Origin of the sequence: Bordetella trematum, assembly GCF_900078335.1 — a bacterium.
GTDB classification, from domain to species: domain Bacteria; phylum Pseudomonadota; class Gammaproteobacteria; order Burkholderiales; family Burkholderiaceae_B; genus Bordetella; species Bordetella trematum.
Map to the genome: position 1 here is coordinate 205,618 of NZ_FKBR01000012.1, position 57,671 is coordinate 263,288.

44 protein-coding genes (1 of these 44 running past the window's edge) are annotated in these 57,671 nt (G+C 67.8%); 14 read left to right on the top strand and 30 right to left on the bottom strand.

Going from position 1 to position 57,671, the window contains the following annotated elements; translation table 11 throughout:
* Both bcsP and bcsD read right to left on the bottom strand, forming a co-directional pair.
* On the bottom strand, positions 1 to 550 hold a 550-nt coding region (gene bcsP / locus A7V84_RS21430), incomplete at its 3' end, for a cellulose biosynthesis protein BcsP (protein WP_268874017.1).
* A 50-nt stretch (positions 551 to 600) separates the two neighbouring features.
* Positions 601 to 1,056 (bottom strand): cellulose biosynthesis protein BcsD, encoded by a 456-nt coding sequence (bcsD, locus tag A7V84_RS06980; protein WP_033534183.1) that lies wholly within the window; start codon positions 1,054 to 1,056, stop codon positions 601 to 603.
* Positions 1,057 to 1,579: 523 nt separating this feature from the next.
* Here bcsD and A7V84_RS06985 point away from each other — a divergent pair.
* Together A7V84_RS06985 and A7V84_RS06990 are read left to right on the top strand one after the other, a co-directional pair.
* Complete coding sequence (locus A7V84_RS06985) at positions 1,580 to 2,998, top strand: mannose-1-phosphate guanylyltransferase/mannose-6-phosphate isomerase (protein WP_033534182.1); 1,419 nt, start codon at positions 1,580 to 1,582, stop codon at positions 2,996 to 2,998.
* A gap of 10 nt (positions 2,999 to 3,008) precedes the next feature.
* A complete protein-coding gene (locus A7V84_RS06990; protein WP_231886759.1) occupies positions 3,009 to 4,430 on the top strand; it encodes an undecaprenyl-phosphate glucose phosphotransferase in 1,422 nt (473 codons plus the stop codon).
* 6 nt (positions 4,431 to 4,436) lie between these two features.
* On the opposite strand, the gene A7V84_RS06995 is transcribed toward A7V84_RS06990, so the two are convergent.
* Both A7V84_RS06995 and A7V84_RS07000 read right to left on the bottom strand, forming a co-directional pair.
* Positions 4,437 to 5,723 carry a hypothetical protein gene (locus A7V84_RS06995; protein ID WP_127070795.1) on the bottom strand — a complete coding sequence of 429 codons (1,287 nt, stop codon included), beginning with the start codon at positions 5,721 to 5,723 and terminating at the stop codon, positions 4,437 to 4,439.
* On the bottom strand, positions 5,720 to 6,481 hold the full coding sequence (locus A7V84_RS07000) for a WecB/TagA/CpsF family glycosyltransferase (RefSeq protein WP_025518094.1): 762 nt from the start codon (positions 6,479 to 6,481) through the stop codon (positions 5,720 to 5,722). The genes A7V84_RS06995 and A7V84_RS07000 overlap by 4 nt, the downstream gene beginning before the upstream one ends.
* Before the next feature lie 268 nt (positions 6,482 to 6,749).
* Here A7V84_RS07000 and A7V84_RS07005 point away from each other — a divergent pair, with 268 nt between their 5' ends.
* The 5 genes from A7V84_RS07005 to A7V84_RS07025 are packed head-to-tail and all read left to right on the top strand — an operon-like array spanning position 6,750 to position 12,267.
* Positions 6,750 to 7,778 (top strand): SLBB domain-containing protein, encoded by a 1,029-nt coding sequence (locus A7V84_RS07005; RefSeq protein ID WP_025518095.1) that lies wholly within the window; start codon positions 6,750 to 6,752, stop codon positions 7,776 to 7,778.
* A 5-nt stretch (positions 7,779 to 7,783) separates the two neighbouring features.
* A complete protein-coding gene (locus A7V84_RS07010; protein WP_081695150.1) occupies positions 7,784 to 8,560 on the top strand; it encodes an SGNH/GDSL hydrolase family protein in 777 nt (258 codons plus the stop codon).
* A 29-nt stretch (positions 8,561 to 8,589) separates the two neighbouring features.
* Positions 8,590 to 10,242: an FAD-dependent oxidoreductase gene (locus tag A7V84_RS07015; RefSeq protein ID WP_025518097.1), complete on the top strand. Its 1,653-nt coding sequence runs from the start codon at positions 8,590 to 8,592 to the stop codon at positions 10,240 to 10,242.
* A gap of 25 nt (positions 10,243 to 10,267) precedes the next feature.
* Positions 10,268 to 11,206, top strand: coding sequence for an NAD-dependent epimerase/dehydratase family protein (locus tag A7V84_RS07020; protein ID WP_025518098.1), 939 nt, complete (start codon positions 10,268 to 10,270; stop codon positions 11,204 to 11,206).
* Positions 11,203 to 12,267 carry a capsular biosynthesis protein gene (locus tag A7V84_RS07025; RefSeq protein WP_231886760.1) on the top strand — a complete coding sequence of 355 codons (1,065 nt, stop codon included), beginning with the start codon at positions 11,203 to 11,205 and terminating at the stop codon, positions 12,265 to 12,267. Before A7V84_RS07020 ends, A7V84_RS07025 begins: the two co-directional genes overlap by 4 nt.
* On the opposite strand, the gene A7V84_RS07030 is transcribed toward A7V84_RS07025, so the two are convergent.
* The 9 genes from A7V84_RS07030 to A7V84_RS07070 form a co-directional block, all read right to left on the bottom strand.
* On the bottom strand, positions 12,264 to 13,295 hold the full coding sequence (locus A7V84_RS07030) for an acyltransferase family protein (protein ID WP_025518100.1): 1,032 nt from the start codon (positions 13,293 to 13,295) through the stop codon (positions 12,264 to 12,266). The two genes, A7V84_RS07025 and A7V84_RS07030, sit on opposite strands and share 4 nt — an antisense overlap.
* 49 nt (positions 13,296 to 13,344) lie before the next feature.
* Positions 13,345 to 14,640 (bottom strand): lipopolysaccharide biosynthesis protein, encoded by a 1,296-nt coding sequence (locus tag A7V84_RS07035; protein ID WP_063492018.1) that lies wholly within the window; start codon positions 14,638 to 14,640, stop codon positions 13,345 to 13,347.
* Positions 14,637 to 15,827 carry a glycosyltransferase family 2 protein gene (locus A7V84_RS07040; protein WP_025518102.1) on the bottom strand — a complete coding sequence of 397 codons (1,191 nt, stop codon included), beginning with the start codon at positions 15,825 to 15,827 and terminating at the stop codon, positions 14,637 to 14,639. The genes A7V84_RS07035 and A7V84_RS07040 overlap by 4 nt, the downstream gene beginning before the upstream one ends.
* Before the next feature lie 7 nt (positions 15,828 to 15,834).
* Positions 15,835 to 16,773 carry a glycosyltransferase family 2 protein gene (locus A7V84_RS07045; protein WP_025518104.1) on the bottom strand — a complete coding sequence of 313 codons (939 nt, stop codon included), beginning with the start codon at positions 16,771 to 16,773 and terminating at the stop codon, positions 15,835 to 15,837.
* Positions 16,770 to 19,061 carry a hypothetical protein gene (locus tag A7V84_RS07050; protein ID WP_063492017.1) on the bottom strand — a complete coding sequence of 764 codons (2,292 nt, stop codon included), beginning with the start codon at positions 19,059 to 19,061 and terminating at the stop codon, positions 16,770 to 16,772. The genes A7V84_RS07045 and A7V84_RS07050 overlap by 4 nt, the downstream gene beginning before the upstream one ends.
* On the bottom strand, positions 19,058 to 20,446 hold the full coding sequence (locus A7V84_RS07055; protein WP_025518107.1) for an O-antigen ligase family protein: 1,389 nt from the start codon (positions 20,444 to 20,446) through the stop codon (positions 19,058 to 19,060). Before A7V84_RS07055 ends, A7V84_RS07050 begins: the two co-directional genes overlap by 4 nt.
* 10 nt (positions 20,447 to 20,456) lie before the next feature.
* Positions 20,457 to 21,824, bottom strand: a complete 1,368-nt coding sequence (locus A7V84_RS21750; protein ID WP_261341899.1) for a CpsD/CapB family tyrosine-protein kinase — start codon at positions 21,822 to 21,824, stop codon at positions 20,457 to 20,459.
* Complete coding sequence (locus tag A7V84_RS07065) at positions 21,821 to 23,209, bottom strand: GumC family protein (protein WP_025518110.1); 1,389 nt, start codon at positions 23,207 to 23,209, stop codon at positions 21,821 to 21,823. Before A7V84_RS07065 ends, A7V84_RS21750 begins: the two co-directional genes overlap by 4 nt.
* Positions 23,210 to 23,662: 453 nt before the next feature.
* Positions 23,663 to 24,502 (bottom strand): AraC family transcriptional regulator, encoded by an 840-nt coding sequence (locus A7V84_RS07070; protein ID WP_063492016.1) that lies wholly within the window; start codon positions 24,500 to 24,502, stop codon positions 23,663 to 23,665.
* A 151-nt stretch (positions 24,503 to 24,653) separates the two neighbouring features.
* On the opposite strand from A7V84_RS07070, the gene A7V84_RS07075 reads away from it, so the two are divergent.
* From A7V84_RS07075 to A7V84_RS07090, 4 genes are all read left to right on the top strand, one after another.
* Complete coding sequence (locus tag A7V84_RS07075; RefSeq protein ID WP_063492015.1) at positions 24,654 to 25,835, top strand: MFS transporter; 1,182 nt, start codon at positions 24,654 to 24,656, stop codon at positions 25,833 to 25,835.
* Positions 25,836 to 25,922: 87 nt separating this feature from the next.
* A complete protein-coding gene (locus tag A7V84_RS07080; protein ID WP_063492014.1) occupies positions 25,923 to 27,326 on the top strand; it encodes an MFS transporter in 1,404 nt (467 codons plus the stop codon).
* Positions 27,316 to 27,744 (top strand): MarR family winged helix-turn-helix transcriptional regulator, encoded by a 429-nt coding sequence (locus A7V84_RS07085; RefSeq protein WP_063492013.1) that lies wholly within the window; start codon positions 27,316 to 27,318, stop codon positions 27,742 to 27,744. Before A7V84_RS07080 ends, A7V84_RS07085 begins: the two co-directional genes overlap by 11 nt.
* Before the next feature lie 52 nt (positions 27,745 to 27,796).
* Complete coding sequence (locus tag A7V84_RS07090) at positions 27,797 to 28,738, top strand: LysR family transcriptional regulator (protein ID WP_025518119.1); 942 nt, start codon at positions 27,797 to 27,799, stop codon at positions 28,736 to 28,738.
* A 38-nt stretch (positions 28,739 to 28,776) separates the two neighbouring features.
* Here A7V84_RS07090 and A7V84_RS07095 read toward each other — a convergent pair whose 3' ends face one another.
* The 7 genes from A7V84_RS07095 to prpR all read right to left on the bottom strand — a co-directional run bounded on the left by A7V84_RS07095 (position 28,777) and on the right by prpR (position 39,119).
* Complete coding sequence (locus tag A7V84_RS07095) at positions 28,777 to 30,315, bottom strand: M81 family metallopeptidase (RefSeq protein ID WP_025518121.1); 1,539 nt, start codon at positions 30,313 to 30,315, stop codon at positions 28,777 to 28,779.
* A 16-nt stretch (positions 30,316 to 30,331) separates the two neighbouring features.
* Positions 30,332 to 31,924 (bottom strand): ABC transporter substrate-binding protein, encoded by a 1,593-nt coding sequence (locus A7V84_RS07100; protein WP_025518123.1) that lies wholly within the window; start codon positions 31,922 to 31,924, stop codon positions 30,332 to 30,334.
* A gap of 42 nt (positions 31,925 to 31,966) precedes the next feature.
* The gene (locus A7V84_RS07105; RefSeq protein ID WP_025518125.1) at positions 31,967 to 33,814 is read right to left on the bottom strand and encodes a dipeptide ABC transporter ATP-binding protein; all 1,848 of its coding nucleotides are present in this window, start codon (positions 33,812 to 33,814) and stop codon (positions 31,967 to 31,969) included.
* 5 nt (positions 33,815 to 33,819) lie between these two features.
* Entirely contained in the window at positions 33,820 to 34,653 is an 834-nt protein-coding gene (locus A7V84_RS07110) for an ABC transporter permease (RefSeq protein WP_025518126.1), read from the bottom strand.
* On the bottom strand, positions 34,653 to 35,594 hold the full coding sequence (locus A7V84_RS07115) for an ABC transporter permease (RefSeq protein ID WP_025518127.1): 942 nt from the start codon (positions 35,592 to 35,594) through the stop codon (positions 34,653 to 34,655). Before A7V84_RS07115 ends, A7V84_RS07110 begins: the two co-directional genes overlap by 1 nt.
* Positions 35,595 to 35,948: 354 nt before the next feature.
* Positions 35,949 to 37,109 carry a sterol desaturase family protein gene (locus A7V84_RS07120; protein WP_033534174.1) on the bottom strand — a complete coding sequence of 387 codons (1,161 nt, stop codon included), beginning with the start codon at positions 37,107 to 37,109 and terminating at the stop codon, positions 35,949 to 35,951.
* A 69-nt stretch (positions 37,110 to 37,178) separates the two neighbouring features.
* Positions 37,179 to 39,119 (bottom strand): propionate catabolism operon regulatory protein PrpR, encoded by a 1,941-nt coding sequence (prpR, locus tag A7V84_RS07125; RefSeq protein ID WP_025518131.1) that lies wholly within the window; start codon positions 39,117 to 39,119, stop codon positions 37,179 to 37,181.
* A gap of 191 nt (positions 39,120 to 39,310) precedes the next feature.
* On the opposite strand from prpR, the gene prpB reads away from it, so the two are divergent.
* From prpB to A7V84_RS07140, 3 genes are read left to right on the top strand one after another with little or no spacing between them, the layout of a single operon-like run.
* The gene (prpB, locus tag A7V84_RS07130; protein WP_025518132.1) at positions 39,311 to 40,219 is read left to right on the top strand and encodes a methylisocitrate lyase; all 909 of its coding nucleotides are present in this window, start codon (positions 39,311 to 39,313) and stop codon (positions 40,217 to 40,219) included.
* A 51-nt stretch (positions 40,220 to 40,270) separates the two neighbouring features.
* Positions 40,271 to 42,940, top strand: coding sequence for an aconitate hydratase AcnA (gene acnA / locus A7V84_RS07135; RefSeq protein ID WP_025518133.1), 2,670 nt, complete (start codon positions 40,271 to 40,273; stop codon positions 42,938 to 42,940).
* Positions 42,941 to 42,978: 38 nt separating this feature from the next.
* Entirely contained in the window at positions 42,979 to 43,956 is a 978-nt protein-coding gene (locus A7V84_RS07140) for a tripartite tricarboxylate transporter substrate binding protein (RefSeq protein WP_025518135.1), read from the top strand.
* A 120-nt stretch (positions 43,957 to 44,076) separates the two neighbouring features.
* On the opposite strand, the gene A7V84_RS07145 is transcribed toward A7V84_RS07140, so the two are convergent.
* The 10 genes in view from A7V84_RS07145 to A7V84_RS07190 are tightly spaced (at most 46 nt apart) and all read right to left on the bottom strand, a layout consistent with a single transcriptional unit that may run on beyond the window.
* Positions 44,077 to 45,315 (bottom strand): VWA domain-containing protein, encoded by a 1,239-nt coding sequence (locus A7V84_RS07145; RefSeq protein WP_033534173.1) that lies wholly within the window; start codon positions 45,313 to 45,315, stop codon positions 44,077 to 44,079.
* 46 nt (positions 45,316 to 45,361) lie between these two features.
* Complete coding sequence (locus A7V84_RS07150) at positions 45,362 to 45,871, bottom strand: hypothetical protein (RefSeq protein ID WP_033534172.1); 510 nt, start codon at positions 45,869 to 45,871, stop codon at positions 45,362 to 45,364.
* Complete coding sequence (locus A7V84_RS07155; protein ID WP_051348336.1) at positions 45,868 to 46,605, bottom strand: hypothetical protein; 738 nt, start codon at positions 46,603 to 46,605, stop codon at positions 45,868 to 45,870. The genes A7V84_RS07150 and A7V84_RS07155 overlap by 4 nt, the downstream gene beginning before the upstream one ends.
* A gap of 16 nt (positions 46,606 to 46,621) precedes the next feature.
* Positions 46,622 to 48,223 carry a formylglycine-generating enzyme family protein gene (locus A7V84_RS07160; protein WP_231886761.1) on the bottom strand — a complete coding sequence of 534 codons (1,602 nt, stop codon included), beginning with the start codon at positions 48,221 to 48,223 and terminating at the stop codon, positions 46,622 to 46,624.
* Complete coding sequence (locus tag A7V84_RS07165; RefSeq protein WP_063492012.1) at positions 48,213 to 49,421, bottom strand: ABC transporter permease; 1,209 nt, start codon at positions 49,419 to 49,421, stop codon at positions 48,213 to 48,215. Before A7V84_RS07165 ends, A7V84_RS07160 begins: the two co-directional genes overlap by 11 nt.
* Positions 49,418 to 50,122, bottom strand: coding sequence for an ABC transporter ATP-binding protein (locus A7V84_RS07170; RefSeq protein WP_025518146.1), 705 nt, complete (start codon positions 50,120 to 50,122; stop codon positions 49,418 to 49,420). Before A7V84_RS07170 ends, A7V84_RS07165 begins: the two co-directional genes overlap by 4 nt.
* A 10-nt stretch (positions 50,123 to 50,132) precedes the next feature.
* Entirely contained in the window at positions 50,133 to 52,127 is a 1,995-nt protein-coding gene (locus A7V84_RS07175; protein ID WP_025518147.1) for a vWA domain-containing protein, read from the bottom strand.
* A gap of 12 nt (positions 52,128 to 52,139) precedes the next feature.
* On the bottom strand, positions 52,140 to 53,066 hold the full coding sequence (locus tag A7V84_RS07180; RefSeq protein ID WP_127070793.1) for a hypothetical protein: 927 nt from the start codon (positions 53,064 to 53,066) through the stop codon (positions 52,140 to 52,142).
* 9 nt (positions 53,067 to 53,075) lie between these two features.
* A complete protein-coding gene (locus tag A7V84_RS07185) occupies positions 53,076 to 55,826 on the bottom strand; it encodes a virulence factor SrfC family protein (RefSeq protein WP_025518149.1) in 2,751 nt (916 codons plus the stop codon).
* A 4-nt stretch (positions 55,827 to 55,830) separates the two neighbouring features.
* Positions 55,831 to 57,671, bottom strand: partial view of a virulence factor SrfB gene (locus A7V84_RS07190; RefSeq protein ID WP_025518150.1) — the 3' portion only. Its footprint extends 1,261 nt past the window's final position; only the last 1,841 of its 3,102 coding nucleotides appear in the window; the start codon falls outside the window, past its right edge — the gene reads right to left on this strand; its stop codon occupies positions 55,831 to 55,833.

The window sequence follows — 57,671 nt, forward strand, 5'->3', positions numbered from 1 at the left end:
GCGCGGCAATCTCGACCACCGGCGCGGCTGCGGGCGTCGCGACGACGGCCGGCTCGAGCGCCACAGGCGCTTCGGGCACGGCAATCTCGACCACCGGCGCGGCTGCGGGCGTCGCGACGACGGCCGGCTCGACCGACGGGACGGCTGCGGGCGCGCTTTCGCGCGCGACGGAAACGGTTCCCGGCGCGATCTGCGGGGCCTCGCCCGGCTGCGCCTCCTGCGCGTCGGTCCACCAGCGATGCGTCGAGCCGGCGCCCAAGGCCGCTCCGCGCCGCAGGGGCGCGCCGTGGCCGCCGCTGACTGGCGGCAATGCAGCGGGCGCGGCGGACGTGCCGCCCGGTGGCCACGGCGCAGCCGGCACAGGCATCTCGGTGCGCCCTTCGTCGACCGACGGCGGCATCAACCCGGCATCGCCCGGCAACGCGCGATCGAACATGGGCCAGCGGTGGCGCGCGGCCTCGGCCTTCTCCTGCTCCGTTATTTCCCGGTACTCGCCCGGATCGCCCCCGAATTCTCGGTAGAGGCGGCTGATGTCGCTATCACCCTGCATGCCAAGCTCCTAGACCCCATGTCATCCGGCCGCGCGAGCGGCCAGGCTGCTCAACGACCAAACCGGAAAACGATCGTGCCGTCCTCGGACGGCGTCTGTTGCTGCGTCATACGCAACTGGTCATCGGCGCCCAGTTGGCGCATCCACAGCTCATAGGCTCCTTCCAGGAAACCCGTGCTCCAGGTCAGATGATCGGCTCCAAATGCTGCACGCAATGGTGCGCAGTAATGCGTCAGCGCCAGATGGTCGTCTGCCTCGCTGATTTCGACCCAGCCCCAATCCAGGGTGCGCCACAGCTGGTTGGCCGCCGTGCCCAGCTCTTCGATCGTGCCGGCCTGCGGCAACATATTCCCACTGGCAAAACGCTCGCCGGCGCGGCGCATCATCTGGCGCAAGCGTTGGGTGGTCAGATCCTGCGCCAACTCATGCGCAAACGCAGCCAGGGTGTCACGCCATTGATGGGCGCACAGACGGTCGTTCAGGTGGGAGAGAATGGCGCTATTCACGTTGTTCCTTCATTTCACTGGAAAGCAGTCGGCTGTTTTCTCGGGACGCAAAAAACCGCCCCGCATACCTGAAAATAGGCAGAGCGAGCAGCGTCACGCGCTGTCTGCCTTATTGAAAAAGGCAGAGCACGAACTGCTTTGAAAAATGCTAATGGGAGACGGCCGTTCTTGTGCGATACGCGAAACACAAGAAACGCCGCGAACAGTGTATTTCCGTGGCCCTGCATAGGGCAATCCGCAATTTGGCAAGGCGGAGCTGCGGGACGTTAGGCCGCATTCTTGGAGCATAACCTTGCTTCTCAGAGTGCGGCGAATAAATGTTGTCACATTATCCCGATCCACCGCTGGGCCCAAGTTTAGTATATTGACGCCTTAAATTAAAATATTCAGTCACCCGCATTAGTAACAAAGGTTACACCGTTCGGGCCGGCCTGGCCGCCATGCGCAAACCACCGGCGCCGCGTACCAACGGTTATGCGGGGGTCGCACCCGCGCTGTCGGCCGCAGATTGCAAGGACCTCAGATGTCGAGTTTGTCGCCAAAGCTGCGCCCAATAATGTTGGTCGGCGGCTCCGGCACCCGCTTGTGGCCACTTTCACGCAGCGCATACCCCAAACAGTTTCTGCCCTTGCTGGGCGAGGCCTCGCCGTTGCAGGCGACCTGCGAACGCGTCGCCGCCGTGCAATCCGAGGCGCCCATCTTCATCGCCAACGAAGCGCACCGCTTCCTGGTGGCCGAACAACTGCGCCAGATCGGCCTGAAAGCGCCGACGCTGCTGCTGGAGCCGGCCGGGCGCAATACCGCGCCGGCCATTGCGCTGGCCGCCCTGCTGGCCACGGCCCAAGGCGAAGACCCCCTGTTGCTGGTGCTGCCTTCGGATCACGCCATCGCCGACACGGCAGCCTTCCATGCCGCCGTGCGCCTGGCGCAGCCGGCTGCGGCAGCAGGCCGCCTGGTGACCTTCGGCGTCGTGCCGCAGTATGCCGAAACCGGCTACGGCTACATCCGCGCCGCGGCCCTCGAAGCGGGCGTGGCGCGCGTCCAAGCCTTTGTCGAGAAACCCGATCTGGCCACCGCCGAACAGTACCTGGCTAGCGGCCAGTACTACTGGAACAGCGGCATGTTCCTGTTTCGCGCCTCGCGCTATCTGCAGGCGCTGCAGGCGCAGCGCCCGGACATCCTGGCGGCCTGCCGCGCCGCCATGCAGCAACCGCGTCATGACGGCGATTTCGTGCGCGTGGACGAGGCCGCATTTCTCGCCTGCCCCTCCGAGTCGATTGACTACGCCGTGATGGAACACGACCCCGACGTCGCGATGGTGCCGCTGCAGGCCGGCTGGAGCGACATCGGTTCGTTCTCGTCGCTATGGCAGCTGGCGCCCAAGGATGCCTCGGGCAACGCCTTGCGCGGGGATGTCATCGCCGAAAGTTGCCGCAATGTCTATGCCTACGCCAACCACCGCCTGGTGGCGCTGCTCGGGCTGGAGGATGCGGTGGTGGTGGAAACGCCGGACGCCGTACTGGTGGCCGCGCGCGACAGAGTCCAGGACGTGCGCGACATCGTCGCCCGCCTGAACGACACCCGGCGCAGCGAAGCCCATGCCCATCGCCAGGTCTTCCGCCCCTGGGGCAGCTATGACGCCATCGACAACGGCCCGCGCTTTCAGGTCAAGCGCATTCGCGTGGCGCCCGGCGCCTGCCTGTCGCTGCAGATGCACCATCATCGCGCCGAGCACTGGATCGTGGTCAGCGGTACCGCGCGTGTCACACGCGGCGAGGAAACTTTCCTCCTGACCGAAAACCAGTCCACCTACATTCCGCTGGGTGTGAAGCATCGCCTGGAGAACCCCGGCGCCATCGATCTGGAATTGATTGAAGTACAGTCCGGCCCCTACCTGGGCGAAGACGACATCGTTCGTTTCGACGACGCCTACGGACGCTGACCTGCCCGACATGCTGACGCACGCCCCTCCCGCTCATCCCCAGCGTTCTTTCATGGCCCTGGCCGGCCTGGTCTGCGCGTTGACCAATGCCGGCAGTTTCCTGATCCTGGCGCATCTGCAGGGCGGCGACTCCGCTGCCCTGCAGACCTGGGTGCCTGCCCTGCTGGCCATCGCCGCCTTCATCACCTATGCCCGCTTCACGCTGCTGCTGAGCGCACGCAACATGTGGTGGATGCTGGGCCGGGGCATGGCGCGCTGGCTGCGCCTGCTGATCCTGGCGGTGGCCGCCCTGTTCTTTCTGCCCAGCAGCCTGATCGACACCGGCTGGCTGCGCCAGCTGCTGTTTCATTGGGCCCTGGCCGCGCTGCCGCTGCAGGTGGCCGCGCTCTATCTGCTGCGTCGCACGGCGCATCGCCTGAACAACGCAGCGGTCAACCGGAGAGCCGGCGTGTTTTTCGGCCTGGGTCCGCAGGCGCGCAAACTGGCCATGCGACTGGAACGCTCACCGATCCTGGGCATCCAGGTGGCCGGCTACTATGCCGATGCGCCGGTCGAGGACCGTGCCGGCGAAGGCGAAAGCATTCCGACCTATCTGGGCAGCTATGCCGACGCCCTGCCCTGCATCAGCGCCAATCGGGTCGACATGGCCTTCGTGGCCCTGGAAGACGGCCAGCCCCATCCCGTCAAGGTCGAGCTGATGAACCGGCTGTACGACTCCACCGCCGCCATCTATCTGCTGCCTGAGTCTCCCTTCCTGTCGGAACTCAATGCCACCAGTTCGGCGGTGGCCGGCGTGCCGCTGCTGGCTTTGCACGAAACCAATATGCTGGGGCTGTCGCGCGGCCTCAAGCGCGCCATGGATCTGGTGCTGGGCAGTCTGATGCTGCTGGCACTGGGGCCGCTGATGCTGGTGATCGCCATCGCCATCAAGCGCGACTCGCCCGGCCCGGTGATTTTCCGCCAGCAACGCTATGGCGAACGGGGCCGTCCCATCATCGTCTACAAGTTCCGTTCGATGCGCGCCGATGCCGGGCGCGAGGCAGACGGCACGCTGCGCCAGGCGCAGGTGGGCGACGACCGTGTCACACGCATCGGGCGCTTTCTGCGCAAGAGTTCGCTGGATGAGCTGCCGCAGCTGTTCAACGTGCTGGGCGGCTCGATGAGCCTGGTGGGACCGCGCCCGCACGCCGCCGAACACAATGAGATGTACCGTCGCCTGATCCAGGGCTACATGCTGCGCCACAGCGTCAAACCCGGCATCACCGGCTGGGCGCAGATCCACGGCCTGCGCGGCGAAACCGACACCCCCGACAAGATGGAGCAGCGCGTGCAATACGACCGCTACTACATCGCGCACTGGTCCCTGCGCCTGGATCTGAAGATCCTGGTGCGCACGGCCTTGCTCATGTTCTGGGACCGCAACGCCTATTGAGGCGTCTCAGGGCTCGGCGTTGATCGGATCGCACAGCGCCAGCTCGGGGCGACGCCACTGGCAGTCGGAGGGCTGCATGGAGCGGACCAGGCCCTCCCGGGCCCCCTTTCCGAAGGTGTACTCCAGGCCGACCCGCACGAAGTTCTGGGTGTAGCTGTCGGCCTGCCCGTTGCCTTGCTGACGGTCGCGGTAGACATCCGCCACCCAGCGCAGGTTGTCGTCGGCCTGCCACTGCACCCGCGCGCCCAGGCGCTGGATGTGCAGAACCTGATCGTTACCGCCGCTGTAGGCCGTGTTGCGCTGGCGGCCATACTCCACCCCCAGCTGGAAGGCTGTCTTGACCGTGGGCCGCCAGGTCAGCGAGGCCTGCCCGCCGGTGATCACGGCGTACAGCACCGAGGGATCGTCGTCATAGGCATAGGGCCGGCGCCAGAGCTGGAAGTCAAAACGCGTCTTGGGCGAATAATCCCAGGTGGCCCGACCCTCGAAAGTCAGCAGGCGCGTATCGCGATCGTCGAGGTGCTGGTAGCTGCGCTGCAGCACGCCCACCCGGCCCTGGAGCAGGGTCTTGGGGCTGTAGTCCCAGCGCGCGGCCACGAAGGCTTCATTGTCCGTGTACCGGTCATCGATGGTCGACACCAGATCCGGCGTGCGCTCGTAGTAATCGACATCGGTCTGGCGCAGGCCGGCCTGCGCGAAAGAACGGCCATAGCCCGCGTAACGGGCCGACAGTTGCCAGCCCTCGTCCTTGCGGTCGTACAGACGCTGGTTGATGCTCTGGTCGTAGTGCGTATCGTTGTGGAACACGCCCAGCACCGGCAGCGTGAGACTGTCGGTGACCCGCAGGCCCAGTTCGGCGGAACGGTTCTGGCGCGACTCCTGGTCACGCTCCGGCCAGGTGCGCCCGAGATTGGAGCTCAGGCTGCTCTGGTAGCCATATTGAAAACGCCCGCTCACCAGTTGTCCGGCGCGCCAGGGCAGCGCGGCGTTCAGCACACGGGGCTGATGATCGAGCTGCCGGTTGTTGCTGTAGCGTGCATCGGCCAGCATGCCGCCGGCCTCCAGGCGCGTGTCTTCGGACAACAGGGGCAGGCGCAGGCCCAGCCCGACCGAATTCACGCGCACCGTGTCGCTGCGGATGTCTTCGCTGGCAGCATCGGGCAGACGGGCCGGGTTGCTCTGGTGCTGCACCGAACTGCCCAGCTGCACGGCATAATCTGCCGGCCCCGGCGCGGCGGCGGCCGGCAGGCTGCAGAAGGCCAGACTGGCGACAGCCAGTTTGGCGCGAGTCATGGGGCGCGTCGCTGCGACCGCCATTGCCGCCAGCACAACACCAGAAAGCGGGGGTCGTCGACCAGATAGCGGCGCCACAGGCGGCGAGGATTGCTGGCCAGGCGCCACAGCCATTCCAGCCCGAAGCGCTGCATCCAGCCCGGCGCGCGGCGCTGCAGACCGATGGCGAACTCCATGGCCGCGCCCACGCACAACAGAATGCCGCCCGGCAGCGAAGCCGCGTAATGCAGGGCCCAGTTTTCCTGCTTGGGCATGCCCACGCACAGGAACACCACATCGGGCTGGCGCTCGCGCACCCGCTGCGCAAATGCCTGGCCCTCTTCACCAAGAGGGTCAAAGCGCATCGAGGGGCTGACGATATCGATGTCCAGGCCAGGGAAATACTGCGCGAAACGCGCCAGCAGCTCCGGTTCGCCGCCCGGCATGCCGCCCAGCAGCATGACCTTCCATTGACGACGCTGGGCCTGGCGGCAGAGCGCCACGAAAAGATCGGAGCCCGTCACGCGCTGCGGCAGCGCACGGCCCAGCAAGCGGCTGGCCCAAACCAGGGGCATGCCGTCGGCGAAGATGAAGTCGGCCGCGCGATAGCGCTCATGAAACTCGGGGGAGGCATCCAGGCGCACCACGTGGTCCACATTGGGTGTGACCACCACGCGGGCATGGCCGTCACGCCGCTCGGCGGCCTGCGACAGATGTTCCAGCGCGGTGTCAAAGGACACCGCGGCGATGTCCAGACCGAACAGACTCACACTGGGCATGGGCTCGACGTCAGTCGTCGAAGCGGGCCCGGGTACTTGCGAAGTACGTAGCAAGGATGGTCTCAATACGAAGGGCGGTATGCTTGGACTAGAATCGCGGGCTCATCCTCGCGATTACCTTGGCGATGCACGCCAGGAACGTCCGTATTGTATTTAAAATATGGGACGATGCGGCACCATGCCTGAACCAGGTGTAAGCGCAAGAATCACCAGCAGATCGGAGAACAATGTGGCGGGTCTGAAAAAAAGAATATCGGCGGCTGTGCTGATGACGGGTTTGCTGGCTGCGCGGGCCGCCTTTGCCCAGGATCTGCCCATCCCCGATCCGGTGGCGCCTGCGACGACGAGTCAGGAGGGCCTGGCGCCCCTGGCTCCGCTCGCGCCCCTGGCCCCGGCCCTGCCCTCGGCCAGCGACGGCGCGCCGCGCACGCCCACGCCCACCACCCGCGCCAAGATCGGCAGCGGCGATCGCGGCTCCGAACGCAACCTCGCAGGCAATCGGCTGCCCCAGGACGCTGCGCTGCTGATCGTGCCGGCGGTCGAGGACAACATTGAACAGGCCATCAGCGGCGCCATCGGCGCGGTGGGCCCGGGCGACACCCTGAACGTCAACATCATGGGCACCGGCGGATCGCAGGTGCGCGTGACCGTGGACGCCGATGGCCAGCTGGTCGTGCCCATGCTGGGCAAGGTGCAGGCCGGCGGCAAGACGCCTGCGGCGATCGGCCAGCAGATCGAGAAAGGCCTGCGCAGCAAGGGCTACATGGTGGATCCGCAAGTCGCCATCGAAGTCATCACCCTGCGCAGCCGCATCGTATCGGTGCTCGGTCAGGTCGAACGCCCCGGCCGCTACCCCCTGGAAGGACGCCTCTCGGTGCTGGAACTGCTGGCCATGGCCGGCGGCGCGGCGCCCGATGCCGGCGAGATCGCCACCGTGGTGCGCCGCAAGGGCGGCGGCAACGAACGGCTCAATCTGTACATGGGCAATCGCCAGTCTCCGTCCCGCCCCTTGCAGGACACCGAGCTCGAGCCGGGCGACGTGGTGTTCGTGCCCCAGGCGCCGCGCTTCTATGTGTATGGCGAAGTCGGCAAGCCGGGCGCCTACCCGATCGAGCAGGGCCTGAACGTGATGCGGGCGCTGGCGCTGGCCGGCGGCCTCACCCCGCGCGCCTCCGACAGCCGCATCGATCTCAATCGCACCGACGTGCTGACCGGCGAAGTCACCGAGAAGCGCGTCAAGCTCACCGACGCCATCCAGCCTGGCGACGTCCTTCACGTCAACGAACGCTTCTTCTGATGGCCATGCGCCCGCCTCTTCGCCTGACCCGGCGCCGCGCACTGCTGTGCGCCCTGGCGCTGGCGCCAGCCTGCCTGACCCTGCCCGCCCTGGCGGCCCAGCCCTATGCCGTGGTGATGGGCGACTCCATTGCCGAAGGCGAAATCGAACGCAAGGGCCGCCTGAACGTCCAGGGCCGCTTCGTGCCCGACTACCCTTCGCAGCCCGGGCAGCTGTCGCACGAGCTGGCCGCCTACTCCGGGGTATTCCATTTCAACCACGGCATCGGCGGACAGACCTCCTCGCAGGTGCGGGCGCGCTGGCCGCGCGATGTGCTGGCCCGGCAATTCGATCCCGGTGACGGCCGCGGCCCACGCACCCTGCCCGAAGGCACCCGGCCCGACCTGGTCTATCTGCATGCAGGCATCAACGACATTGCCATGGCGCAGCTGCCCTTGCAGGTCATGCAGGACAACTTTCGCTACTTTGCGCAATCTGCAGCCGACCACGGCATCGTGCTGGTGATCGACAACGTTGGCGCCTACCTGGGCATGACCGACGCCATGGCGGCCCAGGCGCGCGCCTTCAATGACTGGCTGCGCAACGAGCTCGCGCCGGCGTATCCGAACGTGCGCATCGTCGACTACCTGGACTGGTCCAGCGGCGGCACCCAGGATTTCCTCAAACTGGCTCCGGGCCGCTTCGCCGATGGCGTGCACCCCTCGGCGCAGGGTTATGCGGACTTCGCGCGCTACGTCCACGACACGCTTGAACTGCCTGCCGGCAGCCCCGTACGCTATTGAGAAGCCGGCCCCGGGCCGGCCACGACACCATGATTCTGGACGCGAATTCGATTCCGAACGGCTCGGTGCTGGAGGCCGACCTGTGCATCATCGGCGCCGGCGCAGCCGGCATCACGCTGGCCCTGGCCTTGCAGGACAGCGGCCTGGACGTGTTGCTGATCGAGAGCGGCGGGCATGGCGATGACGCCGCGACCCAGGCGCTCTACGAAGGCAGCGTGGCCGACGAGAAGCTGCACAGCGCTCCGGATCGCTATCGTCAGCGCCGCATGGGCGGCTCGACCACCATCTGGGGCGGGCGCTGCATGCCGTTTGATCCGATCGACTTCGAGGCGCGCGACTACATCGCCCACAGCGGCTGGCCCATCGGGCCCCAGGCGCTGCAGGATTATTATCCGCGCGCCAACCAGCTGTGCGAGGCGGGCGACTTCGCCTATACCGTGCAGACCGCTTTCGATCATCCGGTCAGGCCGATGATCGGCGGTTTCGACAGCGCGGCCTTCTCGACCGATACGCTCGAACGCTTCAGTTGCCCGACCGACTTCAGCCGTCGCTACGCCCAGGCGCTGGCCGCCGGCCCGCTGCGCGTGCTGCAACATGCCAATCTGTGCCGTCTGGACAGCGGCGAAACGGGCCAGCCGGCCGGCCCGGCCCATGTGCGCACCCTGGCCGGCGTGGCGTTCACGGTGCGCGCCCGCGCCTATGTGCTGGCCGCCGGCGGCCTGGAAACCGCGCGCCTGCTGCTGGCCAGCCCGGGCGCCAGCGGCCGTGGCCTGGGCAACGCCCATGATGTCGTGGGCCGCTACTACATGTGCCATCTGGCCGGCACCATCGGCGAGGTGGATCTGGCCCCGGCGAGCTCGGTCTGGCACGGCTACGAGATCAGCGACGAAGGCGTCTATTGCCGCCGCCGGCTGGCCCTGCGCCCCCAGGCGCAGCGCGAACTGCAGGCCGGCAACTTCGTGGCCCGTCTGCACCATCCGCGCATTCCCGACCCCGGGCACGGCAACGGCATTCTGTCGGCGCTGTACCTGGCTCGTCCGATCGTGCCCTATGAGTATGCCAAGCGGCTCTATGGCGACACCCCCTCCAGCCCGGGCCTGTGGCTGCGCCACCTGCGCAATGTCCTGCTGGGGGTGCCGGCGACCGCGGCCTTTCTGTGGCACTGGCTGACCCGGCGCACACTGGCAGAACGCAAGTTCCCATCCATCATCGTGCATCCGCGCAACCGCCGCTACAGCCTGGATTTCCATGCCGAGCAGGAGCCCAACCCCGACAGCCGCGTGACCCTGGGCGAGGCGCGCGATGCGCTCGGCGTGCCGAAGCTGCACGTCGACTGGCGCTACACGGCGCGCGACGTCGCCACGGTGCAAAGCGCGCTGGCTGCCCTGGCACAGGCCTTGCGCGACAGCGGCGTGGGCCGTTTCGACTATGATCCTGCCTTGGTGGAAGCGGAAATGACGCGCTACGGCGCCTATGGGGGGCATCATATCGGCACCGCCCGCATGGGTCGCGATCCACGCAGCAGCGTGGTCGACGCGGATTGTCGCGTCCACGAAACCAGCAATCTTTACGTCGCCGGCTCGGCCGTGTTTCCCACGTCCAGCCAGGCGAATCCCACCTTGACCATTGTCGCCCTGGCCTTGCGCCTGGCCGCGCACCTGCGCGCGCGCCTGCGGGCCTGAGGCGGCCCGGGGGACACGCTGAACGATGAAACAGACGATTTTGGTATTGGGCGCAGGCGGCTATGTGGGCCGCCGGGTGGTGGCGGCGCTGGCCGCCAGCGATTGGGCCGAACCCGTTGCTGCCCTGCGCCGCGCAGGCGCGCCCGGTCCGGTACGCCAGGTCGTGCTCGACGCCACTGACGGCGCCGCCCTGCAACAGGCCCTGCAACAGGCCGACGCCGTGGTCAACTGCGTGGCCGGCGCGCCCGACACCATGGTCAATGGCGCGCGTGCGCTGGCCCGGGCCCTGGCCGGGCTGCCAGCCCGACGCCTGGTGCACTTCAGTTCCATGGCCGTCTATGGCGATGCGCGCGGCCCGGTCGACGAAGACCATCCGCTGGCCAGCGGGCTGGCCGGCTACGGCGGCGCCAAGGCACAGGCCGAACAGATCCTGGCGGCCCATGCCGATCGGGTGGTGCTGCGCCCGGGCTGTATCTACGGCCCCGACAGCCCCCAATGGAGCACCCGCATCGCCCGCCTGCTGCGCGCGCGCCGCATCGGCGATCTTGGCGCCGGTGGCGACGGCTGCAGCAATCTGGTCTATATCGACGATGTGGTGGCGGCGGTGCTGGCGGGCCTGCGCGGCCCCGCGACGGGCGCGTTCAACCTCGCCATGGACGACGCCCCCGACTGGAACGGCTACTTTCTCGCCTACGCGCGGGCCCTGGGCGCGGTGCCCGTGCGCCGCATCGGCGCACGTCGCCTGAAAATCGAGACCCACCTGCTGGCGCCCGCGCTCAAGATCGCCGAAATCGGCCTGCGCCGGGTGGGGCTTAAGGTGCCGCCGCCCATCCCGCCTTCACTGGCACGCCTGTGGCGCCAGGACATCCGTCTGCTCGGCGCGCGCGCCCGCGAGCAACTGGGGCTGCACTGGACCCCGCTGCAGGCCGGCCTGGCCGCCACCGTAGCCGGCGCACGTCCATGACGCGCCGCCCTCCGCATCCCTCGCAACCCATTCCGCAAGGAGGCAATACCTTGGGCTACCCCTATCGCGTCGCCGCGCAGATCAGCATGTATCCCATGGACTACCCCCATGCGGCCTTGCTGCTGCCGCACCAGATCCGTGTCTGGGCGCCGATGGTCGACCGCATCGTGGTCACCATCGACACCCATCGCAGCCGCACGGGGCGCTATCGCGGCAATCACTTCGAGGAGTACCGCGACAAGCTGCTCGCGCTGGCGCGCGAGCTGCAACGCGACACCCCCCAGCTTGAGGTGATCGAGGTCGATTACAGCGATCGCGCCCGGCACGACGTGGCCCAGTCCTTCTTTGGCCTGGACGACATCCCGGTCAAGGCCTGGGACGGCGGGCCCTTTTACGCCTACTTTTATGGCATGCACCACAGCCAGGCCCGCTACATCGTGCACTTCGATGGCGACATGCTGTTTGGCGGCGGCAGCCACCGCTGGGTGGAAGAAGCCATCGCCTTCACCGAAGATGATCCGTCCGTCTTGCTGACCGGCCCCTTCCCCGGCCCTCCGGCGGCGGACGCCGTCATCCACGGCCACGGCCTGCCCGAGCCGCAGCGCATCGAGGTGGCCGGGGCGCCGGCCTATCGCTTCCAGACGGCCAGCACGCGCATTTTCATGCTCGATATGGAACGCCTGCGCGAGACCCTCGGCGTGCTGCCGCTGCTGCCGCCCGGCCCCGTGCAACGTCTCAAGTCCCATGTGCTCGGGCATCCCCCGCTGGCGCGCGAGGCCGAGGTCATCCTGGGGGAAGTGCTGCGCATGCACGGCCTGTACCGGGTGGACCTGCTGGGCTCGGGCCCTGGCCTGTGGTCGCTGCACCCGCCCTATCGGGGCGCAGCATTCTATCGCCAGCTGCCCGAGGTGATCGCCGCCGTGGAGGCCGGCACGCTGCCTGCCGCGCAATGCGGCCACTACGATATCCACGACAGCGTGATCGACTGGTCGGATCAGCGCGCCGCCACGCGTCGCCACAAACGCTGGCTGCGCATGGCCAAGGACCGCCTGCGCCGCTAGGCGGCCGCCTGAACCCGCGGCTTTCTGAAGAAGTTGATAAGCGGGCGCTCCAGCCACTGATAGACCAGCAGGCCGACGATGCTGCAGGCCAGCACGCCGGCCACGCAGAACAGCACCTGCCCTCCGGGCAGACTGTCCAGATGCAGGCGCCGCCATCCCTGGCTCAGGGCCGACAGCACGAAGGCATGCGACAGATACAGCGAGTAGGAGGCGTCGCCCAGTTTGTGCAGCCATCGCATCGGCGGCAGGCCGCCGAAACGTTCGAGCATGATGGCGCCCACCACGATCGCCATGGCCGGCAACCCCATGGTGAGCGGTCGCGAAGCGCCCGGAAAATACCAGGCCAGGATGCCAAAGGCGGCAAACCCGCCCAGCACCAGCAGCCAGGCCAGCGCCGCCGAGCCGCCGCGCGAATCTCGCAGAAACCACGCTCCCACCGCCATGCCGAACAGGAACTCCAGCACGATATCGGAGGTGTAGACCTGCAGGATGGGCGTCTGGTCGGTGGCAACGAACCAGCCTATCAGGCACATTCCCAGCAGCACTGCCGTGGTGGCGGCAAAGCGCCAGGCAATGGGCAGCAGCAGCGCCAGGCCGAAGATGACGTAATACAGCATCTCGTAGTTCAGCGTCCAGCCCACCGTGAGCACCGGTTCGATATGGCCAGCCGGATTGGGCGCCATGATGAAGAAGTACGAGGCGATCACATGGCCCAGGCCGAAGCGCGTAGTCTGCAACAGCTGCGGCGCCACCAGCATGACCCCCACGGCCACCGAGGTCAGCGCCCAGTAAAGCGGGATGATGCGCACCGCGCGGCGGCGGTAGAACTCCAGCACGCCGACCTTCTTGCCCCGCGTGGTGATCCACATCAAGAAGCCGCTGAGCACGAAGAAAATATCGACGCCGGCAGCCATCCAGTGCGGCCAATAGCCCTGAAACCCCATGCGCTCAAGCTGGGGATGCAGGTGCACCAGCACCACCATCATGGCGGCCACGCCGCGTAAATACTGTATCGAGAGAATATCCATAAACCACCGTCCGGCGCGGCCGGCCCTGGCCGCCGCGCGCGCTATCCTGTCACTCGGCCCGTGCCGCTTCGGGCCGGGCCGGCCCCTGCCGATCGGCGCGCGCTTCGCGCCAGGCCAGCCACCCCACCACCACGCCGTAACACGCCTCGCCGGCCACGATGCCGATCGCCGCGCCTACCGGCCCCCAGGCCAGCATGCCGGCGTAGCTGACGCCCAGCGCCAGCAAGGCGCAGATCAGCGCCGATCCGCTCAGCACCCGGAAGCGCTGGCGCACCACCAGCAACATCATCACCGGCTCGCGCAGCACCATCAGCACGAACAGGGCGATCCACCACAGCAGCAAGGCATCGCGCTGAGCGAAATCCTTGCGCATGACATCCAGGAAAATCCACTCGCGCAGCCACCACAGCACCGCGCCGAAGAGCAAGGTGAACAGCGCCAACCCGAGGGAGAACAGCAACAGGCGACGCAGCGTGCGATCGGCGCCCTGGGCATGCACCCAGCCGGAGGCGAGCGGCGCGAGCTGCTTCTGCAGGCCCGCCAGCAAGAGATTGATCGGCATCAGCGTCAGGCGCGTGGCCGCCAGCGCCGCCACCGCCGCTAGGTCCAGCGTGGCGGCAGTCAGGAAGTTGTAGCCCTGATTGAACAGCCAGTAGATCACCCCGCCCGACGCCGCCCAGAAGCCGACCCGCGCGATCTCGCGCAGACGGCCCGGCGCGGCCCGCGCGTCGATCTCGTCGCCCAGGCGGCGGCGCAGCAATGCCGCGCACACCAGCGCCGCCAGCGCGCCGGCCAGCAACGCGGCGCTGGCCGGCTGTCCGCCCTGCACCGCCAGCCCCACCCCGCCCAGCAGCATGAGCACATAGACCACATCGGCGGCCAGAACCTGCTGCGGACGTTGATACATCAGGAGAATGCCACGCAGATATTCCCGATACAGCGCGGCCAGGATCAGCAGCAGCGCCGCAGCGGCGACCGCTGCGGTCTGGGCCGACAACAGCCCCAGCGCCCAGCCACCGGCGATCCCCGCCAGCGCCAGGGGCCCGGCCCGGGCTGCCAGGCGCAACTGGTCGCGCAGCAGGCTGCCCATCCATTGGCGGCGCGCCGCCGCGTCGAGCGAAGGCAGGCGCACCACGACGGGCGTGCCGATGAAGGTGCCCTGCAAGGTAGTCAGCAGCATCATGGCGTTGAAGGCCAGGATGTAATAGCCGTACTGGGTTTCAGAGGCATAGCGGATGAGCAGCAGGCCGGCGGCCAGGTTGGCCGCCGAGAGCATGGCCTGATCGATGATGGCGCTGCCGAACAGGCGCGCCAGGGCCGTGGTCGAGCCGCGCCGCTGGTTCACCGCGAATCCCGTTCGGTCTTGATCCAGTGCTTGTTGCGCCGGTTGCGCAGCAGCACGTAGAGCTTCCACAACACGAAGAACGGCGCACGCGCCAGATCCAGCAGGGCGCGCGGCCCCAGAGGGGAAAGCTGCCAGCCGCGCAACACATGCAGCGCCAGCACCGCCAGCAGGCCCAGCGCCAGCGCCGGCCAGGCCCACAGCCCGGCCGCCGGCAGCAGCAGCGCGGCCACCCCGCCCGCCATCCCCAACGCCACGATCTGCAGCACGATGTAGCCCAAGGGCAAGGTCAGCAGGTCGATGGCCAGTTCCAGGCAGATCCAGCTGGGCTGGCGCAGCGCCTGCCCCAGCAGACGCCCCACATAGGCGCGCACCACGGCCAGACGGCCGCCCTCCCAGCGCTGGCGCTGGCTGCGCGAACCGCGCTCGGAGGCGATCAGCTCGGCATCGGCGCTGGCCTCGTCGATGTACACCACGCGATAGCCGCGCAGGCCCAGCACGATGCCGTACTCCAGGTCTTCCGTCATCGAGTGGATATTGAAAGGCACCTCGCGCAGCAGCGCATGGGTCATGCACATGCCGTTGCCCCGCAGGCCGCAGGAGGCTCGCAGACGCTCGCGCGCGCGGCCGCGCACCGCATGGAAAGCCCCGTAGGCCATGGTGATCAGGCGGGTACGCCACGAGTCGTTGGGATTGAGCACCCCGTAGTGGACCTGCATCACCTCGGCGCCGGCCTCGATGCGCGCGGCATAGGCAGACAGCAGATTGGGCGTGACCTCGGTGTCCGCATCGATCACCGCCACCGCCTGGGCGAAACCATCGGCGGCGCTGCACGCAATTCCGTACTCCAGCGCATAGCCCTTGCCGCGCCGCACGTCATCCTGGCGCTCGATCACCCGCGCGCCGGCGGCCCGCGCCAGCGCCGCGGTGTCGTCGCTGCAGTTGTCGGCGATGACCACGATGCGAAAGTGTTCGCGCGGCCAGTCCACGGCCGCCAGGCTGCGCACGGTACGCTCGATCACGGCGGTTTCGTTGTGCGCCGGCACCAGAATGTCGAATCGCAACGTACGCTCGCGCGGCCGGGGACGCGGCAACCGTGCCGACAGCAGGGTCAGCACGCCGAGATAGAGCGTGGCCAGCGTCACGGGAAAGGCCACGATGGCCAGAATCAGGTGCAGGAAGATCGCCATGGCAGCCTCAAGCGTACTCTTGGTAATGCCCGCCCCACAGGGTGGACAGTTTTCCGTAGTTGGCCCAGGCACGCGCCAGCCAGTGCACCGCGCGATGGCGCCCCACCGGCCAGGTGATCGCGGCCAACCCGCCTGCGACCAGCATCTGCAGCAGCGCGCGGCCGAAGAAAAGCAAGCTGCGTCCCAGGTTGGGTTGCACCCCCAGCCGTCCATGGCGGAAATGAATGGCGAAATCCTGGCCGCCGCGCAGGGCCCGGCGCAGGATCCAGCCCGTCTTCAGACGGCTGTCCGGCACCGGCTCGGTCACCTCGGCTTCGTCGCACCAGACCAGGCGCACGCCCTGGTTGATCAGGCGCATCAGCAGATCGCCGTCTTCGCCCCCGCTCAGGCCCAGCGCCGGATCGAACACCGGGTCCAGGCCCTCCAGGCGATCGGCGCGCAGCAACACGTTGCCCATGCGCATGGCATGGTGCGGCACCAGCGTGCCCGTCTTGAAACGCGCCCAGTCATAGAATGTGCCGCGGCGGACCCAGGCCGGCGCATGCTCCGGCACCTCGGCCAGCACCGGCGCCAGCACCCCATGGGCGCGGAAATCGCGCGCCGTGGCGCGCAGTCGCTCCAGCCAATAGGGCGGCGCGCGCTCGTCATCGTCCAGAAAGGCCAGCCACTCGCCGGTGGCCAGCGCCACCGTCATGTTGCGCGTGAGCGAAATATTCTTCTCCGGCTGCAAGGCATAATCGACCTGCACCCCGCGGGCCACGAAGGCCGGCCGCATCTTCAGCATCACCGCTTCGGCGCTGCCCTGGGCGTCGTTGTCGACCACCACCAGTTGCACCGGCATGAGCGTCTGCGCCAGCAGATCCTCCAGCAGGGCCTGCAATTGATCAAGCCGCCGATAGGTGGCGATGCAGACCGAGATACGGCCGGGATAGTCGGGCGCACTCATGGCGTTTCCTCGAAAACCAATTCATACCAGGGGCTGGCGTCGGCATCACGGGCCTGCACGCGCACCTGCGCGCCGGCCGCATCCTGACTGACATCGCCGGGGGGCAGCGCTGGCCGGCGGCGGCCCTGACCATCCAGCGGGTAAACCGCCAGGCGGCCTGCGCGCGCGCCCAGGCCCAGGGTCGCCGGGCTGCGCCGCAACCATACGGGAGCCACGGTGGCCATCGGCGCCGAGGGTCCCCCGGCCGCTGCCGACGGCGCCAGGGTCAACCAGCCGGCCTGCCCGCGATAGGCCGCCCGCGCCTGCGGGCGAGGCGGATGCGAGCCCGGCACGGAACCGCTCGTGTCATTGCCCAGGCCAAGCAAGAGGTGGCGCGAGCGCGCCAGCGGCTGGCCATCGAGCGCAGTCAGCATGACACTGGCGGCAGCCGGGCCGCCCGGCTCGAACTGCATCCAGATCGCCTCCGAGCCGATCCGTGCAGTGCCGGTCGCGCCGAACAGGCCCCACAGTCTGGGCGCATCCAAGACCACCCTCCCGGACTCGTGACGCAACACGCCATCGGCGCTGACGCGCCGCGGCGGCGCGGGCGGCAAGGACGCCGGCGTAGGGGCGGGTTGCAGATCGAGAGCGAGACGGCCGGCAAGGGCCAGGCTGGGAGAGATACTCAAGGCCTCGCCCAGGGCCACGGCAATGGCGTCGAAACGCCGCTCGGCCCCCAGCGCCAGGCGCGTCTGCGGACCAGCCGGCACGTCGATCGCCGCGGCCAGCGGCGCCAGCAGCGGCTCGCGGAACAGGCGGGCGCTCTGGCCGGCCAGCGCCAGCCGCCCCCAGTCGCCGCTGAGCGTGAAGCGGGCCGGCGCACGCGGCAGCGTCGCGCTGTCGCTGTAATCGAAGTAGAACAAGCCATCCCAGTCCTGCAGCGCCCCCACGGCGCTCATCAGTGGCAGGATCTCCGCGCCACGCGGATTGGGAAAGGGTTGATTGAACTCGCTCACCACGAAAGGCCGCGCGCGGTCACGGCGCAGCGACAGCGCCAGCACCCGGTCGAACTCCTGCCCGCTGGCGCTGATATCGGCGATGCGCCAGTCCTGCTCGCCCCGGATATCCGGATGGGCCACGTAGAAGTGTTCGTCGATATAGTCCATCGAGGCCTGCGAATCGAAGTTCAGCAAGCCTCCATAAGCCATCTGCGTGCCGGTGACCGGCACCGGCATCCCCGCAGCCTCGCGCACCACCGCGCGCAGACGATCGAAATAGGCCCGGTCGGTGGCGGCCAGAAAGCGCAGGAAGTCCTCCTCGCGCCGGTTGCCCGCCTCGGACTGGCCAAACCAGTCATTCCAGCGCCGGGCCACGCCGGCGCGCAATTGCGCCAGACCCGTGGCATGTGCGCTGGCCTGGCCCGGCATGGGCAATTGCGCCGCGCCGGCTTCGCCATCGGGGCATCCGCCCCAGGCCTCGCAAGCCTGCCGCAGCGAGCCGTACTGCGCCAGCAACCAGTCCTGCCATCGCTGCCGCAACTGCGGAGCATAGGCCGACGGCACCGCCGAAGCCCAGTCCGTCCCCAGCCAGGAAGCCAGCAGGGATGACTCATTGTTGATCTCGACCATGGCCAGCGCCGGATTGTCGCGCAGGCCCAGGCGCTCGATCAGCGTGCGCGCATACGTTTCCTGGCGTGCCAGCAACCGCGGGTCATAGAGATGGATCGGCGCGCTGAGCGCCGGCCGGTCCTGCCCGCCGTCCAGTTCCGGCAGGCCATCGACGCGCGGGCGGAAGCGATAGCCGACATGCAGATTCAGGTTGACGTACAGCCCTTCGGCGGCCAGCGCCCCGATCAGCCCGCGCAGACGTGTCACCGCCTCGTCGCTGAACGTGGGGAAGGGGCCGCTGGTCAGGATGCTGATCGGCGCGTCCGGGAAGTCCGAAGGCAGGGAGTCCAGATGGTGCAGACGCACCGCGTTCATCCCCAGCTTGCGCAGATCGCGGGCCAGGTCGCGCGCCTGGGCCGGCTCCGGGAAATTGGCGCCGAAGCTCAGGTTGACGCCGAACAGACGCAGCCGTTCATCGTCGGCGGTACCGCCGCGGCCGTCGTCGCCGACGCGGTAGAAATGCCCGTCGCGCGCCACCAGCCGGTCGGACGGCCCCAGAGCGCGGTTGAGATCCGCCACATCGGGAGGACCGCCCAGGCCCGCCAGGTCGATCTCGAAAGGAAACAGTGCCGCTGGCGCGGCACCCGCCGCCCCGGCGGCCGCCAGCATCCAGGCTGCCGCCGCGCGCCGCCATAGCGTCATGCCCCGGCCCTCCGCTGCGAGACGAAACGCGGCGCAGTCGGCCGGGGAGGCTGCGCCGCCAGCTCCGCTGCGCGCCGCTGGGCGCGCACCGACGCCAGACGTCCGCTGATGGCCAGCGAAGAATAGATGAACAGGATGTTCTGGAAGGACGTGTCGCGCAGGATCTGGGTTTCCGAGATATTGCTCACCAGGATGATGAACAGGATCGCCAGGTGCATGGCGGCGTCTTCACGGTCGATGCGGAACAGTTTCACGATCCCGGTCACATGCCAGAGCAGGCAGCCGATGAACAGCGCCATCCCCACCTCGCCCATGTCCAGCAGAATGTCCAGGTAGCCGTTGTGCCCGTGGGCCGGCACCCAGCCCAGCTTGTCGATGATGAACTGGGCCGGCCCGCCCTCGCCGGTCCAGAATGCGCCGTAGCCGGTACCCAGCAAGGGCCGCTGATCGATGGCGATCTCCATCATGTCCCAGATCTCGCCACGTCCGGTCAGGTCGCTGCTCTTGTTGAAAAGCGCGGTCACCGGGCCGACGATATCGCCCACGCCAGGCATGCGCCCGGCCACCACGAAAAACAGCAGCACCGCATACAACAGGGCCAGCAGCGCCGCCAGCACCACGATCTGCCCGGCATGGCGTCCGCCGAACAGGCGGTGACGCGTCATCATGTACAGGCCGGCGCCCAGGGTGGTCACGAGAATGGAGGTCGCGCTCTTGGACATGACCATCATGAAGGCGCAGAACAGCATGCCCAGGAAGGTCAGCCCCCGGTGGTGGGGGTTCATGAGCCACTCGCGCAGCCACAGCAGGGCCGCCACCCCGGCGATCGCACCCATCACGTTTTTCTGCCAGGTGATGCCGCGCCAGGCATTGCCCAGAAAGCTATCCACCCCCACCCGCGGCACGAAAATCACCACCAGGAAAGACACCAGCAGAATGAAAGTGAACGTGCCCATGACGACACGCAGAAACTGACGCGGCTCGCTGATGGGCGGCGCGACCGCCAGGCCGATCAGCACCAGGCCGGCGAAAATCACCGTGCGCTTGATGGTGATGCTGGGATAGAGCGACCACGTCATGCTCAGCAGGCAATAGGCCACCAGCAACAGCAGGAACAGGTTGGCGGCGCGCAGATTGCGCCAGGCCGTGCTCAGATGACGCCAGACCATCACGGCCGCGCCCAGAAACAACGAGCCGTACTGCACCTGGCGCAGCATCGAGCCTTGCGTGATGGTGTGGTTGGCCTCCGGCCCCAGCTCGTTCATCGACAGCGTATCGGGCACGATGGCGAACAGCAGGCTCAAGCCGATCAGCAGCCATACCGCCCAGCGCTCGCCCCGGCTCTGGCCGTCGGCAAAAGGGGGGCTGGATGAAAGCGGCCTCATGCGCGCACCCTTAGCGGCGCGCCCGGGCCGAACCGCGCAACATCTTGCGCAGCCACTGGCGCAAGCCCTGCGGCCGGTGCTCGAACTCGTTGTACACGGCGCCCAGCAGACGCACGCCGGCCGACTCCAGCACCTCCGTGACCCGCTCCAGCTCGTTCAGCCGGGTCACGTCCTTGCGCACGACCATCAGACAGGCATCGACCTGCCGGCCGATGCTCTGCGCATCCGCCGACTCGCCGGCCGCCGGAGTATTGAGGATGAAAATCTCGAAGCGATCGGCATAAGCCGTGAGCACGCGGTCGAGCGCCGGCTCGCGCAGCAGTTCCGCCGGGTTGGGCGGCTGCGGGCCGGCATCCAGCACCGCCAGCTTGGGGAAACCGGCCACCGGCCGGCTGAAGCCGGGCTGCGCCCGGCCTGCCAGCATGGCCGACAGGCCCGGCCCGTCGCTGCCGCCCAGCAGGTCGCGCTGGCCGCTGGCGCGCAGATCGGCATTGACCAGCAACGTGCTGCGCCCCGTCTGCGCAAAAGCGATGGCCAGGCTGGCGGCCAGATAGCCGCGGCCCTCCCCGTCTTGCGGACTGACGATGGCCAGCGCCAGCTTGGGCAGATCCTGCAGTCGGATGGAGATTTCGCTGCGCAGCTGGCGGATGGCCTCGGCCTCCTGGCTGTAGGGCGCGGCGGCGATGGCCAGTTCGAAATGATGCGCCGCCTGCCGGGCCGGCGAGGCCACGTCATACTGATACTGCTCGGCCAGCACTTCCTGCACCCGGCTTTCGGACACCAGCCCCAGCTTGACGGCCGCCTGTCCGAAGCGCAGGCGCTCGGCCTGCTGCAGCTGCACCACGCGCTGCACCTGCGCTTCGGTCAGCAGGCCCAGACGCAGGAAACGCTCGCCCATTTTCTCGGCTGCCGCGCCCTGCTCCGGCCCGGCGGCGGCTGGCGCAGCAGCGTCGACAGCCGGCTGGCTGAGTGCCGCAGACGGAGTGGCGGCCGGCCCGGCAGCCGGCGGCACAGCGGGCGGCGCTGCCACCGGGCGCGGCGTCGGGCGACGCAGGGGCGGCGCCATGCGGGCCTGCGATACCGCTTCAGGCCGTACGCCCGGCGGCGCGGCCGCAGCAAAGGGATCCACCGCCACCGCGATGGACGCGCCCGCAGGCGTGCCTTGCGCGCGGTCCGGCGACGCGGCCGCAGGCGGCGGGCTGCCGGCTTCAGGCATTGCCGGAGCCGGCGTGGGAGCGGCCGCTTGCGCGGGGCCGGGCCCCGCCTCGAACGGCGACGGCGCCACGCGAGCCTGCGCCGCTGGCGGAACCGGGGCAGACGCGCCGGCCTGGGGCTGCTTGAGCCGGTCGAACAGGTTTCGCAGGGCGGAATCGTTCATGGCTTCACCGGGGTCGGCGCCCGCATATGCCGGCCGATGCGGCCAAGCACGGGCAGGCGGGCATTGCGAGACAGATCATCGCCGCAGCGCAGGCGGCGGCGCGTGAGCTCCAGCAGCATGGCCAGCGCCAGACCGCCGAACAGGCCGACGGCCAGGCCCAGCACCAGACTGCGCGTGACCTTGGGGCGCGAGGGCGAAGTCGGCATCTCGGCGACCCGCAGCACCGACAGGTTGGGCAGGGAAATATTGCTGGCCATCAGGATGCCGTCATACTTCTGCAAAGCCGTGTTGTAGACCTGCTCCATGCCGGCGAACTGGCGTTGATAGGCCGCGATGCGGTCGCGCTTGCCCATCTGCTCCAGCACCTTGGCGCGTTGCGCCTCGATGTCGCGATGCAAGGCCGTGCGCTGTTGCTGCAGGCGGTTGAGCGCGCTTTCCTGCGCTTCGATGGCCGCCTTGGCCTGGCGGGATATCTCGGCCTGCATCTGCGCGCGCTGCGCCAGCAGTCCGGTCACATCGGGGTGCTTGGGCCCGAGCGCGCCGCGCAACTGGCCCAGCTGGTGATCCAGCACGGTCAGGCCATTGCGCAGATCGTTCAACGGCATGACCGTGCCCACCTCGGGCAGGTCTTCCGGACGCATGCCGCTCTGGAGCAGGCGCTGGGTCGTGTCGTTGCGGGCGCGCGCCTCTTCGAGCTGGGTTTCCAGCACCAGCAGCGAACTGACCATGTCATTCAGGCGACGGATGTCGATGTCGCCGCTTTGCGGCGTATCGACGATGCCTGTCTCCTGCTGGTAACGGGTCAATTTTTCCTGAATGGCGTCGATGTCGTTGCGCAGCTGGTCCAGTTGCGCGGTGTATTGTTCGCTGCGCGCGCGCGCGGCCTGCGAGGCGATATTCTGGCTGACCGCGATATAGGAATTGACGATTGCGTTGGCATAATCGCGCGCCTTCTGGGGCGAGTCGGCCGAAAACGCCACCGTGAGCACACGACTGTTGGGCTGTTTGGTGACTTCCAGATTGCGTTTGATCGAGGCCACCAGCGCCTGGTGCGCCGCCGATTCGCTGGCGCCGCCAGCCGGCAGCAGCCCCAGAGTCTTGATCATGTGATCGGCCACGGCCTGGCTCTGGATCATGTCGATCTGGGTCTGCATATAACTTTCGTCGAGCAGCGCAGAAAATGAACGGCCGTTGATCGGGTCATTTTCGCGGTAATCGATGAAAACATCCGACGTGGCCGTCCAGACGCGCGGAATCACCAGCAGCATCATGCCGGTCAGAACCAGCGTGGCCAGAGCCACCCAGATGATGAGCCGGGCCCTCGCGGCCAGCATGGCCAACACCTGATTCAACGACAGCAGACTGTTATCGGGAGACGGGCTCACAGGCAGACCTTGAGACGGCGTACGGGATATAGGGACTGATTCTACCGGAGACATCTGCGCCAAGGCAGACGCCGGCACCGCCCCTGCAGGGCCGGTCGGGAATCCCGAAAGCGCGACGCCAAACGCATGGGCCTTGGCGCGGCGCGAAAGACGCTGGCGATTATAGGCGCTGGCCCCGGTTAATTGAGGTTCCCCTCCGATGGCTGGCCGGCACTTCGTAAAAAAATATTTCATAGCCCGACGAAACCAGGCCAGGCTGCCGACTATCCCCGTCTGCCGCCAGGCTGCGCGCCATGCCGGACATTATCTGGAACACGATACAAAACCCTCCCTCGCAATATCGCAAAAGGCTTCGGGATAATCCCCGGCGATAATGCCCGCCGGTCTGCGATATCACCGGCTGCAGGCGTTCCTGTTATCGGGCCGCCGGCGGATGTCCGGCGCTCGGGCCGGTCAAGGGCGCGCAGCGCGACGCGCCAGCAAGGCGCTGGGAGGCTGACCGAAGGCACGCCGGAAGGTCGCGCTGAACGCGCTCGGGCTGTCATAGCCGTGCGCCAGCGCAACTTCCAGCACGGAGGCGCCGCCGGCCAGCATCGGCACGCTCAGGAGCAGACGGGCCTGGCGGCACCAGGCTCCGAAGTTCATGCCGGTTTCGCGCAGGAAGAGCCGCGCCAGGGTGCGCGAGTGCATATGCAGCGCCGCCGCCCAGTGCGCCAGCGCCGCCGGCTGGGCAGGATCATCGATGAACTGGCGGCAACGCGCCAGCAGCCCGGCATGCGCCGGCATGGGCACATGCAGCGGCAGCTCGGGCGCAAGCGCGATCTCGTCGAGAATGAGATCCATGATGCGCGCCTCGCGCCCGCCGCAGGGGTAGTCCAGCGGCAGGTCAACCGCGCTGACCACCAGCTCGCGCAACAGGCGCGAGACCTGCAGCACCTGGCAATGCGGCCAGAACCCGCCCCGCAGCCCGGGCTCGACAAACACCGTGCGCATCGCCACGGGCGCGCCGGCCATGCGGATGTCATGCAGGGTCGCCGGCGGCACCCAGACGGCGCAGCCCGGCGGCACCACCCAGCCCCCGTCGGGCGTGCGCACCAGCATCACCCCTTCGGTGGCATGCAGCAGCTGCCCGCGCCGGTGGCGGTGCGGCGCGATGGCCGCATTGGCCGGCATGTCGGAAGCGAACGCCGCCACCGGCCGCAGCGTGTGCTCGCCATGGATCGGGTGGGCGGGTGGGTCCGGCACGCGCACGGCCGGCGGCAATTGGGCGTCAAGGGCACGCGGCAGGGGCATGGCGATCGGGGCTTGTCATTTTCGCGACGATTCTTGTTCATTCCAAGCAGGATTGCAAGAAGCCGTCTGCCTAGCATGTATCGCTTTCCCTTCTCTCTCTCTCAGGAAAGCCCATGCCGTTTCCCTTCCCCTTCCAGCAGGCGGGTCCACGATGAATCGCGCCCGCCTCGGCCTGCTGACCGGTACTCACGCCGTCAATGATCTCTATCAGGGCCTGGTGCCGGCCCTGCTGCCTTTCATGGTGCTCGAACGCGGTTACAGCTATACCGCCATCAGCGGCCTGATGCTGGCGGCCACGGGCCTGTCCAGCGTGGTGCAGCCGCTGTTCGGCTTGTACGCCGACCGGGCCTCACGCCCCTGGATGATTCCGATGGGTTTCATGGTGGCCGCCCTGGGCCTGGTGCTCGCCGGCATGAGCGCCGAGTACTGGGTCAGCTGGTTTGCCGCCGCGCTCTGCGGCCTGGGCATCGCGGCCTACCATCCGCCGGCCACGGTGGCTGCGCGCCAAGCCGGCGGCGCGTCGCAAAAGGCCATGAGCGTCTTTTCGGTCGGCGGCACGGTGGGCGCTTCGTTCGCGCCCCTGCTGGCCGCCCTGGTGGTGGCCGATGGCGCGCTCGAACGCAGCTGGATGCTGGCGTTGCCCGCCTTGCTGATGCTGTTCATCTGGCAATACGGCACGCGCACCGACCCCCGCACGCCGCCCGTCGCGGCGCGTGCCCGCCACGGCCACGCGCCGCAGCGCCCGCTCAATCACTGGCCGGCCTTCTTCCTGCTGTGCGCCGTCATCGTAGGCTGGTCGATCCCCTATGTGACCGTGCTCTCCACCCTGCCCCTGTATGTCACCCGCGAACTCGGCGGCAGCGCCTTCATGGGCGCCGCCACGCTGACCACCTTCACGGCCGCCGGCGCGCTGGGCACGCTCCTGGGCGGCTGGATGGGCGACCGCAAGGGTCGCATGCGACCCATCCGCTACGGCTATCTGCTGGCCCTGCCGGCGCTGGCTTGCCTGGCCTTGTCGAGCACGCCCCTGGCCGCCTGGGCGAGCACTTTTGCGCTGGGTCTGTTCATGTTCCTGCCCTTTGCGGCGCAGGTGACGCTGGCGCAGGATTACCTGCCCCGCAACCAGGCCACCGCCAGCGGCATCACGCTGGGCCTGGCCATGTCCATCGGCGGGATGGTGGCGCCGCTGTTCGGGCTGCTCTCGGATGCCCGCGGCCTGCGCTACACCCTGAGCGCCGTACTGGCCGTGCTGTGCCTGGCCGCCCTCATGGCCTGGTGCATGCGCAACCGCCAGGACCTGTCGGCGCCCGCGCCGGCGGCCGCGCGCGCCTGAAGCCCGGCCTGGCCGCCCCAGCGGCGGTCAGGCCGCGAATTGCGAATCAGTTACACTGGCAGATGGTTTTGTTTTCATAACTGATTCATGTTGCCACCCGCCGCTCATGCCCGTCGCCACGCCATTCTGGCCATCTGCTGCCTGAGCCTGTTTCTGGTCAGCCTGGACAGCAGCATCGTCAACGTGGCGTTGCCGGCGATGGGGCGCGATATCCGGGCTGATGTGGCCGACATGCAGTGGATCATCGACGCCTACACCCTGCCCCTGGCCAGCCTGCTGATCCTGGGCGGCAGCCTGGGTGATCGCTATGGCCGCAAGCCGGTGTTCATGGCCGGACTGAGCCTGTTCGCCCTGGGCTCGCTGCTGTGCTCGATCGCACCCACGCCATCGGCGCTGATCGCCGCGCGCGCCTTTCAGGCCCTGGGCGGGGCGATGCTCAATCCGGTGGCCATGTCCATCATCACCAATACCTTCACCGACCGGCGCGAACGCGCCCAGGCCATCGGCGTCTGGGGCGCCGTCAACGGGCTGGGTGCGGCAGCCGGGCCGGTACTGGGCGGCTTTCTGGTCACAGCGGCGGGCTGGCGCTCCATCTTCTGGATCAACCTGCCGGTGGCGGCCGTCGGCCTGTTCCTGACCTGGCGCTTCATCCCGGATTCGCGCGCGCCGCAACGGCGCCGCTTCGATGCGCCCGGCCAATTGCTGATGCTGGCCATGCTGGCCTGCGGCATCGGCGCAATCATCGAAGGGCCCCGCGCCGGCTGGCTCTCGCCGCTGGTAGCGGGCCTGGCCGGCGCCGCACTGGTGTCGACCGCGCTGTTCATCGCCTGGGAGCGGCGGGCCGCCGAGCCCCTGATTGATCTGAGCCTGTTTCGCAACCGGGGCCTGAACGCCGCCGTACTCAGCGCCATCTTCGCGTTCGCCTCGCTGAGCGCACTGCTGTTTCTCAATACGCTTTATCTGCAAGACACGCGCGGCCTGAGCCCGCTGGCCGCCGGCCTGATGACATTGCCCATCGCCGTGCTGACGATCCCTTTCTCGCCACTGTCGGGCTGGCTGGTGGCCCGGGTCGGCCCACGCCTGCCCATGATGGCGGCCGGCCTGGCTTATGCCGTGACGGCGCTGCTGCAATGGCTGCTGTGGCAGGACGCCAGCAGCGCCACGCTGCTGGGCATCTATGCCCTGTTCGGCATCGGCACGGGTCTGGTCAACGCCCCCATCACCCACGGAGCCGTCTCCAGCCTGCCGGGCAGCCAGGGCGGCGTGGCCGCCGGCATCGCCTCGACCTCGCGCCAGATCGGTCTGGCGCTGGGCGTGGCGCTGGCCGGCTCCATCATCGCCGTGCCCGATGGCGGCGTGGCTGCGGCCACCCTGGTCACGCGGGCCCAGCCCATGTGGGTCATCGCCCTGTTCATGGGCGTGGGCATCTGCGCGATGGGCTGGCTGGCAGGTGGCCAGCCACGCACCGGCGAGGCAGGCCATGGCCGCTGACGCCGGCGTCACCGCCGCCCGGGCCTGGGCCAGCCTGCGCCGCTTCGTGATCGAAACCCACAACCCGCGCAAGGCGCTGTCGCGCGCGCTGGGCATCACCTACTTCAAGATCAAGATCCTGCTCTACCTGGAACGCCATCCGCAGGCGTCGGCCTCGGCGCTGGTGCAGCAATTCGCTTCCGACAAAACCTATATCTCGCTCATCTTGCGCGACCTCGAAGCCGATGGCAGCCTGCTGCGCAGCGCCGATCCCCGGGACCGGCGCTGCAAGCGCATCACCCTGACCGAACAGGGCCGTGCGCGGGCCCGGCAGGCCGCCGGCCTGCTGGAGCAGCCGCCCGCGGGCCTGGCGCGGCTAAGCCCTGAGGAACTGGCCACCCTGCAGCGCCTGCTGGACAAGGCCGGCGCCGACGGCTAGGCCCGCCCGAGCGGTTTTGCTAGTATCGGCCCTTAGCCGTTCTTTGCCCGCCATGCTCAACACCGCCCTGCGCTACTTTCTCGAAGTCGTGGACTCCGGTTCGCTGACCGTCGCCGCCCAGAAGCTGCACGTCTCGCCATCGGCCGTCAGTCGCATGATCCGCAAGCTCGAAGAAGAGCACCAGACGCTGTTATTCGAGCGACATGCGCGCGGCATGGTCCTTACCGAAGCGGGCCGCCTGCTCAAGGCCTATGGCCGGCGCGCCTCGCTGGAAGCCGAGCGCACCCGCGCCGAAATCCGCGACCTCAGCCACGTCGGCCAGCGCCTGATCCGCATCTCGGCCAACCAGGCCTTCGGGCGCGAGTTGCTGCCGCGCGTGATCGGCCAGTTCCGTGACGAAGATCCCAGCCTGAAGTTCGAACTCAATATCCTGCAGTCTTCCGAGATCAACCGCCGGGTGCGCGAAGGCGAGGACGATATCGGGGTGAGCTACAACCTCTCGCCGCCGCAAGGCGTGCACATCCAGTATGCGCGCCGCATGCCGGTCTTTGCCATGATGGCGCCCGATCATCCCCTGGCGGGGCGGCCCACGCTCTGGATGCGCGAGATCGGCGATCATCCGGTGGCCCTGATGGGCCCGGGCAGCACCATCCGCTTCATCATCGACCTGTGCTGCATGCACGCGCAGATCGAACTCAACATCGCCCTGACCTGCAACAACCAGAGCGCCATCCAGACCAGTTGCCTGCGCTGGGGCGCCATCGGTTTCTCGGGCGACCTGACCGTCATGACGGCCACCGAACGTGGCGAGCTGGTCGCCATCCCCATGGCCGACGCCGAACTGCACCAGCGCAACGTGCACATCCAGACCATGGCCGAACGCCAGCTGCCCGCCAGCGTGAGTCGCTTCGTCGAGTCGATGGTGCTGCATATGGACGCCGCCTACACCAGCCCGACCTGGCAGCCGGCCAGAACGCAAAACGGCGCGCCCTGACAAGGGACGCGCCGCAAGCAAGCACCGGGCCGCGTGAACTAGCCGAGCCCGGCAGCCCAGGCCGGCTCGTGCCAGGCCGCGTTTTCATCCAGCGGCCATACCGGACGTGGCAGACGCTTGAAGTCGATCTGCTTGAGGTTGGGCGTGGTCAGGCCCGGGCTGTCGACATCATGGATGCGTTCGTTGGGGAAGAACTCATCGAAGCCGGCGCGGTAATGCCCGCGGCTCTTCACGATGACGTGCCCGGCCGTGGCGATGTCGATGCCGTGCATCTCCAGCATGGCCGGCTCGGCCAGCTGGCGGCGCAAACTGCCCACCACCACCTTGATGCCCGAATCCACCAGCTCCAGCAGGCAGCTGCGGCCCAGCGAGAACTTGCGCCCCCGCAGGATGCCGCGCCGGCCCATGCCCTCGCCGTCGGTCAGCTTCAGCACGCGCGCCTTGCTGGCGTAGCGGCGCGAATACTCGCTTTCCTCGCGGTTGAAGACGGCCTCGAACTCGGCCCCCTCGCCCAGCGCGGCAGCCTCCTGAACCAGGGCGGGATCGACGAACACGCCCAGCACGGCCGGCACCCGCGCCTGATCGAAAGCACGCAGCAACCAGCTGGTATTGCCGCGCCCGCCCCCGCCGGGATTGTCGGCCACGTCGGCGAACAGCAACGGCTCGCTGGCCTGGCGGGCCAGCTCGACCGCCCGTTCGACGCTGATGGTATTGGCCACGTAGCGGCCGCGGTCGGCCCAGCCGGCGCGCGCGACCTGCAACGCCGTGCGACGCGCGGCCTGCAGGTCGCCGCGCGCGGTGACCGTGATGGTCAGTCCGCACTTGGGCAGGTCTGAGAACACGAAACCGGAGCAGACCGCCACGTTGGCGATCGGCCCTTCCCCGGGTTTCTGCGTCAGCGCCATTCCCATGCGGACCAGATCGGCATAGGGGCCGCTGGCCGTGCCCAGCGTCACCGAGGGCGGCGTGAGCGGCAGGCGCACGTAGGCGGTCACCATCTTCGTGCCGCCCAGGATCTCGACGATCAGGTCGGCCGCCTCGGCGCCGCGCTCGCGCTGGTCGACGTGCGGATTGGTGCGGTAGGCGATGAGGCCGTCGAGCGCCTGGACGGTGCGCTCTGACACGTTGCAGTGCAGATCATGGGTCGCCACGATGGGGACGTCAGGCCCGACGACACGCCGCAACAGGTGCATCAGCACCCCCTCGGTGTCATCCTCACCCTCGGCCGAAGAGGCCCCGTGGTTGGCGATGTAGATCGCATCCACCGGCAAGGCGGCACGCAGGCGCTGTTCCACTTCGGTCAGAAAAGTGTCCCAGACGCCGGCGCTGGCCGGCCCGCCCGGCGGCGCGCCGATCACGATCAGCGGCGCCGGGACCCAGTCTCCCAGCTGGTTCATGCGTTCATAGAACCCCGTGACCTCGGTGGGCAGGCGGCTGGGGCCGCGCACCAGTTCGGACACGGCGTCGCCTTCCTCCCAGCACTGAGCCAGGAAGTCGGCCTGCACCGAAGGCGGGCTGAACGCATTGGATTCGAGATGAAAGCCGAGAATCGCGACTTTCGGGGCCTTACTGCTCATGCTTGACTCCTGCCCTTTAATCCTTGTTCACCGTGTAGAACAGCGACATCTGGGGCTGGAAGTCCTTCCACGGCTTGCGCAGGGCGGTCACCGGGTAGGTCGCGCCCAGCGGGATGTACGGCACGTCCTCGAACACCTGCAGCTGGATCTCGCGGCCGATCTTCTTCTGGGTTTCCAGGTCCGGGGCATTGAACCAGTCCAGGCGCAGCTGCTCCAGACGCTCGCTGGTGGGCCAGCCGAACCAGGCCTGCTTGCCGTTGCCGCGCATGGCCAGGTGGCCGGCCGGATCCAGGTTGTTGGGGCCGGTGTTGCCGGTGAACGCCACGCTCCAGCCGCCGTTCTCCGGCGCTTCCTGGTTGTTGCGACGCTGCACGGCGGTGCCCCAGTCCATGGTCTGCACGTCCACGTTAAAGCCCAGGCGCTTGAAGAGGTCAGCCGTCACCAGGGCCGCGGCATGCCAGGTCGGGAAATCCACCGGATCCAGCAGCACGACCTTCTCGCCCTTGTAGCCGGCATCCTTGATGGCCTTGCGGGCAGCTTCGATGTCGCGCTTGCCGGTCAGTTTTTCCATGCCGGCGTCGCTGTCCATCGGCGAGCCGGGCACGAACACGCCACAGCGATCGCTCCAGTACTCGGGGAAATCGGCGCCGTTCATGGCCGTCATGTATTCGGTCTGGTTGACCGCGCTCAGCACCGCGCGACGAATGTCCGGGTTGTTGAACGGCGCATGCAGGTGGTTCAGGCGCATCACGCCGATGGTCGGCAGGCTGCGCTTGACCAGATGAATGTTGGGGTCCTGGCTGAGGATGGGCAGGAAGTCCGGGTCGACCATCTCCACGCCATCGACCTCATTGGCCTGCAGGGCGGCAATGGCGGTGGCGCGGTCGGGAATGATGTGCCAGTTCACTTCGTCGACGTGGGCGATCTTGGGGCCCGAGGTGAACGACGGCTTGACGTCTTCCTTGCGCGGCGCATAGCCGTCGAACTTGTTGTAGACCACGCGCGAGCCGGAAACCCACTTGTCCTTGTCGAACGTGAACGGGCCGCTGCCGACCATTTCCTTGACGGCTTCGGTTTCCGGCAGCTGGGCCAGGCGTTCCGGCATGATGGCTGCCATGTTGCCCGACTGGCGGCCCAGGGCGTTCAGGATCAGGGGGAAGGGCTTTTTCAGCTTGAATTGCAGGGTCTTGTCGTCCAGCGCGGTCAGCGACTCGGTCGACTGCATCAGCGAGCGGCCCATCAGGTCCTTCTTGGCCCAGCGCTGGATGCTGGCCACGGCGTCCTGGGCGCGCACCGGCGAGCCGTCATGGAACTTCAGGCCATCGCGCAGGGTAATGGTCCACAGCAGGCCGTCGTTCTCGCTCTTGGCGCTTTCGGCCATCTGCGGCGTGGGCTGGTACTGCTCGTCCAGGCCGAACAGGGTGTCGAACACCAGCTGGGCGTGAACCTGGGTCATGGCCACCGTGGTGAACATGGGGTCCAGCAGCGTCAGGTCAGCCTGCGGCACCCAGCGGAACACCTTCTTGGCGGGTGCTGCCCAGGCCAGGTTGGGCAGGCCGAAAGCGGCTGCGGAAGCGCCAGTCGCCAGCAAAAAACTTCTACGATCCATCGTCTCTCTCCTAGATAAAAAGGAAGTTACTTCCGTGCAGCCTTAATACGCGCCGCCAATGCGGTGGCGCGCCACAAAATGCCCCGGCCCGACCTGCACCAGGGGTTCGACCACGGGCTCGTCGCCCACGGCGCGCGCCGGGCTGGGCAGCTCGGTCAGCTCCAGCACGCCCTGACGCCGCTTGGTCGGGTCGGCAATCGGCACCGCCTGCATCAGTTTCCTGGTGTAGGGGTGCTGGGGGTTCTCGAAGATCTCGCGGCGCGGGCCGATCTCGACGATCTGGCCCAGGTACATCACCGCCACCCGGTGGCTGATGCGCTCGACCACCGCCATGTCGTGCGAGATGAACAGGTAGCTCACGCCCAGATCGCGCTGCAGGTCGATCAGCAGGTTGACGATCTGCGCCTGAATCGACACGTCCAGCGCCGAAACCGACTCGTCCGCGATCAGCACCTTCGGGCTGACCGACAGGGCGCGCGCAATGCAGATGCGCTGGCGCTGGCCGCCGGAGAACTCATGCGGCCAGCGGCGCATCATGGCCGGCGACAGCCCCACGCGCTCGAACAGCTCTGCCACCCGGCGCTCGGCCTGCTCGCCGCTGAACAGATTGTGGATCAGCATCGGCTCCATCACGCAATCGCCCACACGCATGCGCGGGTTGAGCGAGGCGAAGGGGTCCTGAAACACGAACTGCATGTTGCGCCGCAGGGCGCGCAGCGAAGCGGCGTCATCCTGATGAACGGCGCGACCCTCGAACTCGATGTTGCCGCGCGTGACCTTGGCCAGACGCAACAGCGAACGGCCGGTCGAGGTCTTGCCGCAACCGGATTCGCCCACCAGCGACAGCGTCTCGCCGGCATGCAGATCGAAGCTGACCTGCTCGACGGCGTGCACGCGCTTCTTTACCCGGGCGAACACGCCGCCACGCACGTCAAAGCGCGTGACCAGCCCGTCTACCTTCAGGATGACTTCCGGCTTGGGCGGCAGCGCAATGCGCTCGGGCTCGCGCTCGCCGGACTCCGACAGCAGCGGGAAGCGGGCCGGCAGGTCCGTGCCACGCATCGCGCCCAGGCGCGGCACGGCCGCCATCAAGGCCTTGGTGTAAGGGTGGCGCGGCGCCTCGAACAGGCCGCGCACATCGTTGTGCTCGACCGTGTCGCCCTTGCGCATCACGAGCACGCGGTCGGCCACTTCCGCCACCACGCCCATGTCGTGGGTGATGAAGATGACCCCCATGTCCATCTCGTGCTGCAGCTCGCGGATGAGCTGCAGGATCTGGGCCTGGATGGTTACGTCAAGCGCGGTGGTCGGTTCGTCGGCGATCAGCAGCGCCGGCTTGCACGACAGCGCCATGGCGATCATGACGCGCTGGCGCATGCCGCCGGACAGTTCATGCGGATAGCGGCCCATGATGGCCGCGGCATCCGGGATGCGGACCTGATCCAGAATGCGCCTGGCTGCCGCCTCGGCCTGGCGCTGGTCGCCCGGCTGGTGCAGGCGGATGGCCTCCACGATCTGCGAACCCACCGTGAACACCGGGTTCAGGGAGGTCATCGGTTCCTGGAAGATCATCCCCAGGTCGTTGCCGCGCATGCCGCGCATGGTGTCTTCCGAGGCCGCGCCCAGGTCGATGCTCTCGCCGGGCGAACGATGGAATGTCATGCGGCCCTGCTCGATGCGGCCGCCGCCGAACTCCACCAGACGCATCACGGCCAGCGAGGTCACCGACTTGCCCGATCCGGACTCGCCCACGATGGCCAGCGTCTCGCCGCGATCGACGTGCAGGCTCAGGTCCTTGACGGCGCGGAAGGTATTGGGGCCCCGACCGAAAGCGATCGACAGGTTCTCGATCTCCAGCACACGCCGGTTCTGACTCGTAGTAGTGCTCATGTGCTTCAAATCCTCTTGGCCATGCGCGGATCGACCGCGTCGCGCAGACCGTCACCCAGCATGTTGATCGCCAGGATGGTCACCGACAGGAACAGCGCCGGGAAGGCGATCAGGTAAGGCTTGATCTGCCACAACGCGCGCCCTTCGGCCATGATGTTGCCCCACGACGGCAGCGACGGCGGCACGCCTGCGCCGATGAACGACAGGCTGGCCTCGGCCAGAATCGCCACGCCGCAGATATAGGTGGCCTGCACCATCAGGGCCGCCAGCGTGTTGGGGAAGATATGGCGCAGCACGATGCGCAGGCGGCTGGCGCCAGCGGCCACGGCGGCCTCCACATAGGGCTGCTCGCGCAGCGACAGCACCAGGCCGCGCACCAGTCGCACCACGCGCGGCACCTCGGCCACGGTGATGGCGATGATCACGTTCTCCAACGACGCGCGCGACAGCGCGATCAGGGCGATGGCCAGCAGGATGGTCGGAATGGACATGAAGCCGTCCATGATGCGCATCACGATGGCGTCGACCCAGCGCACGAAGCCGGCCGCCAGGCCAATGAGCACGCCGATCACGGTCGACAGGGCCGCCACCGAGAAACCCACGATGAGCGAGACGCGCGCGCCATAGATCACCCGCGAGTACACGTCGCGACCCAGCAGATCGGTGCCGAACCAGAACTGCTCGCTCGGCGGGCGAGTGCGGTGGATGGGCGACAGGGCCGTGGGATCGACCGTGCCCAGCCAGGGCGCAAACACCGCCATCAGGAACAGCAGCACTATCAACAGCCCGCCCACGCCAGCGGTGGGGTGCCGTTTCACGAATTCGAGAACTTGGCGCATCAGTATTTAATCCTCGGGTCGAAAGCGCGGTAAAGCAGATCGACCAGCAGGTTGATCAGCACGTACATGAAGCTGAACAGCAGGATGACCCCCTGGATCACGGGGTAGTCGCGGCGCAGGATCGCATCGACCACCAGGCGGCCCAGCCCGGGAATGGAGAACACCGTCTCGGTGACCACCGTGCCGCTGATCAGCAGGGCCACGCCGCTGCCGATGACGGTGATGATGGGCACCGCCGCGTTCTTGAGCGCATGGCGAAACAGCAGGCCGCGGTTGCCCACGCCCTTGGCGCGCGCCGTACGCACGTAATCCTGGTTGAGCGTTTCCAGCAGCGTGGCGCGGGTGATCCGCGTGATCAGGGCGACGTAGACGCTGCCCAGCGCCAGCGCCGGCAGCACCAGCGTGTGCAGCGACGCCCAGAAACCGTCAGCCAGCGGCACATAGCCCTGCACCGGAAACCAGCGCAGTTGCAGACCGAAGATCCATGCCAGCAGGTAGCCCACCGCGAACGACGGCACCGAGAAGCTGAATACGGCCAGGACCATGATGGCGCGGTCCTGCAGGCGGTTGTGTTTCCAGGCGGCCAGCGCGCCGATGGGGATGGCGATGATGACCGACACCAGCAGCGTCATCAGCATCAGCGAGAACGTCGGGGCCAGCCGCTGGCTGATCATGTGGCTGACCGGCAGGCCGGTAAACAGCGACGAACCCAGGTCCCCGTGGATCACATTCCAGCCCCAGGCCCCGAAACGCTGCAGAAACGGCTGATCCAGCCCCAGCGTGGCCCGGATGCGCGCGATGTCCTGCGGCGTGGCGTCCTCGCCGGCCAGCAGCGCCGCCGGATCGCCGGGCGCCAGGTCCAGCAGGCCGAATACGAACAGCGCGACAAACAGCATGACCGGCAGTGTCATGAGCAGCCGTCGCAGTGTGTACGAAAGCATTGATTCCCCTTCCTTCAGTCAAGCCAGGGCCTGGCGGCCATGGCACCCAAACCGGCCCGGCTTGCAAGCAGGGACGATGTGCGGCGGATTCTAGTAAGGCACCAGCGTTCCATCCATATCAATCTTTTAAAAAAAGCATTGCCTTTATTAGAAACCTCGCGCAAAGCCTTGCCAGCAATGGAACTCGCCTGCGGACGAGCCGGCGCGCCCTAGGGAAAGCCCCTAGGGAATCCAGCCGTGCGCAGCGCACGCAAAACCTTCCCGCCCGCCGGTTTTCGGCCGGCGGACGGGAAGGTTATAGAGGATTGCGGGGAGATCACGGGCCGCCCCTGAGGCGGCCCGGCAGGCGCCGGCTCAGGGGCGGCGACGGAAGGGGTAGGTCTGCTGTGCCAGGAAGGTGCCCGGCATGTCGTTGTCCAGGATGCCGTACTTGACCGGCAGGCGCTTGCCCGCGCCGCGCACCGCCGTGCCGAACAGATAGTCGATGAAGGAAAAATGGGCCGCGTAGTTGCGATCGATGGCCTCTTCATCGGTGGCGTGGTGCCAATGGTGAAAGTCCGGCGTCACGATGATGTAGCGCAGCCAGCCCCAGGGCAGGCGGATATTGGAGTGAATCAGCACGGCCTGGAAGCCGACGATGATGATGTAGGCATCCAGCACATCCTTGGAGAAGCCCAGCACGAACAGCACGCCCAGCACCGCCACGCGCGTGATCAGCAGCTCCACCACGTGCAGGCGCGAGCCCGACAGCCAGTCCAGCGTGCGGGTGCTGTGGTGCACCGCGTGAATGCGCCACAGAAAAGGGATCTCGTGATAGGCACGGTGCGCGGCGTACTGGGCCAGGTCGGCCACCAGCACGCCCAGGAACAGCTCCACCGGAAACGGCAGCGACACGATGGCCGCCTGCAGCGGCGGGTAGGCCGCCCACGAAAACAGCTTGTGCACGAAGAAGTTGATGCACAGCAGCACCGCCCCGACCGAGAGGTGGTTGAACAGGAAATGCTTCATGTCCACCTGCCAATCCACCCGGAACACCGGCTGGCCGGGATACAGCGGAAACAGCTTTTCGAAGATGATGAAGACCGTGCTGGAGGCCAGCAGGTCCAGGATGAACCAGTCCAGCCCCAGATAGGGATGGCCGCCCGTGTTGGCCTGGCTGACCACCACATTGCTGCCGCCGGCTGCCACCGCCAGGCACACCAGGGCGAAGGCGCTGATATTCAGCCAACGCTTGCGCCCGAGCACCGTGTTGCCCAGCGAGATCGTGCCCGCGATCAGCAGGGCCGCGAACAGCAGCACCCGCATGGCGTCGACGTCGTAGTAAGCGCGCAGCTCGGGCGTGGTGAGATAGGCGGGGAAATGAAAAGCCAGCACGCCCAGCACCGCCAGAATGGCCAGAAACAGGGCTATGACGCCGCTCATCATGCCGGTGCCGCGATAGATGCGGCCATCCTGGCGAAACAGATTCAACACCCGGCGGTGAGCCGGCGGAACGGGAGGCAGTTGCGGTTCCATATCGTTATTGTGTTACCCGGGGTTGCGAGTGTAGCGCCCGCCCCGGAACGCGCCTGCAAGCAAACGTGACTAGCTTTCGCGCAGACGCCGCCACAGCGTGGTCGGGCTGATGCCCAGGAGCTCGCAGGCGGCGCGCCGGTCGCCGCCACAGCGCGCCAGCACCTCGCGGATATGGGCCGCCTGCTGGCGCCGCCCATGCCGGGCCAGATCCTCGGGCGCGGCCCGGGCGGCCAGCGCCAGCTCCGGCGCCACGTCGGCCAGGATGCGACGCACCTGCGCTTCGGGCAGATCCGCATCATGGCCGGCCAGGTAGACCGCCAGCCGCTCCAGCACATTTTCCAGCTCGCGGATGTTGCCGGGCCAGGCGTAGCCCAGCAGCGCCGCCTCGGCACTGGCCGGCAACGGCATGCGCGGCCCCAGCCCCAGCGTCTGCTGCACGCGCTCGTAAAGGCGCTGGGCCAGCGGCCATATGTCTTCGCGGCGCTCGCGCAGGGTGGGCATGTCGATGCGCAGGATGTTCAGGCGGAAGAACAGATCCTGGCGGAACTCGCCGGCCGCCACCATGGCGGGCAGATCGCGATGCGTGGCGGCGATGATGCGCACGTTGACCGGCACCGGCTCGATGCCGCCCACCGGCAGCACCTGGCGTTCCTGCAGCACCCGCAGCAGGCGGATCTGCAACGCCGCCGGCATGTCGCCGACCTCGTCCAGGAACAGCGTGCCGTTGTGGGCCGACTCGAACAGGCCCGGTTTCCCGCCCCGGCGCGCGCCGCTGAAGGCGCCGTCCTCATAGCCGAACAATTCGCTTTCGAGCAGGTTTTCCGGAAAGGCCGCGCAGTTGACCGCGATGAAGGGAAAGTGATGGCGCGCGCTGGCCTGGTGCATGCCCTGGGCCAGCACCTCCTTGCCGGTGCCGCTTTCCCCGCCGATCAGCACGGTCGAGTCCACCCGGGCATAGCGCCGCGCCAGCATGCGTGCCTTCTCCAGGGCCGCCGAGGTGCCGAACAGGTCGTCCAGGGTATAGCGCACCGTGTTGGCGCGCGCCCGCGCCCGGGTGCGCAGGCTGCGGTCGGCGCGATGGATGGCGCCAGCCTCCTGCAGAGTCAGGACCGCCCCCGATACCCCGCCCCCGATGGCCAGCGGAATCCGGTTGACCACCACCATCTTGCCGGCCAGCCGATGCACGGATTCGGCTTCGCGCTTGCCGCTGCGCAGAACCTCGTCCAGCGAGAGCGCCGGCGAAATCTCTTCCAGACGCCGCCCGGCCAGCCCGGCCGCGCTGATGCCCAGCAGGCGCTCGACCGCCGGGTTGAGCGCCTGCACCCGGCCCGAAGCGTCCACCGCCGCCACGCCCTCATCCAGATTGGCCAGCACCGCGTTCAGGTACTCGCGCCGCCCGGACTCGATGCGCTGCAGGCGGGAGATCTCGATGGCATCCTCGATGCAGGCCGCCACCGTATCCAGCGAGTACACCAGCACGCCGGCCAGGCCCATGCGGTCCGCGTAGTCCACGATCAGGCCCGAGCCCACCAACACTTCGATGCCCTCGTCCTTGAGCACCTTCGCCTGGGCCAGCGCATCGTCCTGGTCACGGTAGGTGCGCACCGGAATGCCCACCGCAAACGTGCGCATGAAAGTATCCAGATCGGGGTACTGCGCCTCCTGGCCCAGCAGGGCCACGCGCGGCGAGATGCGGCGCGCCGTGGCCAGGGCGTTCATCACCTCGAAGCCGCTGATCTTGAGCTGCACCACGGGCACCGTCACATGGCGGCGCAGATAGCTGCCGTTCAGGCCGGCGGCCACCACCGCATCCAGCCGGCCCTGACGGGCGGCCTCGTTGATGGCCGTGGCGGCAGTCTCGAAGCCGGCTTCGATCAGCTTGAACTCGCCGCGCCCGGCGTAGCGCGGCAGGATCTGCGCAAAGGTGCGCGAGATGCGCGCCACCCCGACGGCCCAGATGCGCGGCAGGGCGGCGGACTCGGCATCCGGCGGGGCGGGAAAGGGCAGCACGGCGGCTCCAGGCAAGGATAAGGGGGGGCAATCATTTCAACATTGCAATCCAGCTATTTCAATAATGAAAACCCTGCCCCGCACGCGCTCGCCCTCTCCCAGGGAGAGCGGGGCTGGCACGCATATTGCGTAGAGAGAAAAGCCCCCGGCCATGCCGGATCACGATTCCCGCCTCGCAGATGGAGTTCACCATGCAGCCTTCTTCCTCAACCAACCTGCCGGCCAGCGCAGGCCAGCGCCTGCACCAGGCCATGCAGGCCGAGCAGCCCCTCCAGGTCGTTGGCGCCATCAACGCCAACCACGCGCTGCTGGCGCAGCAGGCCGGTTTCCGGGCCATTTATCTTTCCGGCGGCGGGGTGGCAGCCGGCTCGCTGGGCGTGCCGGACCTGGGCATCGTGGGCCTGGAAGACGTGCTGACCGATGTGCGGCGCATCACCGAGGTCTGCAGCCTGCCGCTGGTGGTCGATGCCGACACCGGTTTCGGCGCCTCGGCCTTCAATGTGGCGCGCACCACCCGCAGCCTGGTGGCCGCGGGCGCGGCCGCGATGCAGATCGAGGATCAGGCGCCCGCCAAGCGCTGCGGCCACCGCCCCAACAAGGAGGTCGTGACGTTGCCGGAGATGGTGGACCGCATCAAGGCGGCCGTGGATGCGCGCCTCGACCCCAACTTCATCATCATCGCCCGCACCGATGCGCTGGCCAGCGAAGGCCGCCAGAGCGCACTCGACCGCCTGGCTGCCTGCATCGAGGCCGGCGCCGACGTCGCCTTCCCAGAGGCCGTCCATGACCTGGAGAGCTTCCGCGAATTCGCCCGCGCCCTGCCCGCCCCCATCCTGGCCAACATCACCGAGTTCGGCCAGACCCCCATGCTGACCGTGCAGGAGCTGGCCGATGCCCGGGTCGCCATGGCGCTTTACCCGCTGTCGGCCTTTCGCGCCATGAACCGCGCCGCCCAGCGCACCTACGAAGCCATCCGACGCGACGGCACGCAGCGCGCCATGCTCGACCAGATGCAGACGCGCATGGAGCTGTACGAAAGCATCGGCTACTTTGCCTACGAAGAAAAACTCGACGCGCTGTACGCGGCCAGGTCGGCCTGAAGCCCCGACACGCGCAAGCCGCAACCGACCGGATAACATGGAGACAAGCTGATGCAGCACCCCACTCAAGACCCCTACCTGTTGAGCTACGACGAAGGCGCCGACCACGGCCTGCACTTCTCGGTGCCGGCCTTTGCCGCCGACCATGGCCTGAACGCCAGCCGCCTGCCCTATGTCGCGCGCGTGCTGATCGAGAACGCCCTGCGCCATGAAAGCGCGCCCGGCGCCGAGCGCAGGCATGCGCTGGCCCTGCTGCGCGCCTACCACCCTGACACCGCCGCGCAGGCCGAGGCCGCCGATGTCTGGCTGCACCCGACCCGCGTACTGGCCCAGGATGTCAGCGGCATTCCCAGCCTGATCGACCTGGCAGCCATGCGCGACGTGGTGCAGGCGCGCGGCGGGGATCCGCGCCGCATCAACCCCATGATCCCGGTCGACCTGATCGTGGATCACTCGCTGATCGCCGAGGAAGGCGGCCACCCCGGTGCGCGCCAGGCCAACGAAGCGCGCGAATATGCCCAGAACCGCGAGCGCTACACCTTTCTGAAATGGGCCCAGGGCGCCTTCGACAACCTGCGCCTGGTGCCGCCCGGCAAGGGCATCCTGCATCAGATCAACGTGGAATACCTGGCCGATGTGGCCACCACCGTCACCACGGCGCAGGGCGCGCGCGTGACCTGTCCCGACACCCTGGTCGGCACCGACAGCCACACCACCATGGTCAATGCCCTGGGCGTGCTGGGCTGGGGCGTGGGCGGCATCGAGGCCGAGGCCGCCATGCTGGGCGATGCGCTGGTGCTGCGCGCGCCCGACATCATCGGGGTGCGACTGTTCAACCGCCCCGCCCCCGGCATCACGGCTACCGATATCGTGCTCAACCTCACTCGCATCCTGCGCGAGGCCAAGGTGGTGGCCCAGTTCGTGGAGTTCACCGGCGAAGCCCTCGACGGCGTGCTGTCGCTCGAAGACCGGGCCACCCTGTCGAACATGGCGCCCGAATATGGCTCGACCTGCGCCTACTTCCCCATCGACGAGGAAACCCTCGCCTATCTGGCGCGCACCGGCCGCCAGCCGGCGCAGATCGCGCGGGTGCGCCGCTATGCCCAGGCGGCCGGCCTGTGGCGCACCGCTGCGGCACCGGGCTATCGCCGCATGGTGGAGGTGGATCTGGCGCAGATCACGCGCGTGGCCGCCGGCCCCACCCGCCCCCAGGACCGCATGACGCTGGCCGAGGTGCCGTTGACCTTCAGGAAAACCACGGCCGCCCTGCCTGCCACCCCCAGCCCCGAGCTGCCCGAGGGGGCCGTGGTGCTGGCCGCCATCACCAGCTGCACCAACACCTCCAACCCGCGTCTGCTGGTGGCCGCCGGCCTGCTCGCCCGCAAGGCGCAGGCCCTGGGCTTGCGCCCGCCAGCCTGGACCAAGACCTCGCTCACACCCGGCTCGCGCGTGGTGACCGACTACCTGGAAAGCAGCGGCCTGCAGGCCGCGCTGGATGCGCTGGGCTTTCACACTGCGGGGTATGGTTGCGCCACTTGCGCCGGCCTGTCGGGCTCGCTCGACGCCACGGTCGAGCAACACATCGCCCAGGGCAACCCCCGTGTGGCTGCGGTGCTCTCGGGCAATCGCAATTTCCCGGGCCGGGTGCATCCGCTGGCGCGCGCCAACTACCTCGTGTCGCCCGCGCTGGTGGTGGCCTACGCCATCGCCGGCACGGTCACGCGCGACCTGGAAAGCGAACCGGTCAGCTGGCGCGCCGACGGCACGCCGGTGATGCTGGCCGAGCTGTGGCCCGACGACGCCGAGATCGACGCCGTGGTGGCCGGGCACGTGCATCCGTCGCTGTTCACCGAACGCTACCGCGATGTCTTCGATGGCGATCCCGCCTGGATGGCGCTGCCGACCCATGCCGGCGCCTGCTATGCCTGGGACGCCGACAGTCTGTACCTGCGCCGCCCGCCCTATCTGGATGTGCCGCTGCAGCAAGGCCATGTGCGCATCGAGGGCGCCCGCCCGCTGCTCATCCTGGGCGACTCGGTCACCACCGACCATATTTCGCCGGCCAATGAGATCCCGCCGCAATCGAGCGCCGGACGCTACCTGCTGTCGCTGGGCGTGGCCCCCGATGCGCTGCACACCTATCTCGCGCGGCGCGGCAACCACCGCGTGATGATGCGCGCGACCTTCGCCCAGCCGACCCTGATCAACGAACTGCTGCCTGACGGACCGGTCGGCGCCACGCGCCACCAGCCCGATGGCGCCGTGCTGCCGATCTATGACGTGGCCATGCAGTACCGCGATGCGCAGGTGCCGGTGGTCGTGGTGGCCGGCAAGGACTATGGCAACGGTTCCTCGCGCGACTGGGCCGCCAAGGGCACCCGCCTGCTGGGCGTGCGCGCCGTGATCGCCGAGAGCTTCGAACGCATCCACCGCTCCAACCTGGTCAACATGGGCGTGCTGCCGCTGCAGCTGCCGGCCGGCGTCACCCGCCTGACCCTGGGCCTGGACGGCACCGAAACCTTTGACCTGGACATCCCCGCCAGCCTGGCGCCGCAGGGCATGGTGCATTGCCTGATCCGGGGCCGCGGCGCGCCCCAGCCGCTGTCCTTGCTGTGCCGCCTGGACAATGAACACGAGATCGAGATCTGGCGCGCCGGCGGCATCCTGCCCGCCGTGCTGCGTCAGGCGCTCGAAGACTCGCGCGAAGTGCCGCAACACTAGAAGATGAGCAGCAACCTCACCTATTCCAAGGAGACACTATGAACAGCAAGCGATTTCCCTTCCCGCTGCGCGCGCTGGCGCTGGCCGCCGGCCTGACGGCGGCCTCGCTGGCACAGGCCGCCGACTGGCCCGACCGTGCGGTGCGCCTGGTGGTGCCGTTCTCGGCAGGCGGCCAGCTGGACAACATGACCCGCATCTTCGCCACGGGTCTGTCCGAACAGCTCAAGCAGCCGGTCATCATCGACAACCGGCCGGGAGCAGGCGGCATCATCGGTTCGGACATCGTCGCCAAAGGAGCGGCCGACGGCTACACCTTCCTGATCGCGGGCAACGGCGCCATCACCAACAAGATGCTGCGCAGCAAGATGCCCTATGAAGACAGCGACCTGGTGCCGGTGGGTCTGCTGTTCGAATCGGCCTCGGTGATCGTGGTCAAGGCCGACAGCAAGATCCACTCGCTCAAAGACTGGCAGGAAGAGGCGCGCAAGAAAAAGCACCCCATCCTCTTTGCCACCGCCGGAACTGGCAGCACCGGCCACTTTGTCGCCGAGATGCTCGGCCAGGCGCTGCAGGTTCCGGTCACGGTCGTGCCCTACAAGAGCGGCTCGGAAAGCTCTACCGCGCTGATGGGCGGGCAGGTCGACGCCGCCTCGGAAGCCGCCGTCTCGGTACGGGCCTACGTCAATGCCGGCAAGGTACGCGCACTGGCGGCCACCGCCGACCATCGCAGCCCGCTGCTGCCCGACACCCCCACCACCGGCGAGCAGGGCTTCGGCCAGATCAACATCACCCACTGGGGCGGCATGTATGCGCCCAAGGACACGCCCCAGCCCATCATCACCGCCATGAACCACGCGATTGACCAGGTGATGGCCATGCCCAAGGTCAAGCAGCAGCTGACCGACGCCGGCTACGAAGCCATCCCCAACACGGTCGAGCAGTTCAAGACCTTCATCGCCGCCGAAGACAAGCGCCTGGGCGCCATCGTCAAGGCAGCCAACATGAAGGCCGAGTAAGGCCGCGCCCGCCTCACGGTGCGAAGCGGCAGGGCCTGCCCTGCCCCGGCCCGGTTTGACAGCCCGGCGCAGGCCAGCCTGCGCCGGGCTCTTTTTTCGCCCTTGGCCGGCCGCCCGGCCTCAGGGCGCCAGCATGCGGGCAGCCTCTTTGGACAGGTCCACCCCCGGCGTATCGCGGTTGCGGGCGCCCCAGTTGTACGACTCCCCGCCGGTGATCTTCGCCGCGCAGGCGTCCAGGCTCTTGTCGCCGGTCAGGTCCACCACGTTGATGCGCAGGCGCGGCTTGCTGCGATGGATCTCGCGGGCGGTCGCGCAGACGTCCCCGCCGCAGCCATCCGGGCCGCCGGCAAAGACAAAGATCAAGGCATCGCGCTGCCTGCCATCCACTTTGGAAGCGGCCACCTTGAGGCTCTCGGCCAGGGCTGAAGCCCCCACGCTGGAGGTCTGGCGCAACTGCGTGAGCAAGGCGTCGCGCTGATTGGCCTTGTAAGGCCCGTTGTGCACCGGCGCGGCGCAGCTCTTGCCGGCGTAACGCACCAGATGGGTCTCGGTACGCGCAGGCAGGCCCCCGACGATGCGCTCGATCTCATGACGCGCAAGCTGCTGGCGCAAGGGCGAGTCCGCCCCAGCCGGCCGAGCCATGCCCGCCGAGGAGTCCAGCACGAAGACCAGTTCGGTGGGCCAGCCGGGCTGGGGATCGGGCTTGGGTTGCGGCTTGGGCTTGGGCGCAGGCGGTGGCTCGGCCACGGGCTCGGGCGGCGCAGGCTCGGGCGCAGGCGGCGCCACCGGTTCGGGCGCAGTGTGCACCACCGGCGCCGCCGGGGGCATGACGGGCGCCACCGGGCGACGCATCAGCCACCACCACAACAGCCCCAGCAACAAGGCCAGCAGCAACAGCGCCAGCAGCCACCACCACCAGCGCCGGCGCGGCACGACGACCGGCACAGGCGCCGGCGCGCGCGGCTCGCTCCAGTGCGTGATCAGCAAGCGTCCTTCCACACTGTGCAGGCGCGCCGGATCCGGCGCGCTGCGCAGGCCGCGCACCGTGGCGGCCTGCTCGCTCAATCCACGCGCCTCCAGGGTCTGCGCCAGGCTTTCCAGCTGCCCCTGATGCTCCGCATAGCGGGCCAACAGCTCGCGCTGCTGGTCGGCACTGAGGGCCGCGAAAGGCGTGACCTTGCCTTCCTGGCGGGTCCACCACTCAAGGGTCCCGTCGGCGCCGGCCCGGGCAATGGCGTAGGCCTGCGCCACGCTGGGCGGAAAATGACGCTCGATCAGGGCCAGGCCGTCGCTGAAGGCGCGCGCGGCCTGCTCGGCAGCCGCGCCATCGGTATTCGGCTCACGTAGAAAACGTTGCACGGTGATGCTCTATAGAAAAGCGGCGGCCCGCGCGGGCCGCCGGGATTTAAGGCGCCTGCAGCACGCTGGCGCGCAGGCGCTTGACCATCTGCTCCAGCTCCTGGGCCTTGCGCTGACGCGCCGCGATCTCCGCATTGCCTGCCGAGGCCGTGATGGGCTGGGCCTGCAGTTCGGCCAGATCCTTCTCGGCCAGCTTCAGCTGGGCCTGCAGCTTCTTGTCGGTCGAGCCCTTCTGCTTGACCTGATCCAGCAGGCGACGGGTGCTGGAGACGACCTGGTCGCGAGCCTGTTGCTGCGCCTGAAGCGGCAGCTTATAGGAAGCCTGCTGGGCTTCCAGCGCGGCCAATGACTCGCGGAACAGGGCGTTCTCCTCCTGCGCGGCGCTCAGGCGCGCCTCCTTGCGATCGACACTTTCGCGATAGCCCCCGGAGGCATCGCACTGCATCTTGCGAAAGATGCTGACATCGGCATTGTTGGGATCGCAGGCGCCCGGCGGCAGACTGCCGCAACCGCCCAGGGCGGCAAGCATCAGGACAAGCAGATAACGCGGTTTCATGCGGCTTTCCCCCAATCCAGCGAATCACGTTGCGTGGTCAGCACGCCCATGGCGTTGCGCAGCTTGGCCGCCTCGACCTGCATTTTCTCGATCTGGGCGTCGAGCTTCTTGATCTCGGCCTTGCTGCCGCCGGTGGTGGCGGCCGACACCTCGCGATAGGACGCGATCTTGTCGTCGATGTTGGCCTGCTCTTTCTTGATGCGCGCAATGTTGGCATCGATATTGCGCAACTGCTTGCGCGCGGCCTCTTCCTGCATGCGGCCGGTTTTCACTTCGGCATTGAGCTGGGCCAGCTTTTGCTTGTCCGAGTCGATCACCGCCTGGATGGTCTGCGAGCGCTGCTGCAGTTTCTGGGTATCCTGTTCGACGTCCTGGGTCATGGCGTCCAGCATCTCACCGGTGGTCTTGTACTGGCTGCGACGATAGTCGAGGTAGTAGTTGGTGCCCATGGCCACGCCGCAGGCGGCCACGCCGGCGATGATGGCGCACATCGCCTTCTTGTTGCTGGGCGCGGTCAACAGGCAGGCCGCCACCCCCAGGGCCGCCGCCCCCGCGCACGCCTGGAAGCCCGAGCGGCTGAAGAACTCGGCATCATTGCCGGCGTCCAGGCGCGGGTCGACCTGGGCGCCGCCCAGCATGCTGCTGCCGGTGCTCGCGCACCCGGTGATGGCCAATGTGGCCGCCATCATTGCGGCCATCCAAGCGCGCCGCCAGCGCGCGATTCTGCTTTGCATCTGCTTCTCCATCCGGTCAGTTCTTGACCGCCTCTACACATGCCGCCAGCCAGGCGTCCTTGTTTATCTTCCAGGACTTGAGATAAGCCTGCTGGTGGCCCCAATACACATTCAGATAGGGCTGCAGCCCTTTGAGTTTTTCGTTCTGCTCCAGGATCCTGGAGATCACAGGCATCTGCCGCGCAATGTTTTCCTTGCCATAGAGCGTGGCCGCATCGACCAGGCTGCTGGCGTAGTACTGCGTCGTTTCCGCCAGTTCGTAGCGCCGCTTGTCGATGTTGCCCTTGTAGCCCACGCACTCGGGCGAATCGGCGGATGCCTCGCACAGTTCCTTGTAGGTGTTCTCGACGAACTGCACATAGCGTCCGTCATCACGCAGCTTGGTGCACAGAAAGGCGCCCAGGTTGAGGCTGGCCCGGATGGCCTGGTCGCGCGCCTCCTCCTGGCGCTGGTTGCTGGCGCGCAGCTTGCCTTCCAGCTCCTTGAGTTGCTCCTTGAGTTTTGCGTCCTCGACCTTGCCGGCCAGTTCGCCGAGCTCCTGCACCGCCGCACGCCCCTTGCCCGCGGCGTCGTTGGAAACATCGCCGCTGCCCAGCTTGCGCCAGCTTTGCTCCAGCTGCTGGATGCGCTCGCGCGAGGTCATCTCGGGCGCGGCCACCACCCAGCGCATGCCCACGGCATTGTCGAGCTGTTCGCCATCCTCGCTGTAGAAGTTGCCTTCACGACGCGCCGCCGAACGGATCCCGTCTTCCGGCTTGCGAAAATCGCCGCCACGGATCACATAGGCTCCGGCTCCGCCATGCTGGCGATCCAGCTTGTTGAGCCGGAAGGCATCCTGGGTCATCTCGGCGGCATTGCCCAGCATGTCATGCAAGCCCAGGGGGTTGGGAGCCAGCAAGCCGACCAGTTGCAGCTTGCCATTGGAGGACTGGGCGCCGCCATACCACTCGTGGGCCTGCACGCCCTCAGGCATGGGGTAGCGCAGTTCGGCATAAGCCGCCGGATCGACGTTGGCGCCGCCGCGGGCCGCAAACTCCCATTCCACCTCGGTGGGCAGGCGCACGAAGCCCGTGATCCCGTCTTCCTTGGGCAGCGCATTCTTGTGATGCTGGCGCAGCCACACGCTGTAGCGGTGGGCCAGGTTGACCGCCTCGAACCAGCTCACGCCGGTGACCGGCAGCATGCCCTTGCGCGACGGCGCCTCGCAACCCTTGCCCTCGTTCTCCAGCGTCTTGAGCGCCTGGTACTGCTGCCCGGTCAGCTCGTACTTGGCCATCAGGTAATAGCGCGCCGCGGCCCCCTTGCCCTGTTCGGTGAAGCTGCCGGCGATATGGGCCTGGCGACGCTGCTCCACGAAAGCAAACTGCTCCGACTCCTGCCCCACCATGACCGGCAAATCATCCAGCGGGCCGGCCGACGGCACCACGACTTTGCGAAACACCAGTTCGCCGCCGCAAGGCAGCGGCAATACCACGTCGCCGGCGGCCGGCTTGGGATTGGTGTAGCGGGTGTCCCACTTGGCCGCCTCGGCAGCATGGACCGCCGAGCCCGCCATGAGGCCCATGGCCACAGCCAGGACTCGCCAGCCGGCCTGCGGCAGATTGGATTCAGATTTCACGCAGACTCTCCGCAGGTTGGATCCGGCGCGCGCTGGCCGCGCCCAGCAGGCAGGCCAGCAGCGCCACGGCCAGCGTCAGGCCCAACGCCGCCAGCGCATGCCAGGGCGTGATATGGCTGATGAAGCGGCCGGTCTCCTGGCTCAGGCCAAGCAGATGGTTGAACAGGCTGCTGCCGGCGGCATACAGCCCCAGCCCCAGCACAAAGGCGATGGCCGTCAGCACCAGCGCCTGGATGAGGATGTAAGCGCTGATCGCCCCGCCCTGCAGGCCCACCAGGCGCAACAGCGCCAGGTCGCGGCGCTTGCGCCGCACATTGGCCAGGAAGGCCCCGCCCAGCGAAGCCAGGCAGCCCAGCACCGCCGTGCCGGCGATCACGCCGAAGACGGTCGACAACAGGTGATCGATGGCCTTGACGTTGCGGATCTCGGCCAGCCGGCTGGACGTCTCGATCCGCTGGCTGTTCAGGCGCTGCTCCAGCGCCTGCACGGCGTCGATGTCACGGGCATAGATGCGCGCCTTGGAAAAACGACGCTGGGCCTGCGAGGCGGGCCGGCCCTCGTCCACGCCCAGCGACGCCACGGCAAAGCCGTCGCGATACCATTCGATATCCTGCAGCAGCGCGGGGGCCACGAAACCGGCGGCGCGCGGATAGGCTTGCGGCGCCAGCACCGCGCTGACCCGCAGGCCATGCATGACGCGCTGCTCGCGCCCGTCCAGACGCCGCAGAATGCGCAGACGCACCGCATCCCCCGCCCGCACGTCCAGTTTCCGGGCGGCCTGCGCGCTGAGCACCACGTCGCCGGCCGTCAGGCCCGGGTGGTCCACGCCGGCCAGCAAAGGGTCGCCCGCCGCCGTGGGCAGGATCTCGGCGCTGTCGACAAAGCGCCCGCCGGCCACGAAATCGGCCTGGGTATTGAGCGAGCGCGTCAACCCGATCACAAAGCCGGCCTGCGGCTCGCGCGCCAGGGCATCGACCCAGTCCTGATCATAGCTGCCGCTGCTCAGCATGCGGATTTCGAGGTTGCGCGGGTCATTGAGCAACTGATCCTGCAGGGCGCTGACTACGCCATGCTTGAGGCCGAACAACAGCAGCAGCGGCGCGATCACCGCCACCAGCGAGGCCACCATGCACAGCGATACCAGCCAGTCGTGACGCAGATCGGCGCAGGACAGCCGCGCCACCTGAAGGACTTTCATGGGGCCGCTCCCGCGAGGGTGAAGACGCTTTTTCGCGGGCCCAGGCGCGCGGCCAGCTCGGGCAGGCCGAACTCGCGCACCAGGGCGCGATCGTGCGACACGACCAGGCAGGCCATCTCGCGACGTCGCGCCAGCTCCAGAAACAGGCCGAACAGGCGGCGCGCATTGTCCGGATCCAGCGCTGAGGTCGGTTCATCGGCCAGCAGCAGCTGCGGACCGTGCGCCATGGCGCGCACGCAGGCCACGCGCTGGCGTTCACCGATCGACAGGGCCGCCGGCATCTTGTGCAACAGCCCGCCCAGGTTGAGGGCTTCGATGGCATAGTCGAGATGCGCATCGCGCAGCGCCAGGCCAGCCAGCCGGCGCGGCAGCACCAGATTCTCGAAGGCGCTCAGGTAAGGCAGCAGACCGCCCGACTGCAGCACGAAGCCCAGCTGGCGCGCGCGCAGTCCCGCCAAGGCGCGATCATCGCCGCGCAGCGCCCACTGGCCGACGCTGGCGCAATCGCCCAGCCGGTAGCTGCCCAGCCGCTGCGGCGTCAGCAGCAAACCCACGCCTTCGAGCAGCGTGCTCTTGCCGCAGCCGCTGTCGCCGACGACCGCCACCACTTCGCCGGCCCGCAGGCGCAACGCCGGCAGCTCGACCTCGTAGGCATCGGCGCCGGCGCCGCGCCGCAAATGCAAATCCTCGATTGCCAGCATCAGAGCCGTCTCAGGGCATCATTTCCAGCGGCACCGGATAGACGTGTTCGCGCGGATCGCTGTCCGGCGCCAGCGCCACCCAGCGGTCGACATCGGCGTTATAGAGTTGGTAATGCTTCAGCTTGATGGTCAGGCTGCGGATGAACTTCTCCTGCGCCAGCCCGTCCATGCTTTTCCAGGTGTCCTCATCCAGGTTTAGCACCTCGCTCTGGTACGGCAGCCCCTCCAGATACTCGGCCAGGAACCCCATCTCGGCGAGCTTCTTGTCGGATTGCTTGAGCTGATTGGGGTCCGCGCCCATGGCGGCGGCCACCGCACGCAACTGGTTGAACATCTCCGATGACGAGATCAGGCCCTGGTTGGCCGCCTCCACGATCTTGCGCATGACATCGCTCAGGTCGCTGAGCTGCCCCTTGGTGAGCAGCACCCGCACATCGGTGGTGGGCAGATTCTGCCTGATCAGATCGCGGTCGCTGATCCAGGCCTGGAACACCGGCGGCGCCTGTGCGCCGATCCGCTCGCCCAGATAAGCCAGCTTCATGGCCTGGCCGATCAGCGCGGCGTCTTCCTGCAATTTCTCATCCGGGGTGGCCGGTTTGCGCCCGGGGTCCGTGGCATTGGCTGCGCTGCCCACGGCATCCTCGCCCAGATAAGCCGACTTGACCTGCTGGGTGATGGCGCTGGAGAGCAGATCGACCTTCTTGCCGAACTCGTTCAGATCACCGGCGTCGACCGGGTAATAGAGCGACAGATTGGTCGAGCCGTAGGTCGACAGATCACGATACTGGGCCTGGGCGTGGGCATGATTCTTGGCGCCGGCCGGCGTCTTCAGGTGCAGCGTGTAGATCGCCACGCCCGGCTTGGCGGCCTCCATGCGGATCTGCCCGGCATCCAGGCCCGTGGAGGAAAGCTTGTGCGAGCCCTCGATCGCGCCGGCATCGGTGATCAGCACGATATAGCGGGCGCCGAACTGGCTCCAGTCCACCGAGTTCAGCGCATCCATCACGCCGGCGTAGGAGTCCTCGTCGAACAGCGCGCTGGATACCTTGGCCTGGCTCAGGCCCGAGACCTTGTCCAGAAAGTCGGCGCCGTCCTTGACGGTGTTCGGATCCGCGTAGACGCGGCTGACGTATTCCAGCCCGGGCACCGCCTTCACATTGGAGCGAAAGGCGACCAGGCCGAACTTGACGCGCTCGCCGAGCTTTTCCTGCTCGATCTGCTGATACACGCGGCGCACGGCTTCGCGCGTGCGCTCGATGTAGGGATCCATCGAGATGCTGGAGTCCACCACGAACACCACGGCGGCCGAAAACTCCTTGATCTGGTTGACGCGCTGCTCGCTGGATGACACCTCGTCGCCGGCCGTGGCCTGGGCGCCGGCGGCGGCTTCCTTGGCGCTGACCGAGGCGACATTCAGCACCCGGGTGCGAAAGCCCTGCTCGGTCATCACTTCCTCGCCGCTCAGGATGGGCAGCAGGTAGAAGTTCTTCTGCATGTCCACGAAGAGCTCGGGCTCCTGGGCCACCACGCCATCGGCGCGCCCCTGCTTCTTGAGCTGCTGGCGCAGCGGCGCCACCCGCGTGACCGGGTCGATGGCGTCGAGCACGCCTTCGAGCGTGGCGCGGTCCTTGAAGAACAAGGTGCGTTCGCGCCCGGCCGGGTTGGTGAAGGCCAGCGCCAGCTGCATCTTCCAGTCCACCGTGCAGGCCTGGTCCAGCCAGCCCACCGTCTTGCCGAAAGAGTCCGGCCCCACCTGTATCCAGTTGCGCCCCTGCTCGGGCTTGACCGCATAGACATAGAAACGGCTGAAGGCCGGCTGCGGCTTGCCGCCCGCCCCCCCGGGTTCGGCCACCAGCTGGCAGCCCGGCGTGGTCAGCACGCGCTGGTACAGGGTCTTCTTGCCTTCCTGCAGCAAGGGGGCGGCGCTGTGGGCGGCCGCGCTGAACGCCAGCAGGCCAAGCCCCAGCAGACTGCGGCGAAAAAGCGGGGGCACGGAACTCGTCATGCGGCGCCTCGATCAGTTGGGCAAGGCCTGCAGCTTGGCGCGGGCCTCGGCATGTTTGGGGTCTTTTTCCAGCACGGCCTCGTACCAGTAGCGCGCCGTGGCGGCCTCGGGCGGGAAGCAGGGGCTGGCGGCATGCGCCGGGTCATACTCCTGCGCATAGGCATAGGCGATGGTGATGTCGCCTGCATTGGCGCGGTTGGCATACAGGCGCTGCGCAATTTCGCACTGGCCACCGTCGCGCGCGGCCTGGATGACGGCCAGCAGGGCCGCCGGGTCCTGCACGTCGCGCACGCAGGCTTGCACGAACGTCATGACGTCCAGCTTATCCTGCTTGAGTCCGGTGGCCGTGCAGCCCATGGCGGCGGGCGTCCCGTCCGCCGGGGCCTCGGCCGGGGCCTCACGGCCCAGCAGCAGGTAGGCCGCCACGGCCGCCGCCGCGATCAAGACCGCCAGCAGCAGCCACAGCCACAGCCGGCTCTTGCGCGGCTCGGTCGTCGGCGCGGGCGGTGCCGGCGGCGCGGGTGGTGGCGAGGGTGGCGGCTCGGCCGGCGCGCTGATGGCGCTGTGGCTGCCTACCGTGGGCGCCTGCCCGGCCGCCGAACTCGGCAGCACCTCGGCCTCGACGCGGAAACCGTGTTGCACGGCCTCGCCCCCGCCGCTGCGCACATAGCCCCGGCAACGGGGGCCTTGCGTGCCGGCCAGCAAGGTATCGACGAAATCCGGCCCCACCGGCATGACCAGGGCGTCGCCCTGCAGGCGGGCGCCTTGCAGACGCATCCAGCGCTCGTCGCCGACCCATTGGCGGGCGTTGGCATCCAGGTGCCGCGCGCCTTCGTTGCGCTGTACCGACAACTCGACCTCATCGGCCGGCCCTTCCCAGGGCGAGATGTGCAGTTCCGCGTGACCCGGCGAAACCGCCTTCAAAAGTATGCTTGCCATGTTGTTCGACTATGCCTGCGTGAAGCCTTGCAGAATGCGCCCCAGCGCCTGGTTCTGTTCCAGCGAGATGTCCCGGCCGGCCGCGTGGCCGGCATTGTTGAGCACCACATCGGTCAGGCCGGTCAGCCAGTAACCGGCGTATTGCGCGTTGGTGTCCAGCGGCTGCGCATCCAGATCCGGCAGCCCGGCCGCATCCAGGCGCGTGGTGGCGGTGAACAGATGCTGTTTATTGACCAGGCTGAGCGGACGCTGCGCCTGGTCAATCTCCAGGAAACCCAGCCAGGCCAGAAAATCATGCAGCGCGAGCTGGGCGCGCAACACCTGGCGCATGGCCAGCTGTTCACGCCGGGAGCTGCTGTCCTGACGCTGCGTCAGGCGCGCCTCGATCTGCTCCTGCAACTGCATCCGGTGCGCGGCGGTCACCAGTTCCTCGACCAGCATGTCGGCCAGTTCCGGCGCGATGCCCAGGCTGGCCAGCAGGTGCGTGCGCTGCGGCAGTTCGCGCAGATGCGCCACCCAGCGCTGGAACACCGCCTGCGCATAGCGGTGGTCCGCCGTCTTGAGCGCCGGCTGGCGCGCGCCGGCCGGGGCGCTGGCCGGCGCCGCCCCGAACGGGCCGGGTTCGGCGGCGAAGGGGTTGGGTTCGGCCGCAAAGGGATTGGGCTCGGCGGCGGCAAAGGGGTTGGCTGCGCTCGCCGCCGCGGCAAAGGGATTCGACTCGACCGGCGCCTCGGCCGCCGCCGGCGACACCGCTTCGTCCTCGCCTTCCGGTGTCTTCAGTCCGTTCAGGTAGAGGTCGCGCAGGTCTTCGCGCTGCAGCTCCAGGGCATGCATCAGCTCGGGGATGGCCTTGCGCGCACCGTACAGCGCCTGCGCCAGCTGTTGGCCGCGCTGTTTCTTGAGCGCCAGGTCATCGCCGTCGATGCTCTGGTGATACTGGGCCAGACGATGCAGCACGCCGGTCTTGCCTTCGCGCTCGTCCTGCAACTGCTGACGCAGGCGATCGAGCTTGAAGTCGATGTCGACGATGCGGCTCAGGCCTTCGGCCAGGCGCGACATGCCGCCGTCGTTTTCCACCAGCACCGCGTCCCAGGCCTGCTGGGGCTGCGCCACGCGCTGCCGGATACTGGGGTGGGCCACGAAGTCCCGGCCCAGGGCATCCAGCCGCGCACGGCGCTGCGGATCGATTTCCTCGCGCTGGCCGTTGAGCCGGATGAAGGAGATCTCCATGCCGGGCTTGCGCACCAGGTAGACGTTGTTGAAAGGCACCTCGCCCGCCGGCCCCGTTGACCAGGCCTTCATGAAACCCAGGCCGCCATAGCGGTCTTCCATGGTACCGTGGATCATGCCGTACCAGCTTTCGTCGATCTGAGCGCCATCGGTCAGCCCCAGCATGCGCTGCAGCCGCAGGTCAAACTTGGTGATGGCCCAGAACAGGCCGCAGGCCCGCCCGGCGCGCGCCTGCGGCGAATCGCCCTGGCTGCGATCGACCCAGCGTTCCAGCACCTTGGCGATGTCACTGACATCGCTTTGCTCATGCGTGCACATCACCAGGCCATTCATGGCCTGGGTATCGGTATAGCGCTCGAACAGATAGGCCACCTTGCCGCGCAGCAACAGCTGCGCCACCGGATTGCCCTCGGCCGGCACATCGCTCAGCTCGCGCGCCGTGTAGCGCCCGCGATAACCGGGAAAATCAAGCAGGTCGACGCTGGCCACGCAAGGCTCGCGCGGTTCGTCGCGCAGGGGAAACACCAGTTCCAGCGTCAGCACGGCCAGGTGCTGCAGGTCGACGCTGACCGGCGCGGCCAGGCGCCCCTGCACGCAGGGACGGGCCTCGATACGCTTGCCCTCGTTCGGACGCAGCAGCACATCCACCGACATGATGCTGTCGCGGCCGTACTGCAGGCGGCCATCGACCGTGGAGGTCAATGCCTGCAGCGGCAGAAAGGCGGTCTGCGCGTAATCCAGCCGGCCCAGGCTGGCCGCGATGTCGGCATAGCAGCGGGTCAGTTCGGGAATCTCGCCCCACAGCAGCGAAAACAGCTCCGCGCGCTCGTGGGCGGCCAGACGTGGCGCCAGGCGCATGGCCTGCTGCCAATAGCCGTTTTCCAGCGCATGCAAGGGCCGCTCGAACGACACCCGGGCGTAATCCCACAACGACACCACATCGTCGGCGTCCACGCCTGCCTGCACCGCGCCCGCCTCGCGCCCCTCGAAGCGGCTCAGCACCCGTTCGATGCGCGTCTCGTCCAGGCGATACTCGACCCGGTTCTGGTCGAAGTCGTTGAACCAGCTGTTGCACAGAATCTTGGCCAGGTCGACCTCGCGCATCAGGCGCACCTCGATCGGGAAGGCGGGATCCTCTGCGGGCTGCGCCGCGCGCGTGAAGCGGGTCACCAGGCCGGTGGCTTCCTTGCCGGTGCCGGGCGGGTTCACATGACTGATGAAATTGACGCGCTGGCCGCCGTAATCGGTCTCGAACTGGCCATCGGCATCGGCGCCCAGCGCCGAGATCAGGAACGACTTGCCGGCCTGCGAGACACCGAAAAAGCCGATCGCCATGGGGGTGGCGGCGGCCTGCTGCAGATCGCGGCTCTTGTTGCGCATCTGGCGCAACTGGCGCAGCAGACTATCGGCGTCGTTGTCCAGACGCCTGGAGTCGCCGCGCACCTGTTCCACCCACTCGATGGCCTGGCCGGCGCCATCCAGGACGGCGCCCCACTCGCGCGCCAAGAGAGCTTGTTTTTCCGTCGTCATGATGTCAGTTCTTCACGCTGCCGCTGTCCAGCCAGTAGGCGTCCTGGCCCAGACCGGCGTGCAACAGGGTATTCATCTCGAAGCGCACCTGGCTTTTCTGGATCGCCACGTCGCCCACCCCTTCGACCCGCTCGATGGTCAGCCGGTCGCTGATAAGCCCTTGCCTGCGCTCGCGTTCGCTGGGCTGCGCCACGCTGAAATACACCCGCGCCTGCGGATCGGGCAGGCTGGCGTCGCGCTCCTGGTTCTCGCGGTAGCGCTTCTGCCAGGCCGGCTGGAAGCCCAACTGGTAGATGGGCGCGGCCGGCCAGCGCTCGGCGGCCAGCTGGCGATAGCCCAGACGGCTGTCGGCGTGCAGCACATAAGGCCGGGCATCGCCCTGCGCGTCGCGCGGCAGTTCGATGCAGCCGTCTTCCGGCGGCAGCCCCTGCGGCGTGCGCGTGGTGATATCGGCCAGCAGCACGTCATCGGTCTTGATGAGGTTGTTGCTGTCGATCCGGCCAAAGTAGCGGATCAGCGGCAAGGGCCGGATGCGCGAGGGACTGAAATAGAAGTTGGGCAGACGGCGGTTCTCGGTCAGCCAGCACACCATCGCGCCCACCGAGGCGGTGGTCTTGGGATCGGCGATCACCCCTCCCTTGTGAAAGGGGAACCAGGTACCGCTGCGATAGTTCTGCATCGGCAGGATGCGCCCTGACGGCAGCGCCGCCAGGCTGCGGATCAGGGTCTGCACGCCCGGCAGGCAGGAAGGCCGCCCGGTCAGCAGCAACACGTCGCAGTCGTAGTGCGCCACCACCTCGCTCAGGGAGGTCAGGGTCTTGCAGATATCCAGCCCGTCCTGCAGGAACAGGCCGTGCAACTGGGCCGGGTCGAAGCTCAGGCGGATCGCGCCCAGATCGAGCACGGTCGGCCCGCCCAGCTCGCTGCTCAGGTTCTTGGAGACGAAATCGCGCACCGGCTGGCTGATGACCTTGTCCTTGCCCAGCCACTCGGCCCAGGTCGCCGTCTTGCGCTGGCTGCCCTGCTCCAGGCTGTAGCGCTCGTATTCGGCCAGCAGGGCCAGCGCCAGCGGATGGAACACCTGCAGCGTCAGCTGCTGGCGCAGCACCATGTCGCCGGCGCCCAGGCTGCGCGCGCCGCAGATGCGGTCGGCCAGATCGGCCGGCAACGCCACGCCTTTCTCTTTGAGCGCCTGCTCGAACGAAGGCAGGACGAACTGACGGATGACATCGAGCACGATATCGTCGCCGGCCACCTTGAAGCCATCGCGAAAGCGCTGCACCGGCACGATGGGCGCGTTGCTGCCATCGCCTGCGCCGTCGCGCTGCAGCGCGTAATCGTTGATCACCAGATCGGTCGTGCCGCCGCCGATATCGATGGAGGCCACCGTGATGCGTTCGCGGTCGGGCTTGCCGGGGCGCGCCAGGGCGTCGAAGAACTCTTCCGGGTGGCCGCCGAAATGCTCGCCCACCTCGGTATACAGGTAAACCAGCTGCGCGCACGTGGCCTCGTCCCACTTGACCACCACCTTGGGCAGCGGCACCTTCAGGCGCGAAGCGTCGGCGCTGTCTTCCAGCGGGTCTTCGTCATACTGGCCGGCATGCCAGCCCATGCTTTTCCACAACAAGCCCAGCGCCTGCTGGACGCGATCGCGGAAAATGCTGCGCTCGACCTGCGGCGTGCTGGGCGGCACGGTCAGAATGACCGTGCGCAGCCAGCGCGAGGTCGCGGCGTTTTCCTTGTCCTTGCGGTACAGGATGCTGTTGATCTGCGTGACGGCCTGCGCAAACACCTCGTTGAGCATCAGCGTCATCAGCGAGGAGCGCGAATACTTGGTCTCGAAGA

Coding starts and splice junctions, on each gene's coding strand:
- A7V84_RS07030 (WP_025518100.1), bottom strand. CDS start 13,295: ATGGATATTCTCTCGATACAGTATTTACGCGGCGTGGCCGCCATGATG.
- A7V84_RS07090 (WP_025518119.1), top strand. CDS start 27,797: ATGCTCAACACCGCCCTGCGCTACTTTCTCGAAGTCGTGGACTCCGGT.
- A7V84_RS07170 (WP_025518146.1), bottom strand. CDS start 50,122: ATGCTGGCAATCGAGGATTTGCATTTGCGGCGCGGCGCCGGCGCCGAT.
- A7V84_RS07180 (WP_127070793.1), bottom strand. CDS start 53,066: ATGGCAAGCATACTTTTGAAGGCGGTTTCGCCGGGTCACGCGGAACTG.
- A7V84_RS07185 (WP_025518149.1), bottom strand. CDS start 55,826: ATGACGACGGAAAAACAAGCTCTCTTGGCGCGCGAGTGGGGCGCCGTC.
- A7V84_RS07050 (WP_063492017.1), bottom strand. CDS start 19,061: ATGACGCTATGGCGGCGCGCGGCGGCAGCCTGGATGCTGGCGGCCGCC.
- A7V84_RS06985 (WP_033534182.1), top strand. CDS start 1,580: ATGTCGAGTTTGTCGCCAAAGCTGCGCCCAATAATGTTGGTCGGCGGC.
- acnA (WP_025518133.1), top strand. CDS start 40,271: ATGCAGCACCCCACTCAAGACCCCTACCTGTTGAGCTACGACGAAGGC.
- A7V84_RS07070 (WP_063492016.1), bottom strand. CDS start 24,502: ATGCCCCTGCCGCGTGCCCTTGACGCCCAATTGCCGCCGGCCGTGCGC.
- A7V84_RS07120 (WP_033534174.1), bottom strand. CDS start 37,109: ATGGAACCGCAACTGCCTCCCGTTCCGCCGGCTCACCGCCGGGTGTTG.
- A7V84_RS06995 (WP_127070795.1), bottom strand. CDS start 5,723: ATGACTCGCGCCAAACTGGCTGTCGCCAGTCTGGCCTTCTGCAGCCTG.
- prpB (WP_025518132.1), top strand. CDS start 39,311: ATGCAGCCTTCTTCCTCAACCAACCTGCCGGCCAGCGCAGGCCAGCGC.
- A7V84_RS07080 (WP_063492014.1), top strand. CDS start 25,923: ATGTTGCCACCCGCCGCTCATGCCCGTCGCCACGCCATTCTGGCCATC.
- A7V84_RS07020 (WP_025518098.1), top strand. CDS start 10,268: ATGAAACAGACGATTTTGGTATTGGGCGCAGGCGGCTATGTGGGCCGC.
- A7V84_RS07115 (WP_025518127.1), bottom strand. CDS start 35,594: ATGCTTTCGTACACACTGCGACGGCTGCTCATGACACTGCCGGTCATG.
- A7V84_RS07175 (WP_025518147.1), bottom strand. CDS start 52,127: ATGACGAGTTCCGTGCCCCCGCTTTTTCGCCGCAGTCTGCTGGGGCTT.
- A7V84_RS07075 (WP_063492015.1), top strand. CDS start 24,654: ATGAATCGCGCCCGCCTCGGCCTGCTGACCGGTACTCACGCCGTCAAT.
- A7V84_RS06990 (WP_231886759.1), top strand. CDS start 3,009: ATGCTGACGCACGCCCCTCCCGCTCATCCCCAGCGTTCTTTCATGGCC.
- A7V84_RS07140 (WP_025518135.1), top strand. CDS start 42,979: ATGAACAGCAAGCGATTTCCCTTCCCGCTGCGCGCGCTGGCGCTGGCC.
- A7V84_RS07155 (WP_051348336.1), bottom strand. CDS start 46,605: ATGCAAAGCAGAATCGCGCGCTGGCGGCGCGCTTGGATGGCCGCAATG.
- A7V84_RS07045 (WP_025518104.1), bottom strand. CDS start 16,773: ATGAGTGCGCCCGACTATCCCGGCCGTATCTCGGTCTGCATCGCCACC.
- A7V84_RS07040 (WP_025518102.1), bottom strand. CDS start 15,827: ATGGCGATCTTCCTGCACCTGATTCTGGCCATCGTGGCCTTTCCCGTG.
- A7V84_RS07165 (WP_063492012.1), bottom strand. CDS start 49,421: ATGAAAGTCCTTCAGGTGGCGCGGCTGTCCTGCGCCGATCTGCGTCAC.
- A7V84_RS07095 (WP_025518121.1), bottom strand. CDS start 30,315: ATGAGCAGTAAGGCCCCGAAAGTCGCGATTCTCGGCTTTCATCTCGAA.
- A7V84_RS07110 (WP_025518126.1), bottom strand. CDS start 34,653: ATGCGCCAAGTTCTCGAATTCGTGAAACGGCACCCCACCGCTGGCGTG.
- A7V84_RS07085 (WP_063492013.1), top strand. CDS start 27,316: ATGGCCGCTGACGCCGGCGTCACCGCCGCCCGGGCCTGGGCCAGCCTG.
- A7V84_RS07105 (WP_025518125.1), bottom strand. CDS start 33,814: ATGAGCACTACTACGAGTCAGAACCGGCGTGTGCTGGAGATCGAGAAC.
- A7V84_RS07000 (WP_025518094.1), bottom strand. CDS start 6,481: ATGCCCAGTGTGAGTCTGTTCGGTCTGGACATCGCCGCGGTGTCCTTT.
- A7V84_RS21750 (WP_261341899.1), bottom strand. CDS start 21,824: ATGAACGATTCCGCCCTGCGAAACCTGTTCGACCGGCTCAAGCAGCCC.
- A7V84_RS07055 (WP_025518107.1), bottom strand. CDS start 20,446: ATGAGGCCGCTTTCATCCAGCCCCCCTTTTGCCGACGGCCAGAGCCGG.
- A7V84_RS07015 (WP_025518097.1), top strand. CDS start 8,590: ATGATTCTGGACGCGAATTCGATTCCGAACGGCTCGGTGCTGGAGGCC.
- A7V84_RS07010 (WP_081695150.1), top strand. CDS start 7,784: ATGCGCCCGCCTCTTCGCCTGACCCGGCGCCGCGCACTGCTGTGCGCC.
- A7V84_RS07025 (WP_231886760.1), top strand. CDS start 11,203: ATGACGCGCCGCCCTCCGCATCCCTCGCAACCCATTCCGCAAGGAGGC.
- A7V84_RS07005 (WP_025518095.1), top strand. CDS start 6,750: ATGACGGGTTTGCTGGCTGCGCGGGCCGCCTTTGCCCAGGATCTGCCC.
- A7V84_RS07150 (WP_033534172.1), bottom strand. CDS start 45,871: ATGAAACCGCGTTATCTGCTTGTCCTGATGCTTGCCGCCCTGGGCGGT.
- A7V84_RS07100 (WP_025518123.1), bottom strand. CDS start 31,924: ATGGATCGTAGAAGTTTTTTGCTGGCGACTGGCGCTTCCGCAGCCGCT.